The following is a 57,671-nucleotide window of genomic DNA, read 5'->3' on the forward strand; positions in this document are numbered from 1 at the left end:
AACCACGAACGGTGGCTTAATAATATTTTATCACTTACACATTATACATCGTAAGTTGTAGAGGCTGTATCACCGCCAGTACCAGTCCAATTAGTATGGAAGAACTGACCACGAGGTTGATCAATACGCTCATAAGTGTGAGCACCGAAGTAGTCACGCTGCGCTTGAATCATATTCGCAGGTAAGCTTGCTGTTGTGTAACCATCAAGGAATGTTAATGCTGATGTCATTGTTGGCATTGGTAGGCCAATTTCCATCGCTTTTGAGGCTACTTTACGCCATGCTGGCATGCTGCTTAGTAAGATATCTTTAAAGTAAGTATCTGAACCAAGGAACTTAATATCAGGATTCACATCGTATGCATCACGGATATTACCAAGGAATGCACTACGAATAATACAACCGCCACGCCACATAAGAGCAACGTTGCCGTAGTTTAGATCCCAGTTAAACTCTTCTGAAGCTTCACGAATTAACATAAAGCCTTGTGCGTAAGAGATAATCTTTGAAGCCAGTAGTGCTTGACGCAATGCATCAACCCATACTTGCTTATCGCCATCAATCTTAGCAATTGTTTTACCAAATAGACTTTCAGCTTCAACACGTTGATCTTTCATTGAAGAAACACAACGTGCAAATACAGCTTCTGTGATTAGCGTTAGTGGAATACCCAAATCAAGCGCGTTGATACCTGTCCACTTACCAGTGCCTTTTTGGCCTGCAGTATCAAGGATTTTCTCAACCAACGGTTGACCATCTTCATCTTTATAACCAAGAATTTCAGCAGTAATTTCAACTAAGTAGCTATCTAACTCAGTCTTATTCCACTCTTGGAAAATTGCTTGCATCTCATCATGAGACAGCTCTAAACCAGACTTCATGAAGTGGTATGCTTCACTGATTAGCTGCATGTCACCGTATTCGATGCCATTGTGAACCATCTTAACAAAGTGACCTGCGCCATCTTTACCAACCCAATCACAACAAGGCTCACCCGCAGCTGTTTTTGCAGAGATAGCTTGGAAAATAGGTTTAATTGCAGGCCATGCAGCTTCAGAACCACCCGGCATGATTGAAGGACCAAAACGTGCACCTTCTTCACCACCAGAAACACCAGAACCTACATATAATAGACCTTTAGCTTCAAGCTCAGCAACACGGCGGTTAGTATCTGGGTAGTTTGAGTTACCACCATCAATAATGATATCGCCTTTATCAAGCAATGGTACAAGCTTATTTATAAATGCATCAACAACATCACCCGCACGAACCATTAACATGATTTTACGTGGTGATTCTAGCTTAGACACTAAATCTTCTAATGACGTAGCACCGATGATGTTAGTGTCCTTTGCTGGGCCTTCAAGGAATTCTTCTACTTTAGAAACGGTACGGTTAAAAGCAACTACTTTAAAACCATGGTCGTTCATATTAAGGATCAAGTTTTGACCCATAACTGCTAAACCAATTACACCAATATCGCCTTTCATATTATTCTCCTTGTGCTAGCAGTTTTGCTGCTGCTGCATCTAAATACCATTCTGTTTTGCCATGAGAGGCTTTAATTTTTGCCGCCGGATAAGCAAGATCTTCCGCCGGTGTACTATTTATTTCATGTAAGACTTCAGCCTTACTTTCACCCAAGACCAAGTAAGTAATACGATCGGCATTTTCAAGTAAACGTGCCGTTTTTGAAATACGCTTTTGACCGCTTTCTGGTTGAGTGGCAATCACTGCTAACGCAGGATCATCAAAATTGGTTTGATGGGGAAATAAAGAAGCCGTATGCCCATCGCCACCCATGCCTAATAAAATCCAATCAAAGGCCGGTAAACCATTTTTGTGTGGAATGGTTGCATCCATTTCTGCGGCAAAACGTGCACATTCAGCTATCGGATCAGCTTCGCCACGAATACGATGAATATTCGCCGCAGGAATCGCAACATGTTTGAACAACAACTCATTAGCTTCACCGAAATTACTCTCAGCATCAGTTGGTGCAACACATCGCTCATCCCCCCACCAAAAGTGAAGATTATTCCATTGTATGCTGTCAGCAAAAGGGGCTTGCGCCAACGCTTTAAACAGCAGCTTAGGTGTACTACCACCAGACAATGAAATATGTACTGCATGATCTTTCAGGCTCATGGCTTGCATGGTTTCAGCTAGAGAAACAACCACATCCTGCGGGGTATCAAACACTTTATAATTAATCATGTTTATAACTCACAATAATCCGTATTGGCTAAGTTTTTACATGGGAAGCGCCATTGACGACCGTCATTAACCAATAGCTCATCGGCTTCTTTAGGTCCCCATGTACCCGCAGCATAACCAAATAGATGCTCAGGTTGTTCTTTATAATCAAGAATCGGTTGTACGAACTTCCAACATGCTTTTACTGCATCAGTACGTGCAAACAATGTTGCATCTTGTTTCATACAATCTAACAATAAACGCTCATAAGCAGTAAGCATGTTCATTGATTCAAGTTTGTCATAATGGAAGTCCATTGATACTTCTTGAGATTCAAAACCAGCACCTGGTTTTTTAAGGCCGAAGCTCATTAAAATACCTTCATCAGGCTGAATACGAATAATCAATTTGTTCTCTGGTGCATTAGCGCCAAAGACTGGGTGCGGTGTTTTCTTAAAGTGAATCACAACTTCAGTTACACGAGTCGGTAAACGTTTACCGGTACGGACATAAAACGGTACCCCGTTCCAACGCCAGTTTTCGATAAACATCTTCATACCGACATAGGTTTCAGTACGAGATTCATCATCAACACCATGCTCTTGACGATAACCTGGAAGGTGTTTGCCACGAACATCAGATTCAGTGTATTGACCTAGAATTAAATTCTTCTGTAGATCGTCTTCTGATAATGGCTTAAAGCTTTGCATCACTTTAACCACTTCATCACGAATAGAGTCAGCATTAATGGCTGCAGGTGACTCCATACCGACCATTGCTAATACTTGCAATAAGTGGTTTTGGAACATATCACGTACAGCACCAGCACCATCGTAATAACCACCGCGATCTTCAACGCCTAACGCTTCAGATGCAGTAATTTCAACATAATCAATAAAATTACGGTTCCATAATGGCTCAAACATACCGTTAGCAAAACGGAAAACTAATAAGTTCTGTACCGTTTCTTTGCCTAAGTAATGGTCAATGCGGTAAATTTGGTGCTCTTGAAAACATGCGTGAATCTGCTTATCTAAAGAAATAGCAGATTCAAGATCATAACCAAATGGTTTTTCAACGATCAGATTTTTCCAACCATCAGCTTCATCGTTAAGACCGTGAGCCGTAAGACACTCAGGAATAACACCGTAAAGGCTAGGTGGGGTTGCAAGATAAAATACTGCATTACCACTAGTATGGTGGGTATCTTTGAATACGTCTAAACGCTGTTTTAACACTGCGTATTGTGCAGCATCAGAGGTGTTTAATGCCTGATAATATAAATGTTGGCAAAACTTCGTTAATATCGCTGTATCTGTTTTTTCATTTTCTTCTAATGCAGAACGAAGCTTGTCACGAAATTCCTGATCGCTATATGTCGTACGACTAACACCTAAAATAGCGAAATCTTCTGGCAATAAACCATTAGCGTATAAATGATAGAACGCAGGGATTAATTTTCGATGAGTCAAATCGCCTGACGCACCAAAAATTACAATTGCGTTATTTTCTGGTTTAACCATGTAATGTTCCCATTTATTTACAGATCATTCGATCTGGTACAGCAATCAATTGCTTGGTATAACGGGCGTTATTATGCCGTAATTTTCAATTTTTTATGCATTTTTTCGTGATAAAAATTGAAAATTTTTGTTATACATTAATAATCTTATCCATCAAGATGTTGCATATAGTCGTCATATTTATCACTAATACACTAACATATCAGACAGTTTAGTACTTTTTACTCTTTCTATATTTAGTATATTAACAATTATTAACGACAGTGATAGACGAAAAAACCTATTACTTTGATAGGTTTTTTCAACTATATAATAAATTCTGATGACCAACCGTAACTCAAGTGTCCTTGATTAGAACCGTTGTAGTGTGAAGATGAAATTCTTCCAATGCAATCGATTACTTCAATAGCTATCAATAAGTAAACATCGGATACCACATTTTGGTTCATATACCCTGTTTACTTTTATTACTTAAGCATCAGCTCAATGCTTGATAAGCGGCACGATGGCGGTTATTATGCCCACAATTTCAGCCACCTTACTTTTGGTGGCTTTTTCGTTATTAAGCGTATTCATTCAACAATGACAGCGCTAATATTACATAGCAAACAGGTTACCCCATGTCTAAATTTTTCTTTAAAGGCCGCATCGAAAAAAAACCAAAACACAGCAGCTGTGGCTATAACACAAAGCGTGAAAATAAGCTTGGCACGGAAACCAACCCACTCACATTGATTGTGAACACAGAAGAACGTCAACAAGAACTAGAAGTACAACTAGCAGAACAACAGCTTTTTGCAACTATCACTGTAGATGCTAATGCTGTAGAAGATATTGCAGAACTTGCAGCAACATTAAACAAGCCAATCACGACAACGTTTGATAAAACGCCTAATCGTAACGATCTTTGTTCATGTGGCAGCGGTAAGAAATATAAAAAATGTTGCGGTAAGTAAAACCTCACATAAAAACAGGAACCTCAGTTCCTGTTTTATTCTCCCCTAAATAATGATACCTACTGTAGCGATATTGCTTTAGGTATACAATTTCGCCTCAATTTCTAAAGTAGATGTACATATGAGCAAAAAAAGTCAGGGTTACTCTTGCGTAGGCCTTTTTAATCCTAAAACACCAGAAAACGTCGGCTCTGTAATGCGGGCGGCTGGCTGTTATGGCGTCAACTCTGTCTTTTATACTGGCACTCGTTATGATCATGCAGCGCAATTTTGTACTGATACCAAAAATGCTGCGCTTGATATCCCATTAATTGGTGTTGAAGATCTAAAAGCAATTATTCCTGTCGGCTGTGTACCTGTTGCCGTAGATTTAATTGATGATGCGAAGCCATTACCTGAATATAAACATCCCAAACGTGCGTTTTATATTTTTGGCCCTGAAGATGGTACCTTAAAAAAAGAAATTACTGATTTTTGTCGTGAAACAATTTATGTTCCAACAAAAGGATCGATGAATTTAGCGGCAGCCGTGAATGTTATTTTATATGACCGCATGGCAAAGGGTGATAATTTCTCAAACCATAAATAGCATTACTACCAGTAAACCACTGCAACACTATCACATTGCAGTGGTTAGATTTTTATCGCTCAATGCCCGTTTTCTCGTAGAAGCGACGCTTATCTTTGTACATCACTTTATCTGCCACTAAGCAAACTTGATCTGCTGGGTATTGATCAGTACTGGCATATCCAACGGCAAAATGAATCTCAACCTGTTTTCCATTGGGTAAGCACGCATAATTAATTTGATCTCGTACCTTTTCTAATCGACGCCATAAAATACTGCAGCTATCTCGATCTCCCGCCTCAAGTATAATCGCGAATTCATCCCCACCAAGACGATAAACTGTATCTGTTAACCGACAGGTTTCAACTAAAAGCTTACTTGTTTCAATTAATAACGTATCACCCATACTATGACCATAACTATCATTCGCTCGTTTCAACCCATTAACATCCAGCATAAATAAACCAAAATTTCGACTTGGGTAGCGATTAAATAATTGTATATGCCCTTCTAGATCGTTATCAAATGCTTTTCTATTGGCTAATCCTGTTAATGAATCAGTAACTGCAATACGTGCCAATTCACGATTTAACAATCGACCTTCTAATTCAGTTGACAGCTGACGAATAAATAATGAAATAACCTCAAGATCATCATGCTCTAGTTGCATATATTGCATTACGATTATTCCAACAATATCATTTTGACTATTTTTAATCTTAAAACAATGCAGATATTTCCCATCACTAGGTAAGCAATAATAGTCACTATAATGATTTTCTGGTTGTATTACTTGTTCTTCTAAACATGACTTATCTATATTTTCACACGCCCATTCATTATTATCGGCATAACTTTTCATTGCCCATCCAGCCATAGGATATAAAGCAACAAGTTGTGTCATTACGGTTTCAATAATATCACCCGATTGAATATCGTGACTAAATGACAATAGTGATTGCAGCATTGACCGTCTATTTTCTTCACGAAGTAATGAACGACTAAGTGCTAATGTCTTTTCTTCAACTTTTAATTCTAATTGGTCATTAAAATTAACTAATTGTAAGTTGGCTTGCTCTTTCTCTAAATATGCTGCATTTAATTCACTATTGGTAACAGCTAAATCAGCCACTTGTGCTTGAATAGTTTTTGCCATATTACGTATTAATCGGTCAACCATAAAAAATTCTGTAAATCTTAAATCTCGCCCTAACTCCTGATATTCCCCTCGAGAATAAGCCCGTACCGTTTCCATTAAACCGCCTAATGGTCGAGCAATCCAACGATATGTCATTCCTGCAATAAAAAATGCGAGTAAAATAATAATCACACCAAATAGTGAAATATATTTCAAAGAATTAATATATGGGTTTTCACCTAAATACTTATCCATATACACTTTCATCGTGTATTCAATCGGTTCAGAAATATACTTATTTTCTAACTTAATATTTATTGTTTTATTTATTGTTGATCTATTTTGATCTATTTTACTTTGAGAAATGATAATATTCTTCATATCACGAGTATTATTCACCCCTCTTTCTCGATTATTTTTAAAAACAACTCGCTCCCCATCTTTTAGATAAGGTTTTAATACTTTAACAATATTTTCCATTGGAACGACAACAATCAAATATCCTAAAGGTACACGCTTTAAACCATTCGTCATCGATTGAAAAATAGGAACACCAATAACAATTCCACGACGAGTAGGATTAAATTTCAAAGGCATTAAATCTTCATCATTATAATAAAAAACCCATTGCCGACCGTTTCCATGATGAATTGATAAACGGTACATAAGAATATCTTTTAATTTAGAAAAAGAAGATAAACCATGAATACCATTATAGCTTTCAATTTCAGACCATCGATCATCAACTAAATAAGCTGCTTGAATTAATGGGGTGTTTTTAACTAATCTTCCTAGTGAAGTATTAACATGACCCGCCAAAAAAAAATTATCAATCGCTTGAACAAATAATCTATCACGTGACAGCACATCTAAACTTGTCGATAATAATGAAAATCGATAATCAAACTCTTGTTTAATGGTATTAGATAATCGATTTAACATATCAATACGGTAATTCGCTTCTACATCTGATTGTTGTTTTAAAAGCAACCCACCAACAATAGCAGCCGGTACAACAGCAATGATTAACATTAATAATGCTAACGATGACTTTAAGCGTAATTTCATCAATTCTTATCCAACTTTTGAATCTGCTCCATCGCCATCTTTTGCATATGTGCAGCTGCATATACTGCTGTAGCACCCGCTTGATAGCGTTGAAAACCAATCACTATAGCCTGCCATGAAATAGCCATATTCAACGTTGATGGCATAGCTCTCGTTAGTGCCATTTGATCAAACATAACCAAACTATCCCCTTCCGCTTTCGATTTTAGCTGTCGATAATAAGCTATCGATATTGGTAATAACTGTGTTTTTTCGTACACTGCTCGCTGATTATTTTGTTGTTGAACAAACTCAGAAAAGTCCTTAATTAATTGTTTTTTTTCTTTTGATTTCAGAGTGTAATTAGGAACAGCTAAAACAAATGTACTTGCCATTGGGTGCATAGTTTTACCTTTCACCTTTGGTAATAAAGCCACACCTAAATTGTCTCCCAACATCATTTTCAAATCATGATATGCCCAATCACCATTAATTGAATATGCACTCTTATCATTCACAAAATCCAATTGAGAGCAGCGGTAATCACAATCTCGATTCACAATGCCTTGTTCTGCCAACAAATGATAATATTTTAATGCTTTAACCATTGCTGGTGTATTAAGGGTGATATTTCCATTCGTAATAGGCCAACCATTAAAAGCAGATAAAAAGGGCATAAAATAATACATATCATTATAGTTCCATCCCATCGGCATAATATTTTTTGCTAGAAACTGTTTTTTTTCTAAAATAATATCTTCAAAATCTGTCGCTGGGTGTGTCACATATTTTTTATTATAATATAATAATAAAAAATTACCTTGAATAAGAGGTATTCCCCAGTACTTTCCTTGTAATTTAACCGTCGATCTTACCATTGAACTCAGTTTTTCTTGATACCAATCGCGAGGAATAGCTGATAAATCCATCATCTGATGTAAGCCCAAAAAATCAGAAGGGATAACAACAAGATCAGGTAATCCACCATCCTGAGCACTTAACAGAATTTCTGCTTTTATTTCTGATGGATCTAATTGAACAACTGATACTTTAACATCATGATTTTCTTTGTATTTATTTGTCATTATGGTTAAGAAATCACGATTTTGATGTGACGACCAAATTGTTAATATAGGTGTAGCTAATACAGTATTTGAAAATAACAAGATGACTAATAAAAAAGAAAAATGAATAGTGTTTAATAAATTCTCAGATATTATCTTAATAATATCTAAATACATATTTCGATGTTTTTTGTATGACATATAGCAAACTCAGAGTAAATAACTCTCATTTAGATAAGTATTATACTAAATACTAACAAATTAATGTGATCTAATAGGGATTATAGATTATACCCCTCTCGATAATTTCGAATTGATATTAATCAAGAATAATAATGTTTAATATCTATTGTAAGCTAAATATAAATCATTATTATAAAGCTACTTATTCCATTAAGCTCATCAAAGCTGATACATAAATACCATGACCCCAAAAATATACCTTAAGCGCATTTTACCGTTGTCATTTTTGCTATTAATCGCTTGCGAAACACATGTCAATGCAGCATCACAAGTTACTAAAGAAACCCCCAATAAAACAATACCTTCTTCTCAACAGAACCATACCAAAAATCAATCTAAAGCAAAGATAGAACAAAGAAAAATGATTGATTTTGCACGTAAATATATTGGAACACGCTATGTTTGGGGAGGAGTTACGCCTAAAGGGTTTGATTGCTCAGGATTTATTAAATACATATATAATCATTTTAATATTTCTATTCCAAGAACAACGGCAGGATATACACAATTATTTAATCACTCAATAACATTAAAAGACGCGAAGATTGGTGATCTTATTGTTTTTACTGGTACTAATTTAAAAATAAGAAAGCCAGGCCATGCAGGAATAATTACTGAAATAAAGCCAGGGTTAATTAAATTTATTCACAGTTCATCATCTAAAAAACACTTTGGTGTCACCGAAACTAGCTATTACCAAAGTGGGTATCCAAAGCGTTATTTAACGGTTATACGGATGCCTAATCCATCATCAAAAAGGGAGAAATAATACTCCCTTTCAATATTCAGTTTATGGTGCTACACATTCCGTTAGTAACCGTAAACAACCATAATCTATTAGCCAATCATGTTGTTGCTGATCTTTTACTAAAAAACAACCTGAATAATTCAGAGCATTAGCAAAAATATCACCAACATGATTTGTTAGTCGAGGGATCACTAACATCCAATGTTGAGTTAATAGAATATTATAAGGCAAACATTCTATAGGTTCATTGATATTGAGGGCGGTATTTTTAGGTGTTAATCCTAAATCATGCATTGCCGCTAAATAGCAAAAATAGGCTTTCTCACTATTAATACGATCAAAAGTAAATAATTTGTGTTTAAACGGTAACTTACCTGACAATATCATCTCTTCTAACGGCACCGTCGTTTTTATCAACTGCATGTGTCGATGGCGCTGACTTGCACCAGCTTCCGACGCTGAATTAAAAAAACCGACGACATTAGGATAAGTAGCACCTTGAATCCAAGCCGAAAAATCATGTAGGTCAAGCAATGATGATTGACTAACAAATGCTTTACTACAAATGAGTAAATGCGGATCCCCTACGGGATATTTATTTAATAAACAGACATGCTCATGACCGACAGTATCTACGAACATTTGTTCATCATAAGGCAAAAAAGGATTATTTTGTGTCTGTCCTTGTTGTATTTTTTTATTAAGATTATCATTCATGACCTTAATAAAAAAGTCAGTTCCCTGCTCAGAAACAACTGAGCTCATGGTCGCAATTGGTAGCAATACTTGTGCTTCACTTGCATTTTTGGCAACTGTTAAAGCTTTATCCCATAACATCTACAAATACCTGCAACCATTCTAATCACTAGAAAATAAAACAACACTAATCACTCACCTAATAAAAAAACAGTAATATTAGATCCCTAAAATACCGAGTGTAATCCTAAGTTTACACTTTTAGAAAAAAATCACGCTTGCTAAAAACAACGCTAATATAGCCCTTAGTGCTGAAAGTTTGTATCATCGTATCCATAAATTCTATCAGTCACTTACGATGTTAATTCGTACTCCAATGTGAATTATAGATTTTAAATGATTTAACTTTATATTGGTCATATAAAGTGTTTTAACAGGGTACTCAAGATCGGTCAATCTGCTACCCTGCTCTCTTATCTTTATCTCTTTTGATAAAAAAAACGCTCATCAACAATGAACGTCTTTTCTCTTTTTTCTCTCGTTAAATCAGTTGTGCCCCAATCAGAAAACAACCAAAGAGCAGACTCATTAACATTGCAAATGATCCTCCTGCAACTTGATAACCAGAACTCGATACTGTTTGAGTCGATTTTCTTATATTGTGGATCATCAACATCGGTATAAATACCGCAATAAACACCAAGATCAAGCCAGCATAACTCAAGACTGATAGGAATTGGTTGGCAGCAAAGATCGCCCCTAGCAGCGGTAAAATAAAGGTAAGAACATAAGTGACTACTCGATTTTGTCTGAACAAATCAACATTTTGATCAAATAGTGACATTGCTACACCTAAAAACGATGTTAATAGTGCTAATCCAGTAAATACCGAGAGAATGATATGTATACCTGCAAAGCGGGTACTCAAGGCATCAATAAGTATAGAAACATTATCAAATTTAACTAATTGCTCAGCAGATAAGCTTCCTACAACAGCATATAACCATAGTAAGTAACAACCTAACGGGATGAGAGAACCTAATAACACCATATTTCTTAATTGCTTATGGCTAGCTTTATCATTGTATGACACTAATGAAGGAATAACAGGAAAAAAACCAAAGCTAGTGAACAACACTGCACTGGTTTTTATTAAATCAATATTGCTATTATTAGTTGCTTCAAAAAAGTGATTAAAGCTCATGCCGGGTATTAATGCACATAATGTAATAATGAGCACAGCAATCATGATTAAAAATAAAATACGATTAAGCTTATCAACAACCCCCGTTCCCGCAGCAACAATACAACCGGCAAGTACAGTAAAGATGATCTGACTGTGTAGCATTGATAACTCAAAACCAAAACCTGTCGTTAGTTTTTGTAATAAATCGCCAGCACCAATAATATATGCCATTAATAAACAAACTAATAATGCATAAAGTAATCCGTTAGTGACTACTTGCCCACCTTTACCCAATGTTTTTCGTGCAATGGTGTTCATGCCTAAACCACCACCGACTTTGATACTTGCTTCTAATAATAATAAAGCGGCATAAGTTGTACCACTCCAAATAAGCAGCATCAATAAAGAACCTGAAAGCAAACCAAATTGGGCTAATACCATCGGTATGGCAAGCATTCCTGCGCCTAATGCCGTTCCCGCAATAATCAGCGAGCTTCCTAATAATTTAGTATTCATATTTCCCTTTTTTCTTATTGTTAGATATAGCAATCCATATATCTACGATCAGATACATTAGTAATAACATGTAATTTTTAGTCAAAAACAGAGGCGGTTACAGAGAACCGTTACTAAATCGGAAGCTAAAATAAGAGGCAGAAGAGAAAGCCATTGCAATGCATATGACATCGGTAATCACATCATGCGATGCCAATGATGGTGGGGGTTGATGTTGTTCATTTTGATACTGTTGCGTCATTATCGTACTCCTAAACGATGAAACCCAGTCTATTAGCAATATTCGGTCAGAATATAAATACTGTTTCGGTCAAAACAGCTTGGTCAGCTAATAACTTCATACTAAAGCACATTGTTCAGGAATGGAATGAATGATTCTGTTTCTATTTAACAAAAAACCCAATCCGAAGACTGGGTGATATTCAGTTAACTACGCTTTAAACGAAATTAAACACTAAACGTCGTACTATCACTCTGCTTGGGATTACTGCCAAAGCGATTACTTCCAGCGGTACTGTCTTGCAACATAAAATAAAGCAGTACAAGAATGCCAACAATCGGTATTAACATAATAAGCGCCCACCAACCAGTACGATCTTGATCGTGTAAACGGCGTACAGTAACAGCCACTGTCGGTATAAATGCAAAGGCTGCATATAATGCTGCTAATATGCCATAGCCTTCAACCACTGTAGGCAACTGTAATGTCGTATCCACCATGCCACACGCCATACTAATGAATGCGTTAATTAAAGTGAAAAACCAAAATTCTTTTCTCCGAGAACGCCCTTGAAATTGCACATATTTACTAAGAACTACAAAGTACCAATTCATTCTTTTTCCTTGTTAATATTAATAACGTTTAATACGAACTACTTTCATAATTTCAAATTCTAAGCCTGCCACTGTAATTGAATCGGCATAATAGGTCATATTTACTTTTGCGCCAACAAGGGTTCTATATCTTGATTTCCGTTTAAACTTAAAAGGCACGTTATAACCGTCAATCATCAATGAATGCTGTATCCACTCGCCATCATCGCGTTGAGTATGTGAATTCACCGTTAAGCCTTCACTATGAATCAATTGTTCGTGTTTTGCGATGAGTTTGTCACTATCAGACTTCATTGATCATATTCCCATTATTGATGCTTGGTTTAAGATACAAAAACAGAGAGCTAAGCTCTCTGTTTATTTTAATCTTTCAGTGCCAATATACCACTATTAAAGCGGAAGAAATAAACCGGCAAGTGTCGCACTCATTAAATTCGCCAAGGTTGCAGCAAAGATGGCCTTCATGCCTAAACGAGCAATTTCAGGACGGCGTTGAGGTACAATTCCACCGAGCCCTCCCATTAACATCGCAATAGAAGTCAGGTTAGCAAAACCACAAAGTGCAAAGGTAACTATCGCTTGTGAATGCTCACTAAGTTTAGCTAATGTTTCAGGTTTCATTAGCTCAGCAAATGCAATAAATTCATTAACAGCAATTTTGGTACCAATTAAACTCGCCGCTGTCGTTGCTTCAGACCATGGCACACCAATCAACCAAGCAACAGGAGCAAAAACATAACCAAAAATCAGGTTGAGGCTAAGCTGATGTAAACCATCCCAGTTAAAACCTAACCAGTGACCCACAGATGCTAACCCGTTACCAATGTGGCCTAAACCACCATTCACTAACGCAATTAAACTGATAACAGCAAGTAAGCTTGCACCCACAGCCATTGCAATTTGTAAACCACTGAGAGCACCACGAGAAGCCGCATCGACTAAGTTAACAGGCTCATCTTCTTCGCCATCATCTTCTTCTTCCATGGTGTGAACACCTTCAGTTTGAGGTACAAGCAATTTAGCCATCATCAAACCTGCAGGCGCAGACATAAAACTTGCAGCGATAAGATATTTAAGCTGAACACCTAAACCTGCGTAACCAACCATAGTACCACCAGCAACAGACGCTAAACCGCCAACCATTACTGCAAATAATTCTGAACGTGTCATTCGTGCTAAGAAAGGGCGAACAACCAATGGTGCTTCAACTGAACCAACAAAAATATTAGCCGTTGCTGACATTGATTCTGTCCGTGTTGTACCCAATAGTTTTTGTAATAAACCACCAATAGTACTGATCACCCATTTCATAACACCTAAGTAATACAAAACAGAAATCAGTGCGGAGAAAAACACAATTGAAGGCAAAACGTTAACAGCAAAAATGAAGCCTAATTTAAATTGTGCTAATTGACCGAAAAGAAACTCAGTACCTTCATGACCATATTCAAGAATACCAGATACGGCACCAGATACGCTGTTCAGCACTACACGACCGACAGGAATATATAAAATAAAAGCGGCAAAAACGACTTGGATACAAAAAGCCCCTAAGACACTGCGCCAATTAACTGCTGAACGATTTTCTGAAAACAAAAAACCAACGACAAAAATAGTAATAATACCGAGCATGCCAACAAGATAATGCAAAGTCATTCCCCAATGTTTGGTGTAGTAAACGATTGCGGAAAGAGTGTATTCATAAAAAAAACTGTGACAAGGATCAAATTGTTATAACAAACAACAGTAATTTAACAATTTACTGTTGTTTTGCGGTTTTTTTAGCCTAAGCAAACGAAAATCATCAGATTAGTTCCTATGAGGAATACTATTACCTCTTATGGTTACAATCTGAAACATTCTACCCTTACTTTTAGCCAACCGTTTGCGTGTAACTGCTGTTTTTTACATCACTACCATTTACACAAAATATTGCCAGCATCTATATGGCGACGAATAAATTCAATAAACAGGTTCACTTTATTAGGTAAAAATTTATGTCTTGGATAAACAGCGTATAACGGCATATGTTGTGTTAATTGCCAATCTGGCATTAGTCGAATCAACTTACCTTTACGGATTTCATCCGTTAACAGATACGTTGCCAAATAACCGATACCATTACCTGCAATCGTCGCGTCACGAATAGCATCAGCAGAATCAACGCGGTAATTACCCGTCACTTTAATATCTTGATTATTATTATTTTGACTAAAGCTCCAGACATTATCTTTACGCTCACGACTAAAATAAATAATACAATTATGCTCAATTAAGTCACTTGGTTGATAAGGTACACCGTGGGTTGCTAAATATTCAGGGCTTGCTACTAGCACAAAATCACAATTACTCAGATGCCTCGCAACAAAGCCTTCTGGGGGCGAATCCATAAATCCAATCCAAAGATCAAGTTGTTCAGCAATCAAATCAACACGGCAGTCAAATAAACTCAATTCTAAATTTAATAATGGGTGTTGTTCATGAAACTCGTTGATATAAGGCGCAACATGGTTAGAAGCAAAAGACTGCGCAATACCTACTCGTAACAAGCCTTGAGAGTTATCTTCATTTTCTAATAACTCACTTTCTGCTTCATTTATTTCTTCCGCAACTTTTTCACAGTGTTTGGCAAACAAACGTCCAGCCTCTGTTAATGCAAATGAACGCGTTGTTCGTTGGACCAATTGCACCCCCAACCGCTGTTCTAACTGTTGAATCAACTTACTGACTTGGGTTCGTGATATATCCAATAATTGCGCAGCTTTAGTAAAGCTTTGTTGTTTAGTAAGCGCATTGAAAACAATCATTTGCTGTGCTTTTTTTAACATCGGCAACCTTTTTATTTTTATAAAAAACCAATGACAACTAAAATATGCCAGTACTGATACCCTCAGTAATACTGTTTCGAATTGAAAGTATATGGCATCACATTATTTACTGAAAACTGATCCTTTTCACAGCTTATCACACCAAAATAAAAGAACCTTTTGATACATCCTTGATTAAGCATTTATTACAACATTCACGGAGTGTTCAAACTTCTGAAACATTAATGTCACATAACTTTTTTAATCTTTGTCGTGTTCATTCAAACCTATTGGCGTTTTGCCCAACAAGAAAGGATTAGGAAAATGAAAACAAAGATTATCGGCGCAGTTGTTGTTGCAAGTTCACTGGTTGTTAGTTCTGCAGCGTTCGCTGGCGAGACTGTCTCTGTTGTAGGTTCTAGCTCTGTTTCTCCCCTCATGGAAGTATTGGGTGAAACTTATGCGCAATCTAACGATGTTACGGTAGAAGTTCAAGGGCCAGGATCATCAGCAGGTATTCGTGTTGCTCACGATGGTTCAGCAGACCTTGGTATGTCATCTCGTAACTTAAAAACCGCAGAAGAATCACCACAAATAAAAGAAGTCGTGATTGCTCGTGATGGTATTGCCGTAGTGGTTAATAACAGTAACTCGGTAACTGATTTAACCAAAGAACAAATTACTGAGATCTACAAAGGTAATGTGACTAACTGGAACCAAGTTGGTGGTGAAGATAAACCTATCGTTGTCGCTACCCGTGATACTGCTTCTGGCACTCGTGGTGCATTTGAAGACATCATGTCATTAAAGAAAAAGATTAACGGTATCAAAGTCTCTGCCATTTCCCAAAAAGCACAAGTTGCTAGTGGTAATGGTCAACTAAAAACAACCGTTGCAAATAATCCCTTTGCTATCGGTTATATTTCACTTGGCTCCGTTGATAACACTGTTAAGCCACTGACTATTGATGGACATAAACCATCAATCGCTGCAATTAAAGCTGGCGATTATAGCGTCCAACGTCCATTTATTGTGGTTTACAAAGAAGGTCGTCCATCAAAAGAAGCACTGGATTTCTTAACATGGACTCAATCACCAGCAGCTCAAAAAATTGTTGCAGATAAAGGCTTCATCTCAGTTAACTAATTTTTATTTTAGCGCTCAACTTGTGTGAGTTGAGCGTTTTTGACTTCTCAGAAATAGGCTGCTCATTGGTATCCTTTCTGGAGTGTAGATTATGACCATCGCAAATATTGAAAAATCAACCAAGGATATGCCGCTGCTAAAGTCGAAAAAACGTATCGACTGGCGTGAAATGTTCTTTAAATACCTTTTTATGCTCAGTGCAGCTATCGGTATATTGTCACTCGTCACTATTGGCTACTTTATTTTCCGTGAAGGCTATGCTGCCTTTGCCTATTCAGGTGTTACAGGTATTGTCCTTGGCACCGATTGGTTACCACCGGCACTGTACGGTATTGCACCAATGATTGTCGCTTCACTTGTTTCAACAGCAGGTGCGGTAATGATTGGTGTACCGATTGGTGTATTAACGGCCATTTTTATTGCTGAAGTTGCACCCAGACCACTGGCGAGTTTTATTCGCCCCATGATTGAACTGTTAGCGGGTATTCCGTCGGTTGTTTATGGCTTTTTTGGATTGGTTATTATTGTTCCACTGATTCAAGAAATCTTTAATGTACCAGCCGGTAATACAATCTTAGCGGGAATCATCGTCCTTGCTGTCATGATTTTGCCAACAGTAATTACTATTTCTGAAACGTCTATTCGTGCGGTACCACGAGCTTATAAAGAAGGCTCTTTAGCACTTGGCGCGTCACCGATATTTACTATTTTTAAACTTATCGTTCCTGCAGCACGCTCTGGCATCATGACTGGGGTTATTTTAGGCGTAGCACGCGCACTTGGCGAAACAATGGCAATCATTATGGTTATGGGTAACTCCCCTGCGATGCCTGAAGGTTTACTTGAATCGGCACGAACACTAACCGCCAATATTGCGATTGAAATGTCTTACGCAACTGGCATTCACGCCAGCGCACTGTATGCGACAGGTATTGTACTGCTAGTGTTTATTATGACGCTCAACGGCGCTCTTCTTTATCTAAACCGTGAGCGAGCGAGGTAATTGACAATGCTTAATCATCACTCTCTATCTACTCAAACGAGTCGATTAGAAAATGCCAACCCAGCAGCACAAAAATTAAAAGATCGCCTATCTCTTGCGGTCATCTGGTTATCTGCAGGCGTTACTGTTGGCTTTTTATTATGGGTTATGTGGTACATTCTCAGCAATGGCCTTACCCATGTTGATTGGTCTTTTATTAGTTCAAACTACACCACTATTGGCAAAGAATCTGGCATTTGGCCGATGATTGTTTCAACACTGTATATGGTACTCGCATCAATTTCTGTTGCGGCACCATTAGGGATCATGACAGCCATTTATCTTACTGAATATGCTAAAGTTGGTAGCCGTTTAGTAAAAATTATTCGCTTTTGTACTGAATCTTTAGCGGGTATCCCCTCGATTATCTACGGCCTTTTCGGTATGACCTTTTTTGTGGTTATTCTCGGCTTTGGTTATTCCATTTTATCGGGTGCATTAACGTTAAGTATTTTGATTCTTCCAGTGATTATTCGTACTACTGAAGAAGCATTAATGGCGGTACCACAAACTTACCGTGAAGGTTCATATGGTTTGGGTGCATCCAAAATTTATACTATTTGGCGGCTTATTCTTCCTAGCGCAATGCCAGGAATTGTGACCGCGATTATCCTCAGCGTAGGTCGTGTTATTGGTGAATCTGCACCGGTATTTATGACAGCAGGCATGGTGGCGCGTATTCCAGAGAGTGTGTTTGACTCAGGACGTACGCTTACTGTTCACCTGTACAAGCTAACGCAAGAACTCTACACCGTACACGAATGGAACCAAGCTTATGGTACTGCGACGGTGCTGATCATTGTTGTTCTTGTCATTAACCTAATTACCAAGCTTATCGCTAGCCGTTTTAATACTGCGACTTACTAAATTCTGAGGCTTTATTACATGAACAAATTTAATATTGAAAATCTTGATCTTTTTTACGGTCAGAACCAAGCGCTAAAGAAAATTAATTTACCGATCCCTAATCGCCAAGTGACGGCACTTATTGGTCCTTCAGGCTGTGGTAAATCAACGTTATTACGCTGCTTAAACCGTATGAATGACTTAATCGAAGGGGTCACCATTAAAGGGTTATTGACCATCGATGATGAAAATGTCTATGGCAATATCGACGTTGCCCAATTACGCATTAAAGTGGGAATGGTATTTCAAAAGCCAAACCCATTTCCAATGAGTATCTATGAAAATGTGGCTTATGGTTTACGGGCTCAAGGTGTCAAAGATAAAAAAACCTTAGACACTATCGTTGAACAATCACTCCGTGGCGCAGCATTATGGGATGAAGTAAAAGATCGTTTGAAATCCCATGCCTTTGGTCTTTCTGGTGGTCAACAGCAACGCCTATGTATTGCACGTACGATAGCGATGAAACCTGAAGTTATTTTAATGGACGAACCGACATCAGCGCTTGATCCTATTGCGACCAAGAAGATTGAAGATTTGATGGAAACACTCAAAAAAGAATTTACGATTGTGATTGTTACCCACTCAATGCAACAAGCTCGCCGTATATCCGATCGAACAGCATTCTTTTTAATGGGTGAATTAGTTGAACATGATGAAACCCAAAGTTTATTTAATAACCCTGCTGACGACCGCACCCGTGGTTATGTAAATGGTGATTTTGGTTAACCCCTTATTTACAGAATAATAATAGCGATGGTACAACTTGCCTCTTCTTTATGAAGGGGCTTTTTTTATTGTAAAAGTAATTAATATCAATGAGTAAATCAAAATGATACGACTATATTAATAGAAGTGATTGCAGCACAACCCATAAACATGTATTTTATAGTTATGTTTAAATCATCTCACCAATAAGGGTATCATCATGGCAACTATTCCAACGGATTTCGTAAATTATAAATCTACCGCTATTTTTACGCCTGAAAACATTCCTAAGATGTTTCTTCACCTTCACAATACTCGTGTTGGTGTTTATGGCGAAATATGCGTCTCACAAGGACAACTTAAATTTTATGGCTTTAGTGATCGACGTGGAGATATTGAACAAGAAATTATTATTAATGCTGGCGATACTGCAATTAGCCCACCACAATATTGGCACAAAGTTGAATTTTTAACCGCTGATACACAATTTCAAGTCTGCTTTTACGCTCAAAAAAACAGTCAAATTGTACGTGATAACCTTAATGAACGATCACCTCAGTGATAACACGACTACAGCGCATATTCACAACCATTATTCAATAAGGGTGAAATTAACTCTATAATGACAGTATAGAAAAGACTATCAGATAATCTTACCCGCCTTGACAACTAACCATTGATAATTTCAATTATGGGGGTGTGATAATGCGCTATAAACAACAAATAAGACAAGTTACCTCATGGGTAGATGTACTTACATCAATTAATATTTCAATAAAATCAGTCGCTGTCTTAATTAATAACTCACCCATTAATAAGTTATTTGTCTATCTGCTCAATCATCGCAATATTAAAACCTATACATTAATAAAAGAAATAAATCCTAAAATATTAATTAACCAAATAGTTAACAGTAACTGTAATGTTATTGTTGTTGATAAACCGAGTTACGTATTATTGCAAAAAATCATGCCCTATCTACAACACGATGTCGTGATTGTTCTTCTGCAAGAAGATTGGGTACCGGATTGGACATGGAAATTTAATCAATATAATTTTTTATGTCAGCAAGATTTACCTTAACAATTATTCGCATTGATAATCACAACTATTTGATAATAGATAACATAATAATTATCAACACACCTGCTAACTCATTTTTTCAATTTTAAATTGAATATTTATAGCAGCGAGCGTCGATTTAGCTATAATCTGCGCATCTTTGTCTAATGACAATAAATAGCTCGTTATCAATAGTCATTAAAAATACTGATAACATCATATTTTTCATATCACCAGCAGGAGTTTATCGCAACATGCGCTTACTGGTATTAATGCTTATCTTCGTTTCTACGCTAAGTTTTGCGGACACAAAACCACAGCTTCCCCTCCATCAAGATACGAATGTTGAATATCAACAACTTCAAAAACTCAATCTTGAATTAAACGCATTAGCAAAAGAAGCAACATCAACAACAGGTTCATCACTTGATGTTGTTAGGTTACAATTACTTAATAAAAACAAAGAATTAAGAAAAACACTTACTGATTTAATTGACGATAAAAAAGCGGATAAAAAACTACTACTAAAACAAGTAGAACAACAAATAAAATTTGCGGCTGAAGCTGAAAAATTTTTACAAACCAAAGTTGAACGCGATCAAAAAGATCTTGATAACGCGAAAGATACTGACAAGTTAGTCGCTTTAAAGGCACTGACTGAAAGCCGTGATTTTATTATTCTGGTGCTTAATGAAGAATGGGAAAATTACCAATGGATGGAGCATCTAGGCAAGCCAGATCCAGAAGCCATTAAAGCACTCAAAAACAATATCGAACATCGTCTTGATTTCATGTCAGCATCGCTCACATTTGGTAGCCAAGCGATTGACTTAAATGATAAGCAATTAAAATCTGCGGCTGGTGACGAACTAAAAGCACTACAAGTTACCCAACTGTTAGCCCAACGCCAAGTAGATAGTGACACTAAAAACTTAACCGATTTAGTTAAACTTGCTGACAATATGGGCATTGATACCGCTGAATATAAACGCTTACTGTTTGAACAAACAGGTAATGTTACTGATGACTTACTAAATAGTAAGGTTATGTGGTCAATTGTTACCTCATGGACCACTGACTTTAGTTCATGGTTGTTTGAAAATTTGCCGCAGATGATCTTTAAAGTGATTATTTTCATCTTTATTATTTTTGCGTTTAAAACACTAAAAAATGTTGTCCGTAAAATGGTGACACGTGCGGTATCGACAAAGAATTTGAAGATGTCGATGCTTATGCAAGAGTTCTTTATTTCAATGTCAGGTAAAATTGTGTTTGCGATCGGTATTTTAATCGCGCTTTCACAAGTAGGTTTAAACCTTGCACCAATTCTAACTGGTTTTGGTGTGGCAGGTATTATTATTGGTTTTGCCCTACAAGATACATTGTCTAACTTTGCCTCGGGTATGATGCTATTAATTTACCGCCCATTTGATGTCGGTGATTTAGTAGAAGCAGGTAGTATCACAGGTAAAGTGAGCCACATGAGTTTAGTGAACACCACCATTAAAACATTCAGTAACGAAATTATTATCGTACCAAACAGTAAAATTTGGGGTGATATTATCAAGAACGTTACTCATGAAAAAGTACGTCGTATTGATATGGTTTTTGGGATTGGATACAGCGATGACATCGAAAAAACAGAGCGTGTTTTACAAGATATTGTTGAATCTCATCCTTCTGTTTTACGTAGCCCAGAACCAAACATTAAGTTACATACATTAAATTCATCATCGGTTGATTTTATTGTGCGCCCTTGGGTTAAAACAGATGATTACTGGGATGTATATTGGGATATCACACGAGAAGTGAAAATGCGCTTTGATCGTGAAGGCATTTCAATTCCATTCCCACAGCAAGATGTACATTTACACATGGTTGAAAAAGCCATTGAATCAAAAACAGCATAATCACTAACGATATACTGTTTCTAGAAGGGCAAGAGTTCTCTTGCCCTTTTCTTTATCGGACAATTAAGAACAAATCCTCTTATTTACTTAACCACGGTTTCATACTTGTCACAAATACACCGTTCTTAACAAATAAACCCGCAAGATTGCGTAATAAATAGGTATAATCCTTTTGAGCAAGTATTGAAATAAGCTAGTTTTTTATTCAATATTCCCATAATCAGCATGAACGTTAACGAACATGCCTTAAAAAGAAATGACGGTTATTTTGTCAAGCAAACCTCTACCTATTTATGTTTGCACTTTTGCTCACCCATCAATATTACTGTTCAGGAATAACTATAATGAAAAAGCGTCTATTAGCTGCACTGGTACTCCCTATGATGTTAGCTGCATGTTCAACAACAGGTCTTACTACTAAAACATCACAACCAGTAACAGGCCCTGAGCTTGCTAACGGTAGCTGGTCATTAATGAAAATTGATAACCAAGCTCTTACCCAACCAGTACCTACACTAGAACTAGCAACGGATCTTGCTGCTAATGGTCATGCTGGTTGTAACCGTTACTTTGGTCAAGCTGAAGTAAAAGACGGTCAATTCCGTATTGAAAAAATGGGTATGACGATGATGCTGTGCCCAGATAGTGAAATGAAAGTTGAACAAACGTTTACACAATCGCTTTCTGATTGGAACAAAGTCAATATTTCAGGCGACACAATGACAATGACAAATGCAAAGCATACGCTAACATTTGCTCGTGATGTTGCTGCAACTAACGCACAATAATCACCTCTAAATAAAAATAAGCGCCGTTTACACACTTTCGATAACAAAGAAATATGTGTAAGCGGCTTTTTTATTATTCACAAATTATGCAGCACAGCCCTTCTGATACTTTTTTCGCAGAATATGTGCCGCGGCCACCATATTGGTTAATGCGGCTTCCGTTTCTGTCCAATTACGGGTTTTCAAACCGCAATCAGGATTGATCCATAAACGTTCAATTGGAATTAATGTCGCGGCTTTATCAATTAATGCCGTTATCGTATCGATGTCTGGAATATTAGGTGAATGAATATCATATACTCCGGGACCAATTTCATTGGGATAAGCAAATGCTTCAAACGCTTTGAGCAAGTCCATATCTGAACGGGATGTTTCAATCGTTATCACATCAGCATCTAATGCTGCAACAGATGCAATGATCTGATTAAACTCGCTATAACACATATGAGTATGAATTTGTGTTTGCGATGCAGCTCCAGCGGCTGAGATCTTAAATGCATTCACCGCCCAATCAAGGTATGCCTGCCATTGGCTCTGTTTTAGCGGCAAGCCTTCTCTTATTGCAGGCTCATCAATTTGAATAATCTTAACCCCTGCTGCTTGTAAATCAGCCACTTCATCACGCAATGCCAATGCGATTTGATTTGCTATCGCTTCACGTGATAAATCTTCACGCGCAAACGTCCAACCTAATATTGTCACGGGGCCCGTCAGCATTCCTTTTACAGGTTTAGTTGTTAAAGATTGCGCATAACGGATCCATTCAACCGTCATTGGTTGGGCACGATAAATATCCGACACAATAATCGCAGGTTTTACACAACGCGAGCCATAGCTTTGCACCCATCCATATTGCGTCACGACAAAGCCCTCTAGTTGCTCTGCAAAATACTCTACCATGTCATTTCGTTCAGCTTCACCATGAACAAGAACATCCAGCCCTAAATGCTGTTGGCGAGTAATTGCCTCTTGAATATGTGCTTGTAATACTTGGTTATAATCAGATTCCGTTATTCTCCCAGCTTTAAAGTCACTACGCTGGCTACGAATGGTTGATGTTTGCGGGAATGAACCTATGGTCGTGGTCGGTAATAATGGCAACTGTAACGCGTGTTGTTGTTGAATCACCCGTTCAGAATAAGGGAGCTCACGTTCAGCCACTTGAGGCGTAATTGCTGCAGTACGTTGTTGCACTTGCAGATTATTCACTCGATCACTGCTAAGACGTGCTTTTATGCTTGCACTGTAATCAGTACATGCAGCAATCGCATTCTGATCACCATCAAGCGCTTGGGCTAATAAGGTAATTTCCCCACATTTCTGTTTGGCAAATGCTAGCCATTGACGAACATCCGCATCAAGATCTGTTTCATGATCGACATCTATTGGACTATGTAATAATGAACATGAACTCGCCAGCCATAATTTTTGTCCTAACTGCTGCTTAATCGGTTGTAAACGGAGCAGCCATTCAGCTAAATCAGCTCGCCACACATTACGACCGTTAATAACACCTGCAGATAACACCCAATGCTCAGGAATTTCCGCGACCACAGTTAATAATTGTGCGGGGGCTGCCGATAAATCAATATGTAAACCATCGACGTTAAGCTGCGAAATTGTCGCTAATTGGTGGCTAATATCATCAAAATAAGTGGTCAGTAATAACTTAGGTCCACCATGAAGCATTTGATAAGCTAATTTAAAACTCGCAGCCCACTCATGCGGTAATTCAAGGGCTAATGCTGGTTCGTCAATCTGTACCCACTCGACACCTAATGCCGCTAATTTGGTTAATATTTGCTGATAAGCGGCCAACAATCGAGGTAATAATGTTAAGCGATCAAACCCTGATTGTTTTTCTTTTCCTAACCATAAATAAGACACTGGCCCTAATAATACGGGTTTAATATTGTGACCCGCTTTTTTTGCTTCTGCCACTTCTTCAAACAACTGTTGCCAGCTGACGTTAAAACGGTCTTCTGCGGTAAATTCTGGCACAATATAATGGTAGTTAGTATTAAACCATTTCGTCATATCAGCAGCGGCACAAGCACACCCTGTTGGCGCTTTACCACGTGCAACACTGAATAAGGTATCTAAATCAGGAAACCCTTTTTGATGACGGGTTGGAATGTGACCAAGCAGCATACTGGTGCCTAATACATGGTCATACCAAGCAAAATCTCCTACCGACACATAATCCAGTCCTGCGTTAATTTGATCATCCCAATGGCGATGACGTAACTCTTGTCCCACTTGTTTAAGCTGTGTTTGATCGATCTCACCACGCCAATAACGTTCTTGAGCAAATTTTAATTCACGCTGACTTCCGACCCGTGGATACCCGAGTATATGGGTGATGGTATTCTCGCTAATGGCGGTTTTCTTCGATGTTACTGTCATTGTTATATTCCTTTAATTCAATATGTTATCAATCATAAATCCATATAAAAACAATGGCTAAGATGACGCTGGTTGATTAACACAGTGACGGACAACAACAGTGACAACAAGGTGATTTATCTCATAATGATCATGAATTTATTTCACGTTGGAATACTGGTAATTCATCCAACTAACCACTAATATAGCCGTTTAGCCATCTGGATGTTTACATGTATCCATTTACCGCGTAGATTAAAAAACAATCACCTTATCTCGCAGTGCTCCAAGGATGGAACATGATTGAACTGAAACATCTAAAAACCTTAACAGTATTAAGAACAACAGGCTCACTCACTGCAACGGCAACCCATTTATGCCTCACGCAATCCGCGTTGTCTCATCAATTAAAAGATCTCGAACAGCGTTTAGGCAGCCAACTTTTTTTACGCAAAACACGTCCCGTACGCTTCACGACAGAAGGTAAGGTACTACTTAATTTAGCTGACACCGTATTGCCAAAAATACAAGCTGCAGAACAAGAATTAGCCAACAGTAGACACCAGACGACAGGCCGATTACAGCTGGCGATTGAATGTCATTCTTGTTTTCAGTGGCTCATGCCAGCATTAAAACAATATCAGGCACTATGGCCTGACGTGAATATTGATTTTTGCTCTGGGTTTAGTTTTGATCCTATTCCGGCGTTAGCTCAAGGTGAATTAGACTTAGTCATCACATCAGATATTCAACCCCGTCACGAAATTCACTATGAGCCATTGTTTGATTTTGAAATGTGTCTCATTGTTGCTTCGCAATCACCGTTAGCGACAAAGTCATATATAGAGCCGGCTGATCTTGCAGATCAAACCCTACTCAGTTATCCAATTCAACGGAACAGGTTAGATATAATGAAACATTTTCTTCAACCCGCAGGCATTGAGCCATTATCATGGAAGCAAGCAGATAATAGTTTGATGTTAATTCAGATGGTGTCGGCAGGAATGGGAGTCGCTGCATTACCTAATTGGGCGGTTGATAATTTCGTGCATCAAGGATTAATTGTCAGTAAACCATTAGGTAAGGGATTATGGCGACGTCTCTTTGCAGCAGTACGGGCATCAGAACATCAGCACCAATATTTGAAGGCTTTTTTTGCCACAGCGAAGCAACAATGCCAGCAGCATTTACAAGGTATTAAAACAGTTTAATACCTTGTTAGAATAAAATACGAATTTACTTGAACTGATTATTTAATGGATCGTAATGATAACCTTGTTGAGCCATTTTTTCGGTGAGTTCAGTTTCACTTAATTCATAACGAGAGGTTAATTCAGCCATAGAGTTACACTCTAGCCGTAAACGCTCGTTAACGATCCCAATTACAATATGGGTATCCATACCAAGTAAGTTATTAATTTCCATCCTGCCTCCTTATTACTAACAATTAATTATTAATATTAATCGCCATTTCATTAAGCATAGACGGTTTACTGTTATTTCTCTTCGCTATAAATACTCGTCATAAAAAAGCCTTTATCTTAAATAAGATAAAGGCTAAGTAGCGTTCAAATTCATGGTTTAAAATAAAGTTAATTGCATCACAGCTGAAAACATAAGTAGCCCCGCTGCTACTAATAACTGCCATTTATTCACGGTTTTATGTAATAAAATATGCCCCGACCACACCAGTAATGCGGCGACTAAACATAATAATGAAATCACAACTTCAACCGTATAAGGCGCAGTTGCCGCTTCACCCATGAAGATAATTTTCCACACTAAGAGTAATACCGAAACTATCGCACTGATAAAGCCAACAAACGGCAAAATACGGTGAAAAGCCTGTAATCGAGTGCGTGAAAAGGTTAATAAAACATGCGCCAGTAAACTACCGTACAGCGCCACCGCGACTAAACTTAGCAATACTTCAGGTATGTCCATCATTGGCAATAACATCATCCAACTAATAAACCCCAGTAGATTAGAGCCATAAAGCACCACCAAAGGGCCTGAGTCACGGGTTTTACTGGTTTTCACTTTTACGGTAAAAAATAACAAACTCAGTAAAGGCAATACTGCCCACACTTGGCTAATCGCAGCCAATAACCACCCAATAAGCAATACTGGCAACATTTTGTGTACTCGACCGCGTTGACCAGGGCAAATCTCCCCTTTGGTGAGTACTACAGTAAGAATACATTGCGCACCAAGCAGTGCTGGAATTAAAAATGCGAGATAGCCGATCATAATAAGCATCAATTAAAAATAAAAGGAGCACAATTATACTCAAGTCACGTCAAGATGCGAATCTCAGCCAACCGTTAACGATTAATCACTCTGCTCGAATACATCCTCGACTAAATATGATTCAAAAAACCGCTTAATGAACAAAAAGGAACGCTTAAAATGTTCGTTCGCTCATTTGTGTGCGTTCGCTCAACAAATAGAGTGTAATTTAATGGCATATTAACCCTATTAAAATAGTGGGCGTTTAAAACGCTAATAATATAATCAATAACGATAAGCGAAACGAACATGACGACTTGGTTAGAAACAGAGGTTGTGATCATCGGTGGTGGTGCAACAGGTACAGGTATAATGCGTGACTGTGCCCTGCGTGGCATCAAATGTATCTTAATTGAGAAGGACGATTTAGCCTCTGGTACAACCGGCCGTAACCATGGCTTACTTCATTCAGGTGCACGCTATGCGGTTACGGATCCAGAATCAGCCAAAGAATGTATTATTGAAAACCGTATCCTTAAAAATATAGCGCGCCACTGTGTTGAAGATACACAAGGGCTATTTATTTCTTTGCCTGATGATGATCTTCAATTTCAACAACAATTCATTAGCGCCTGTCAAAATGCTGATATTGACGTTGAGCAATTAACCCCACAACAAGCATTACGATTAGAGCCAAACTGTAACCCACAACTTATAGGTGCGGTAAAAGTGCCTGACGGTACCATCGACCCTTTTCGCCTTGCCTCTTCTAACGCTCTTGATGCTATAGAGCACGGTGCACAACTTTTTAATCACACTTTTGTCACCGCCCTTATCCAACAAAATGGCACCGTCAAAGGAGTCAAATGTTTAAACCTAAAAACCAATACTCACTTTGAAATTAGAGCCCAGCAAGTTATTAATGCTGCAGGGATCTGGGGACAACAAATCTGTCAGTATGGTGATCTTAATATCACTATGTTCCCTGCCAAAGGATCATTGTTGATCTTAGATTATCGAATTAATAACTTAGTGATCAACCGCTGTAGAAAGCCTTCTGATGCCGATATATTGGTCCCAGGTGATACCATTTCGCTAATTGGTACAACATCGGAACGCATTGATTATAAAGATATTGACGATCTCCATGTGACTAGCAGAGAAATTGATATTTTATTAAAAGAAGGTGCCAAACTAGCACCCATCATGGCTAATACCCGCGTATTACGGGCTTATGCGGGCGTTCGACCATTAGTTGCTGTCGATGGTGACACCAGTGGCCGTAATATTAGCCGTGGGATCGTGTTATTAGATCACGCTGAACGCGATAGCATGGACGGTTTTATTACTATCACAGGCGGTAAGTTAATGACCTATCGCATGATGGCTGAATGGACCACAGATCTGGTTGCGAAAAAACTCGGTAACACCACCCCTTGTACGACTCACCAACGGCCATTACCGGGATCTGAGCAACCTAAAGCCATTAAGCACACTGCTAGTTTAGCCAAACCTGTCTATCAATCTGCCTATTACCGTCATGGTGAGCGCGCCCAACAATTTTTAACTGATGATAAAAAAAGCCAAGCCATTATTTGTGAATGTGAAATGGTGACCTGTGGTGAAGTTGAATATGCGATCAAACAACTGGATGTCCATAATCTGGTTGATTTACGTCGTCGCACCCGTGTCGGAATGGGACCTTGCCAAGGTGAATTATGTTCTTATCGTGCCGCAGGTTTATTTGCTGAATATGGCAATACTGATGGTAACCATGCCAGTCATATTCTCAGTGATTTTCTTGAAGAACGTTGGAAAGGCATTAAACCGGTATTTTGGGGTGATGCTTTACGCGAGGGTGAATTTTCTTATTGGATCTATGAAGGTCTCTTTGGTGTCAGTGATATTCCACCAGCATCTACATCTACCAACACTATCAATCCAAGCAATGAGGCAAAATAATGAAATTTGATAATATAATTATTGGTGGTGGTGTTGCTGGCTTAACCTGCGCTATTCGTTGTGCTCAAGCAGGGCTAAAAACAGCCGTTATTGCCGCGGGTCAAAGTGCACTCCATTTTTCTTCTGGCTCAATTGATGTGTTAAGCCGTTTACCGAATGGCACTGCAACCCATTATCCTTTTGATGAATTTGACACCTTAGCCCATCAATCACCACAACACCCTTACAGTAAACTAGGTGCTGACATTACTCGCCAAGCGATCGATTGGTATCAACAGACAATGACAAATATTGGCATTGAACTGCACCATCAAGCTCATGATTGTAACCATTTACGCATTACGCCAATGGGCACATTTAAGGCTACGTGGTTATCCCAAGCAACAGTGCACCCTTTTCCGATGTTTGATCCAGCCCAAGCATTACGCCGCATAGCATTAGTGACTATCGATGGCTTCCGTGATTTTCAACCCCAATTAGCCGCTGATAATTTACGTTTGCTACCCCACTTCGCTAATGTGGACATTACCACTGCCACGATTGCATTGCCCGATGCTGAATTAATGCAACGTAACCCGTGTGAATATCGCTCAATTGATATTTCCCGCGTATTAGTTGACGAAAATACGCTCCAGCGTTTTGCTTTAGCGATGAAAAACACCATTGGTGAAGCGGATTTGGTGGTACTTCCTGCCGTATTTGGTAATGGCACTGGGATTAAAGTCATTAAAAAACTTGAACAGTTAACAGGTTACACCGTATGTGAAATTCCAACTATGCCGCCATCATTACTCGGCATACGTTTGGAAGATGCTATGAAAAGCTATTACAAATCATTAGGTGGTCTGATTCTTGCGGGTGATGAAGTCACTCATGGTGAATTTGAGAACAACCAACTCCAACGTATTTTTACTCGTCATCACGGCGATATGCCGTTAGTCGCTAATCATTATTTATTAGCCAGTGGGAGCTTCTTTAGTCGGGGCTTACACGCTGAACGCCACCATATTGAAGAGGCTATTTTTGGATTAGATATTGCACCATTAGCATCAACTAACCACCAGCATTGGTATCAGCCACAGTTTTTCAGTGACCAACCACATCAGTTTTTAGGAATGGGCGTTGAAACTAATCAGCAATTACAACCCAGTCTTAACGGTAATGTGATTACTAATATCTACTGTGCGGGGGCTATTTTAGCCCATTACAACCCAGTCTTTGAAGGCAGTGGCAGCGGTGTTGCTATCAGCACCGGTTTTCACGCTGCACAATCGATGATCGCCTTACACGACAAGCACAGCTCAACCGCAATTTTTCCATCATTAGCAGAGGGCAATATCTAATGCTCAAGCAAGATACCAGTTTTGACCAATGCATTAAATGCACCGTATGTACCGTTTATTGCCCTGTTGCTAAAGCCAATCCAAATTACCCCGGCCCTAAACAATGTGGTCCAGATGGTGAACGATTACGGATTAAAAGTGCTGAGTTTTATGATGATATGCTTAAGCTTTGCACTAACTGTAAACGTTGTGAAACCGCTTGTCCTTCTGGAGTAAAAATCGGTGACATGATCGCAGTTGCACGCAGTAAACATGCTAAACACGATCTTAATATTAAAACAATTCGAGATTTTGTATTAAGCCATACTGATTTAATGGGTTCAGTTGCGACACCTTTCGCGCCGATCGTTAATGCAATTACTGGCTTTAAACCTGTTAAAAAGATCATGCATAAAACCATTGGTGTTCATGATCATAAAACGTTACCTAAATATTCTCATGGCACCTTTCGCCAGTGGTATAAAAAGCATTGCCAAAACCAAACTAAATATTCGCAACAAGTGCATTATTTCCATGGCTGTTACGTTAATTATAACAACCCACAGTTAGGCAAAGATTTCATCCGCGTTATGAATGCGATGAATATTGGCGTGCAGTTATTAGATAAGGAAAAATGCTGTGGGGTACCGTTAATTGCCAATGGTTTCTTTGATAAAGCCAAGAAAAATGCATTACTTAACACCCAAATTTTTGAAGCTGTTGTTGAAAAATATAATTCAACCATTGTTTCAACCTCTTCTACTTGTGCCTTTACCCTACGTGAAGAATATCCGCATGTATTAAAAATAGATAATGCCAAAGTTGCCGATCGGATTGAATATGTTACCCGTTTTTTACTTAAAGCGTTTATGAATGGTAATACCCCAAAATTAAAACCTATTAATAAAAAAGTGGTCTACCATACTCCGTGTCATCTTGAGCGCACTGGCGGTAGTTTATACACCATTGAGTTACTTAAAATGATCCCTGGATTAGATCTTGAAATATTAGATAGCCAATGCTGTGGCTTAGCGGGTACTTATGGTTTTAAAACTGAAAACTATGATACATCAATGAAAATTGGCGAGGATTTATTTCAAAAAATCCGCCATGCAAAAGCAGATTACGCAATAACTGATTGCGAAACCTGTAAATGGCAAATTGAAGAAAACACTGATTTAACAACAATTCACCCTGTTAGCTTGCTCGCGATGGCATTAGCTGACTAAACACACCTTTACCAATCGGTTATTTTTGATAATACTAATCGAGTACGCAGTATTTCCCCCGATTAAATAGTGCGTACTTTTAACTCGCTCAATGGCTAGCGAGATAGGTTTATCTAACGATTGAGTCAACATATTATGTTATTTCTAAAACCACTAGGGCTATTGTTTACCGCACTGATATTAAGCAGTTGTTCTTTTATGGCTATCGCTGCTGATAGCAATGAAGCGGTTCATTTTAAAACAGGGACTAGCAGTGAGCAGTATGTCGCAACAACAGCCAACTATGATGTTAATAATTATGTTTTTTATGCTAAAAAAGATCAGCATTTAAAAGTAACCCTCGACACCAAAAGTACTAAATTATGGGTGGCTCTATTAAACTCAAAACTTGAAAATATTGCTGATTTAAGCCCATTTTCTGCAGATATTAATCATAACGGCGAATATATTTTACCTTACGATGGCAAATACACTATCCGCATTGGTCAATATCGCGCTTTTGCTCGTCGTGGTGAGAGTAGCCATTACACATTAACTATCGCGATCGATTAGCCACTCTTATTACCTCATTGGGGCTGTAAAACAGGTTGTTGCTTGGTTTTCATTAAGTACCCACATAATATGAACATTAGTGAGTACAATACTGTACCGCCAGTAACAACCATACTCCAACCGCCATGCTGCCAACAGTAAATCAACAAAAATCCCCCTAAACTACCACCAACATAATAATGAACTAAATAGAGCGCAGTGGCAGTTGCTTTAGCGACTTTTGCATGATGACTGACCCAAGCATAAGCTAATGAGTGGGTAAAAAATGCGCCTGAGCTCAATAACAGCAAGCTGATTAAAATAGTGAACCGTGATTCAACTAATCCTAGCCACATTCCCACCAAACTTAAAATTCCTCCTAAGATCATCCCTGATATTGGATTGAACTTACTTGCCCAACGACCGCTTAAACGTGATGTGATGGTGCCACTTAAATAACAAAGAAAAATTAATGATGCCCAACTGAGTGGTAAATTAAACGGTGCAGCTACTAATCTAAACCCTGTCACAGAATAAAGGTTAACAAATAATGCAAAATTTATTCCACCAATTAACATTGCTAGCCATAATACAGGTTGTTTAAGATGTGCGATTAACTGTCGGCCATGTACGTGCAGTTGATGGTTATGACGAACAAAATGTTGCTGTGGCGGTAATAATTTAATCACCACAATAGCTCCAAGTAAACTCATTACCGCCATCCCTAACACTGCCCCATGCCAGCCAAGTTGCTCACCAATAACACCACCGTATAATCGCCCAGCAATGCCTCCTAATGAGTTAGCACTGATATAGCCACCGACGGCTAACATTAATGCTTTAGGACTAAACTCCTCAGCCATATAAGCAACAGCAACAGCAACATAGCCTGCAACAGAGATCCCCATAACCGCTCGCGCTAAAGTTAAAGTAAATAAATCTTGGGTGAAAACCATCGCAAGGCCAACAATAGGCATCAATAATAAGCTGATCACCATGATGATCCGTCGCCCTACTATCTCAGATGCAATCGCCCATGGAATTAAACAGACTGCGAGCATTAATGTCGTAGCTGCCAAGACCCAATTAATTTGTGTTGCCGATACGGAAAATTCAGTCGCCATTAATGGCAACATCGGCTGGAACAAATACAAATTACAAAAAACGATAAAAGAGCCTAATGCCAACGCAAAACTGGTTTTTTTATAGGCTAGAGTGTTGGTTTCTATCATGATCTCACCATTAAAATATTCTATGCTCAGTGGGTTATATCATTAGGGTAACAATGGCTTTTTTATAAAGACTAAACATAACGTGACAAGACGATAACAACAGCGACATAATAATAAAAATATATAATTAATATCACTGTGATAAACAAAAACTATAGCTATGAATACTCGCTTACTGACTTATTTTGCTAAATTAGCAGAAACAAAAAATTTCACTCGTGCCGCAGAGCAACTTCATATTGCGCAACCTGCGCTCAGCGTTGCTATCAAAAAACTCGAACAGCAATTAGATCTAACCCTTTTTTATCGAAATGAACGCAAAGTCATGCTAACTCAAGAAGGTGAAGTATTACTGGTACACGCTAAGCAAATTCTACAAAAAATAGCAGATGCAACTTTAGCAATGAAAGAATTACGTGGGTTAGAAAAAGGGGAAGTTAGGCTAGGTGTACCCAGCATGTTGGGATCATATTTTTTCCCTCAAATATTAATGGGATTTAAAAGCCACTACCCTAACCTTAAATTAACTATCGTTGAAGCTGGCACCCAATCTATTCGAAAAATGTTACTTGATAGCGAATTAGATCTCGGGGTCATTATTAATCATAACGTACCCGCCAGCTTACAAATTGAGCATCTCTTGCGTTCACAGATGGTCGCTGTCGTCAGTGAGCAGCATGATTTCGCCACAAAAAAAAGCCTAAGCTTCACCGATTTTTTTGGACAAGAATTAGTGGCATTTAAGCCGGGATATTTTCATCGTGAAATGTTAGATCACGTCTGCGAACAACACAATTTAACCCCTAACATTTCATTTGAAACAAATTTATTACCGATGATTTTACAAATCGTTCGCCATGACTTTGCTATTACTGCATTACTTGAATTAGTCACAGATCATGAACCGCATCTGATCCCCATCCCTTTTGCCGAACCCATTCAGTTAGATCTTGCTATGGCATGGCGTAAGCAAGGTTACCTCTCACTTGCTGATAGAACCTTTATTGAATACGTTAAACAGCAATGCTAATAATAACAATTGTTAATAACCATTAGTAATAATATAGTGAGCGATTTTTAACATTTACAAAACATACTAGCATCAATATAAAACACCACAAAAATCAAATTATTAACATCATCAATAAAAGCATGGGTGAGATCATATCCTTGACTGTTAACAGTCGTTCATAAGCTGTTTTTTAGCTACATTAGTCGCGATTTTTATGAAAAATATGCAGTAATACATCATAAATGCATATTTTATTTGATTTTAGGAGAGGACTTTCCATGACGGAATTATTAATTGGTTTGGTGATCACCATTGCCGTTGGTTATTATATAGTAAAGGGATATAACGCGGCTGGCGTTTTATTAACAGCGGGAATTTCGTTATTAATTATTGCAGGTTTATTAGGCCATTCAGTGTTACCTGCAACAGTTACATCTACTGGCAATCTATTAACTGACTCACTTGAGTATGTGAAATACATGCTTCAAAACCGTGGCGGCGGTCTAGGTTTACAGATCATGCTATTGTGTGGTTTTGCTTCTTATATGACCCACATTGGCGCAAATAACGTCGTTGTTAAGCAATTTTCAAAACCTCTTTCTTTTATCAAATCGCCTTACGTTTTATTAGTTGCTGCCTATATTGTTGCCTGTTTAATGTCACTCGCTGTCAGTTCTGCAACAGGACTTGGCGTGCTATTAATGGCAACCTTATTCCCAATGATGACCGCAATGGGCATATCTCGCCCAGCAGCTGCGGCAGTCTGTGCATCACCTGCCGCGATCATTCTTTCACCAACATCAGGTGATGTTATTGTTGCAGCCGAAAAATCAGGCTTACCTCTACATGTTTTCGCTGTAGAAACCGTATTACCCGTTTCTATCTGTGCCATTATCGTGATGGCAGTCGCTGCGTTTTTCTGGAATAAATACCTTGATAAGAAAGACAACACACCAATGGAACGTGTTGATATTTCAGAAATGGAAGTTAATGCACCGGCTTATTACTCGATCTTACCTTTCATGCCAATTATCGGCGTATTCTTATTTAATGGTGAAACCATTCCAGGGTTAACTCTGGATATTTACACGATTGTGATCGTTTCTATTACGCTAGGTGCTTTGGTTGATTTCTTTACTAACCGTTTGAACGGCAAGGTAACATTAAGTAATCTTGAATCTTGTTATGCGGGTATGGGTGATGCATTTAAAGGCGTGGTAATGTTATTAGTCGCCGCGGGTGTATTCGCGCAAGGTCTGATGACGGTTGGTACTATTGATAACCTGATTGCTCTAGCAGATAAAGCCGGTGCTGGCGGTTTCGCACTAATGCTATTATTAACAGCCCTTACTGTTGCTGCCGCAATTGCTACAGGTTCAGGCAATGCACCTTTCTATGCCTTCGTAGAACTTGCTCCTCAATTGGCGGGTAAATTAGGTTTAAGCCCTGCTTTCCTTATTATCCCGATGCTACAAGCATCAAACTTAGGTCGCACAATTTCTCCAGTATCTGGTGTTATTGTTGCAACATCAGGCATGGCAAAAATTAACCCATTTGATGTTGTTAAGCGTACTGTTGTTCCTGTCCTTTGTGGTTTAGCTACCGTTATTCTAGGTACATTCGTATTGGTTCCAATGTACGTTTAATGATTAAGTCGAATAACGGTTTAATCTATTAAGCATCTAAAAATAGTAAGCCCATTGAGAAAATACACTCAATGGGCTTTTTTTATATTGTACATCACGGCACAATTACGGTTATTGATTCAAACCGTAATTATTTATCTATGAACAAACAGCAAGCCCTTACTCAAATATTAACCTTTGGTCCACAGCGAGACGCCGCTTTTTCAGTCTTCGTCAGTGCTGACATCGAGCCTAATGAAGTACCGTTTGAGGTTAGTCGACAGCATTTAATTATGGTGCTAGAGCAATACCTTGCCGATGAGATTGATGCAGATGATCTCGAGCAATGGGCCAACTTAATTAATTTTAGAACAGATATTGATGGCAGCGATATCGAAGGCTATCTATATGCATTAGCCAATCCAGAAATGATGGGGAATAACGATAATAAAGCGAACATTTTACGCATGCTCGCAGTATTAACACAAAGCTAACAGCTTAACCTGCGCGGAGTGCAAGTAACGCAGGTAAATCATAAGGCGGTTGGTACAAACAAAAATCGACCTTTTTAATGTCGACCGCTAAAATTGACATTCGATCCGCTAATTCATTGCCTTCAATGCCGACATGGCCGTTTACATGATGGATAATAACCTGTGCTTTTAATGCTTGGTAACGGGTAAACATTTTTTGAATCAACACTAAGTTTTTAATTTCACCCCCCGCTTTTTTCCAACCATTTTTCTGCCATGTTACGGCCCACTGAGTAATACATTGAATGGAATATTTTGAATCACAAAAAATAGCCACAGTCGATGTTTGAGCCAATACCTGTTCGGCTAATACTAATGCTTGGTTAAGTGCATTTAACTCTGCGGTATTATTGGTTCCCATTGGTTCATACAAGCCATACCATAACTCACTTAGCTGATTATTACGGTATAACGCCAATCCAGATCCCGCTTTACCTGGGTTAGGATCGCAACCACCATCGGTGAAAATCTTAATTTCAGCCGTCAATGCATGCACTTGTTCACTGGTTAATGAACCTTTACTCGGAGTAGTGCGTTTTGCTGCTGTTTTATTAGCACCGACTGAAGATCGAACGGTTTGCGGTTGTTTACCAAAAGCGGCTACAGCTTCTGTTTGAGTTGGAAATGATTTATATCGTGCCCCTGCAAATTTATCGACTTGCTGCTTACAACTTGCCCAGTCACTGTAAATACCAGGTTCACGACCGCTCCAAACAACATAATATTTTTTGGCCACCATTTTCTCCACACTCTCTTCAATATCGTACTGATTGCTCACACGAACATACATACTTGGTATTCTAAGATTCTACCACTAATGTACCTTTCTGATTATGCTAAGATAAACATCACCACTAAAATATACTCGCATTCACAGTCAATTGTGTCCCCAAACCAATGACGATATCGAGCAATCTACATTTATTTATTCACAGTGTGAGTTTGGAGTTCAATTTTGAGCCATAAAATACGCTTAGACATTGCTAATGGCATGTCACAGCTGGGGATTAATGTTCAACCACAAGATAATATATCAACGGCCATATTTATGGTGCTTTGCTGTGCCCTTGCGTTTTTATCCTATGTCTTTGTTCGTTGGGGGCTACTCGCTCTATTACGCTCTGCTATTAAACGTTCCCAAGCGACATGGGGACACGTCATGGTACGGCACAAAGTGTTTGAAAAACTATCATTGACCATTCCCGCAATGGTGCTCAATATTGTTATACCACTCGTGTTAGATAAGCACGCTATTCTCAGTAGTTTCATTGATCGCACATTAAGTTTATGGTTAATAATTGTATTAGTAAGAAGCACCTATGCATTTCTTGATGCCACTAACGATATGGCAGATATTAATCAGATCAGCCGTAATCTTCCGGTAAAAAGCTTTGTTCAGCTATCAAAGTTAATCATCTTTTTTATCGGCGCAATTATTGCTATTTCAGTACTTGCTAACCGTTCCCCCATTTATTTTCTTAGTGGCTTAGGTGTCGCGACAGGTTTAGTATTATTAGTTTTCCGCGATACGATTTTAGGCTTTGTCGCCGGTATTCAGCTATCAGCTAACCAAATGGTTAAAGTAGGTGATTGGATCCAAATGGATAAATACAATGCTAATGGCAGCATTGATGAAGTGTCCCTTACCACCGTTAAGGTAAAGAACTGGGATAATACGGTTACCAATATTCCAGCTTACGCACTAGTGCAAGATTCGTTTATTAACTGGCGTCAAATGCAAGAGTCTGGTGGACGCCGGATCAAACGTTCGGTGCTAATCGATATTGAAACCATTAAATTTATTGATGAACAACAGCAACAGCAATTAACGAAGATCCCTTATGTTGCAGACTTTCTGACCAAGAGAAACGCCGAAATTGCTACGGGTGATGCGCATGCTCTACAAATCACCAATATCACTGTCTTTCGAGCTTACTTAGAAGCTTACTTAAAGCAAAACAGTAAAATCCGTCAAGATATGACCTTTATTGTGCGTGAATTAGAACCCACAGCTCAAGGTTTACCCGTACAAATTTATGTGTTTGCTAATGATACTCGTTGGGCGTTTTATGAAGCTATTCAAGCTGATATTTTTGATCACGTATTAGCCATTTTGCCTCAATTTGATCTCTCCGTTTATCAAAGCCCTGATGGCTCAGATATAAGAAGCATACAAACACATTAAAAAAACTAGAGGTCGAGTTATCATACTTGACCTCTACTCTTTTAGACCATTTACCCATCAATATTTACTCAATTCTTTTTATTGAGATCGTACCAATTGGTAATCCATTTGAATAATGTAAGCCATTTTCAAAATCAGTATCAGCTCTTGTTGATGTCAATAATGATATATTTTCATGCGGAGTCAATGGTACATCTGCAGCAGTAAATATCGTTCCAGCATCACTGCCGGCATCATAAGTTTTAATATCTTTTGCAAGCGTGGTAAGCCAACCATCGCCATCTTTCAAAGAAAGACTATCAATACCTGCAAACCAATCAGGACTTGGCGCTAACATCGTTACCAATGAAATTAATGGAAACTGTTGGGTTACTGTAAATGTTACCGTTACTGAATTTTCACCTGCATCCAAACTGGCAATAGAGAGCCCACTACCATCTATAGTTGAATGCCCATTACCATTATTAATTACGCTATTTATCTCAGGTTTAATATCATCTTTAGAGCCCGTTTCAGCGACTTTAACAACACCAGCAGACGCTAATTCATCAACTTTAAACAAATGAACATTACTATTATGCGTAAGACCTATTAACCCTGAAAAATGACGATTATTTGGATAATTTGTTGGGAAATTGGTACTACTCCAATTAGAGGTAAACGTTAGCTTATAGGTTGCTGTTTCTGAGTAACGATTAAAATCATCATCATTATCACTGCCACACCCGCCAAGTAGAAATAAAATACCAACAAAGAGAGAAAACCCATATTGCTTCATTTCAATCACCATTTATATCATATGATATTATTATTAATATGAAGTAACATTATGGTTCAAAATATTTTTCACCATGGGATATTCAAGTAATAAAACGCCCCTAAAAAATTTTATTCTTCTCTGATTTTTATAATTTTCATCTTAATTCTTTTAATAGTCATAAAACTCTATTGGAATAAATGAGTTATCCACTATCGTTTAATATCAACTTTTATTATTCACACAAAAATAACGGTCTTATATTTAAGAATACAACAATATAATTGAGAATGATTTTCACTTACAAAATAACATCAATAAAAACCAAAACCATACAAAAGGTCTGGATTTATAAAGGCTAGCCAGCGTTTAGGTGAGCCGCTATAATTCCCGCCTCAAAATATAGAGGTCAAAACATGCACACAAAAGTAACTCCTATTAATAGCTATCCTAAGTATTGGGCTGAATGCTATGGCACCGCCCCATTCTTGCCAACATCCCGTAAAGAAATGGATGCACTTGGCTGGGACAGCTGTGACATTATCATTGTTACTGGTGATGCCTATGTTGACCATCCTAGCTTTGGTATGGCCGTTATTGGTCGCTTACTTGAATCTCAAGGTTTCCGTGTCGGTATTATTGCCCAACCTAAATGGGATAATAAAGACGATTTTATGGCACTGGGACAACCAAACCTTTATTTTGGTATAACGTCAGGTAACATGGACTCAATGATCAACCGCTATACGGCTGATCGCAAACTACGTAAAGACGATGCTTACACACCGAATAATGAAGGCGGTAAACGTCCAGATCGTGCCGTATTAGTTTACTCACAACGTTGCCGTGAAGCTTATAAAGAAGCTCCCATTGTTTTAGGCGGTATTGAAGCTAGCTTACGTCGTCTTGCTCACTATGATTACTGGTCAGACAAAGTCCGTCGCTCAGTATTAATGGATGCTAAAGCTGATATTTTATTATTTGGTAACGCTGAACGTGCGCTTGTTGAAGTATCACACCGTATCGCAAATGGCGAAGATATTAAGTCATTAACTGATATTGCAGGCACTGCAGTAATGATCAAAGATATTCCTGAACGTTATCAGGAAATTGATTCATCACGCATTGAAAAACCCGGTCGTGCAATGGTGATGCAAAACCCATACGCCACCGAAGAAACATGTGCTTCTAATAAAGAAGAAAAAGAAAAACAACCACAAGTGATTCACGTTCGTCCCTCTCGTCATGATGCTGAAAATACTGTTGTCCGTTTGCCATCATATGAAAAGCTAGCAAATGACCGTATTTTATATGCACATGCTAGCCGAGTAATGCACCTAGAAACTAACCCGTATTCTGGACGTGCATTAATCCAAAAACATGCTGATCGTGAATTGTGGATCAACCGTGCGCCGATTCCACTATCTACTGAAGAAATGGATTTTGTATTTGGATTACCTTTTGCTCGCGTACCTCACCCAAGTTACGGTAAAGCAAAAATCCCAGCGTATGACATGATCAAAACCTCGGTTAATATCATGCGTGGTTGCTTTGGTGGTTGTTCTTTCTGTTCTATCACCGAACATGAAGGACGTATCATCCAAAACCGTTCTCAAGAATCGATTCTGAATGAGCTAGAAGAAATTCGCGATAAAGTCCCTGGTTTTACAGGTACGATCTCTGATTTGGGTGGTCCAACAGCCAACATGTATCGTTTAGGCTGTTCAGATCCTCGAGCAGAAGCAAATTGCCGTCGTCCATCATGTATCTTCCCTAAGATTTGTGAAAAACTAAATACTGACCATCAACATCTGATAGATCTATACCGCAGTGCTCGTGATGTTAAAGGCATTAAAAAGATCATGATCGCGTCAGGCGTTCGTTATGATTTGGCCGTAGAATCACCAGAATATGTGCGTGAGCTTGTGACTCACCATGTGGGCGGATACTTAAAAATCGCGCCTGAGCACACAGAGAAAGGTACACTTGATCTGATGATGAAGCCGGGCATGGGCACCTATGACCGCTTTAAATCGATGTTTGAACAATACAGTCAAGAAGCAGGTAAAAAACAATACCTTATTCCTTACTTTATTTCAGCGCATCCCGGCTCAACGGATGACGATATGTTGAACCTCGCGTTATGGCTTAAACAAAACGATTACCAATGTGATCAGGTACAAAACTTTTACCCGTCACCAATGTGTAATGCAACAGCCATGTACCACTCTGAAACTAACCCGTTGAAGAAAGTGAAGTACAAAGGTCGTGAAGATTTATTTGTCGCAAAAGGTGAGCGTCAACGCCGCTTGCACAAAGCACTATTACGCTACCACGATCCAGTAAACTGGCCTCTTATCCGTGATGCTTTAATCACGATGGGCAAGAAATATCTGATTGGCAATCGTCCCAATTGTTTAGTGCCAGAAGCTGGCAGTGACGCGGAAATGACACCTGCGGAACGTCGCGGTTCTGGTCGTCATGGTTCAAAACGTTTTGCGACTAAGAACCCAAATCAACCCGATATTCGTACTGATGGCAAACGCCCTCAAAGTAACCGTAACGGTAAGCCATTAGGTAATGGTAATACTGCATCAACAGGTACAAGCAGTAACCGCGGTGGAAGTAACAACGCGAATAATACAACCAGCAACCGCGGCGGAAGTAATAACGCGAATAATACAACCAGCAACCGCGGCGGAAGTAATAACGCGAATAATACAAGTGGTAACCGTAATGGTAAGCCCGGTCAACCAAGTAACCGTCCTACTAACCGTAATGGCAAACCAACACGTAACCGCACAGGTGCGTAATTAACGCTCATGATTAAACACTGAGTCTTAAACAACAACGCCGTCTTATTTAAGACGGCGTTGTTGTTTTATAACTATTTGACTTAATATTAATAATTTTAATGATTAGTTAGAGCACTAATGGCAAAATAAAACACACAAATGATTAACAATATTTTTGTTTTTCACATTTTTAGGGATAAGTCATCATTGTGAGATACATCTATACTATTGGCCTTACTTCAACATTGCTCATTGCAGGGTCTGCTGCTGCTAGCATATCTCAAGATTATGATGCTTGCTTACTCAATGCAGTGAAAAACCAAAGTGGTAGCCTAACACTGAATGACATTCGCTTACGCTGCAAAAATACGGTAGCAAGTATAACCAAAGACACAGATAAATCTCAGCCATCTCTCGTCTCTCAACGTTTAAAATATGAACGAGATACCGCTTTTAACCGCTTTGTTATTACGCCTCATCGTATGAATTATTTCCTCCCCGTAGTCATGACAGATAGCATTAATCATACTGCTTACAAGGATAGTTCTTGGGGCGGTAAAATGAAAAATGCCGAAGCTGAATTTCAAATCAGTTTTAAAACCCCATTAAGTTATGGTGATTTACTGATCCATAATGATGGCTTATTTGCCGCTTTGACATTGAAATCATACTGGCAAGTGTACGCTGAGGATATATCACGTCCCTTTAGAGAAACTAACTATCGTCCTGAAATGTTTTATCTTGCGCCAACACCTTGGGCTCCTTTTGGTGCAAACACGTGGATGACATTAGGTATAGAACATCAGTCTAATGGTCGAACTCAAGGGTTATCTCGAAGTTGGAATCGTGTCTATACTGATCTGATTGTTGAAAAAGGTAATTTAGTTTTCTCACTACGTCCTTGGTGGCGTATACCTGAAGACAAGAAAGAAGATCCATTATCGCCTAAAGGAGATGATAACCCAGATATCATTGATTATATGGGGCATTATGAAGTCAATGCAGTCTATAAGTGGCTAGATTACGAATTTAGCTTCACGGGTCGTCAAAACTTTGCCACCAATAAAGGTTATGGTGAACTTGGTATGACTTTCCCGTTATGGGGTAAGTTACGAGGATACACTAAGTACTCTACAGGCTATGGTGAGAACTTAATTGATTACAATCACAAGCAACAGCGAATCGGTGTCGGTGTTTCATTAACTGATTTACTCTAACGAAATAATTCAAACCCAATAAAAATAATCGCAGCGGAGCCTAATACCGCAACCAAACCAGTGACAATCTGATTTTGCTGCGATTTTGATAAATAACGAATAACCCAATAAGCAAAGGCTAATAGTCCAACAATAACCAATAACTTTAACATCCAGCACTCCTTTGACTTTGGCTAACAAATAATGGCATACCAATATGATATCTGATTGACAACGATCAATCTGAGTCTTGTCTATAAAGTGTAGGTGGTTATATCAATAAAAATAGCACCCTCAGGTGCTATTTTTAACCATTGTTTATCTTTCGCTGTTATTACATTTTAAACATTGGTATGTCTTGTAATTGTGGAATAATTTGTTGAAGTTGTTGTTCTTGTTTTGCTAATCCTTCAATTGAACCACATAAATCATTGGCTTTTACTTTCATTTCACCACTATGCTGAGTCACGGTATCCGTGATCTGGGTCTTTAACTGTGAAAATTTAGTCTGCATTTGGCTAAAATCTAAATCACCATTTTTCATTTCATCACCCAGCGCCATTAATACACTCGATATTGATTCTACTGTTACTTGCTGCATAGCGTTTTCAAATTCAGTTTTCCATGTTGTGTCCATACTGCTAAACACATCAGCAGGCATCACAAACTCGCCTTGTTTATTATGAAATTTTTGCTGTGCTTGTTCACTTAATTGATTAACGAGAGCCTGCACTTTTAAAAATGCTGCTTGTGAATCAAAACTACTAGAAACATCCTTCAAGACAGCTAATGCTAATCCTGTTCCTTGCTGTGCTAGCGCTGCCATTTGTGGCAAATAGGTCTGCATATTGTCACTATAGGCAGTTAATGCTTGTTGTTGCATCGTATTAAGATCAATTTTCTGTCCATTAATAAATAAATTATTATTATCGTCGATCAATAATTTAGGTTTTCCTGCTTCATAAACCGATACATTACCTTTATCAATATGAATAGGATTAGGAACATCAACAGGACAGCTTTGTGCATATACTGTACTTGAACCTAATAGCAACGCACTGCCAATCAACCATTTTTTCATAGACATTTCTCTTTCATTTTATCTAAAAAAGCAGCTATCTAAAGCTGCTTTTTTTAGTTTGATTATTCGTTAATGTTAGTGGTTATTATCAACTTGAAACGCATTATGACTAAATAAGGATGACACAATATCAGCAGAAGATGCGCCATCAGCTAAACCCAAGTCATGCTGTGGATTAATGTTTTCTAACACAATATGCTGTGACTGCCCCTCACTGCTATTCACCTCAATATTAACATGACCTTTATCATCAACATCTGCACTAACATGCTTTAATAAATCATCCATATCTAAACGGGTATTGTCATCATCAGTCAGTAAACCACGGACATTAATTTGATCTTTATCTAATTCAAAATCAGTGATCGTATCAGTATTACTGACGGTAGAAAGTGACGATTCATGCCATGTAAATATATCATCACCGTTACCCCCCGTTAAAATATCATTGCCTTCACCAGCAACCAGAATGTCATTACCATCAAAGCCAAATAATGACTCACCTTGACTGTCAGCAACTAAGGTATTGTCTTGTTGATTACCAAAATTATCGCTCAATTCAAGGTTACCGCTATTCATCAACGAGCCGAGCTTATCTTCGTTGCTCATATTTAGTGAATTATCACCAAAGAGTTCATTATGATTCACCCCATTCAAAATGATATTTTGTACCATTTGATGTTGGTCATCAAAAATTTGAATCTCAGTATTACCTTGTTGTTCAATAATATTTATACGGTTACTCAAATCTTCTAATGACTGAATGTTTTGGCTATTGAGCGCATCGCCAAGACTAATGACATCAATACCGACTTCAAAATCCATGATAGTGTCAGTTGCTGGCGCATTAGCTGTACCAAAGTCAGCATCAGACCACAAGAAGGTGTCTTTAGTGTCATCACAATGACCATTAAGATGCCCACCCCAAAGGATATCATCGCCTCGACCACCAACAAGAATATCTGAAGCTACACCGCCCACTAAAATATCGTTACCATCACCACCTAGTAGCGTTGCCTGAGCGGTACTATCAATCACTAAATTAGCTTGATCTGATGAGGAATGTTGCCCAAGAATATTATTGGTTGCGCAAAGATCATCAACAACTATATTAAGATTTACTGGTGGCGACATCACCTGAGAACCATTCGATTCTGTCGATACCGCTGTAACACTGATAGTGTGGGTTCCTTGCTCAAGATCGTTAATATACACCTCGTTAAGATCTTGAGCGGTAACCTGCCAGTTACCATTACCCAAATCAGTACCAATCACATTACCCGCTTTATCAACAACCTGTGCTGAACCTAAATCACTAATTTTAACTGTTAGCGTTTCAGAAGCATCAGCTGATGCCGCTGCAATGAGTCCAATTAAAGGTATCATTGTTCCTAATGAACTTTGAATTGCTGCCGTTTGAATATGCTCTGCATGTAAACTCAATGATGGCATATCAACTTTTGGCGCCACTGTAATGTTGACTTTATTGGTCGAGGATAAACTGCCACCAGAACCTGTATTACCACCATCATTTGTCGTAATCGTTAACTCATCACTACCACTGAAGTGTTCAGCAGCGGTATAACTAATACCACTATCAAGTACAACATTAATATCAGTCATTGAGCCTTTCAGGATGACATTACCGCTACCATCGTTGGCAACTTCAACCCCACTATTCATCGGTAAAGTAATCGACAATGCGCCATGATTAACGGATAAAGTTACCGACATTGCGTCATTATTAGCAAGCTCGTTAAAATCAACATCGGTCACTTTAATACCATCAATAACAGTCGCAGTGTCTTCACTGGTACTAATAGTGGCTGGTACTTCATTTACAGGAGCATCATTCACCGGCGCCACGGTAATATCAACCGTACTCACATCAGTTAATACACCACCGCTGCCCACATTACCGTTATCCGATGTGGTCATGGTTAGCTTATCGCTACCGTTATAGTTTTGATCGCCACTGTATTCAATACCGTCATTCAATAGCGTATTTATTTTATCAATATCACCGCTGATTACTAACTTACCATCACCATTATCGGTAATAGTCAATCCTTGTGTTTCAGTGGCAACAATCGTTAATTGCCCGTGTTCAACATTTAACTCAACCGTCATTTGACCTGATGTAGCGCTTTCTTTAGCGTCAACATCTGTAATGCTCAATCCAGTAATAATATGGCTACTGTCTTCATTAACATCGAACGCTGCTGGCACCGTATTTACAGGCGCATCATTAACTGGTGTTACCGTTATATCAACCGTACTCACATCCGTTAGTACACCACCACTGCCAACATTACCGTTATCCGATGTGGTCATGGTTAGCTTATCGCTACCGTTATAGTTTTGATCGCCACTGTATTCAATACCGCCATCCAATAGCGTATTTATTTTATCAATATCACCACTGATTACTAACTTACCATCACCATTATCGGTAATAGTCAGTCCTTGTGTTTCAGCGGCAACAATCGTTAATTGCCCATGTTCAACATTTAACTCAACCGTCATTTGACCTGATGTGCCACTTTCTTTAGCGTCAACATCCGCAATTTTTAACCCAGTAATAATATGGCTACTGTCTTCATTAACATCAAATGACGCAGGCACAGTATTAATCGGCGCATCGTTAACAGCCGTTACGGTTATATCAACCGTACTCACATCCGTTAAGACACCACCACTACCAACATTACCGTTATCAGATGTGGTCATTGTTAGTTGATCACTGCCATTGAAATTCGCATCACCGGTATATTTAATGCCGCTATCTAACAATGTATTAATCTTATCGATATCACCACTTATCACGAGTTTACCGTCACCATTGTCGGTAATCGTTAATCCTTGCGTATCCGCGGCAATAATCGATAACTGTCCATGACCAATATTTAACTCAACCGTCATTTGACCTGATGTACCACTTTCTTTAGCGTCAACATCAGCAATTTTCAGCCCTGTAATAACATGGCTACCATCTTCATTAACATCAAAGGGTGCAGGTACGGTATTAATAGGCGCATCGTTAACTGGCGTTACTGTAATATCAATGCTATCGGTGTCTGTTAATGCACCACCAGCGCCTGAATTACCATTATCGTCAGTCGTCATAGTAAGGCTATCAGTACCGTTAAAATCTTTATCGCCAGTATAGTTAATACCTTGATCTAATAGCTGGTTAATTAGAGTCAAATCACCATTAATAACCAACTTACCGTCGCCATTATCAGTAATCGTTAAGCCCGATGTATCGACACCTGCAGCAATAGCCAGCTGGCCGTGTTCAACGCTTAACGTGACAGTCATATCCATTACAGCATCATGGTCATTACTATCTACATCCGTGATTTGTAGGTCATGAATGACTAGCGTAGCGTCTTCAGCAACCGTTAATGAATCTGAAGGTAAGTGGTTCACTGGTGCATCGTTATCAGGGGTGACATCAACATGAATTGTCTTATCAACAGCAACACTGTCGGTACCAACAACACCATTATCAACCGCACGAATATCGAGATTTAAATCGCCATTCCATACAGTTCCATCAATCACCGTCTGGTTATTAGCATCACCCGGATGGAAAATCAGCGAATCAAGATCAGAGCCTGTTACTTTAATTATCCATGAACCGTCGGCTTGCTTTTCAGCGCTACCATCAACGCCATCGGGTAAAGTAAATGAACTTGAATCAGGCACATTAGTGATGGTTATTTGTAATGATTCTGCCCCATTTTCATGAACATTCGAACCTGGATTATTAATGGTATTTTTGTCGTCATAAGCTTTAATGCCCAAATCAAGCGTGATAGGGCTATTTTCATCGCCACTTACATTTGGAGTTACGTCAGTGTCTACTTTATCGGCAACCGGATTAACATCAATAGTGACCGTTTCACGATTCTCTGCCGGTTTATCCAGTGAATCTTCTTTAGAATAAACCACAATATCGATATCAACGGTACCGCTGAAATCATGAGGTGGACGCACTTTAATATCACTTAAATCAAAGCTTTCACCAGACGCAGTAATCGTCCATACGCCATCACCATTATTGACAGCTCCTTCAATAATAAAACCATCTGGCACATTTTCTAATTTCATCGAAACAATATGTTCAGAACCATCGACATCTTCTAAAGAACCACTAATGCCAGCAAGTGGAATAGCGGTATCTTCATTGCCTACAATAGGCGTATCAATACCTTGCCATTTGATTTCGTCATTCACAGCAATAACATCAAAACTAACCGTACTATCAAATGATTTACTATCAGTTACTGTTGCACCTGTTGTGTCATCATAAATAGCAGTATCAACCACTGCCGTACTAACATTAATATCAACCTTACCGCTGAAATCGAGGGCAGGCCTGAAATGAATATTATCAAGTTGACTTTGATCAACCGTAATTGACGTACCTAGCACATTACCATCGGCATCAATAAACACGCCATTGCTGGTATCTGCTAATGTCAGTGTTACTGACTGTACCGTTTCTTTACCGTCTGTTTCTGAAGTATCAGCATCTTTTAAGCTTATGGATAAATCGAGTTTAATATCACCGTCTTCGTAAGCAATATTATCGTATACCTGCTCTTGCTTATCATCAGAGGTTGAAATAGGCTGCTTATCCGCGTTCAAACCATCAGTTTCGACAACTGTAATTGCTACATCTTTAGGACCATCAACTTGTGGTGCAACTTGCACTGCAATGGTATCTGTTTGGGTTTTATAATCACCACTTTCTGAATCGGTGGTGACATATTTAACATCAAACTTAAAATCTCCGGCATAGTCAGCAGGTAGATTTAACGTAATGCTTGAAAGATCAATCGTACCATCAGCTGCAACAGGTACTTTTAATACGTACTCACCCGTTACATGGTCAAAATCAGCCCCAGAAATTGTTGCACCAGCCGGTAAATTATCGGCATTGATTACTAAGGTAAAGTCATCATGGGCTTGATCACCGTTAGCTGTACTAATGGTAACAATGTGATCCATCATTTGCTTACCGAGATCAACACTATGATCTTCAGTGCCCGTTACAACATAACTATCATCAACAACAATCTCGGCCGCTTTTTCAGTATTATTTTCAGTATTAGCGCTAAAATCTAGCGTAATCTCGCCTAATTCTGAAACTTTATCACTCACATCACCGTCATCACTCATATCTTGAACAAGCGCATTAATATTAAGGGTTAACTGACCATTAAACCCTTCTGGTGCAATAATTTTCAAGCCATCTAGTGACGATTGCGGCACAGTCCAACTACCATTACCGTTATTAATACCACCAATAATGACAAAACCTTCAGGAATTGGATCCAACACAATTTGCGTGATCACTTCTGAACTTGAGGTGTCATTATTCTGCCAAGCAATTTTACCGTCAGAGCCAGCATCATTAGACAGATCAATCACACCGTCAGTGCCAGAAGCAATTGTTGTTAATAACGTACCATTATCATCAATAACGATCTTACCATCAGGCTCAACAACAGCTTTAATATCTACATCTAACGTACCTGTAATATCCTTGGTTACGGTTTCTTTATTACCATCAACATCTGTTTGAGATACGGTAACCGTCGATGTTAACTGAATATCTTGATCAGAATTATGAGGCGCAGTTACTGTGAGTTGACCACCATCAAGTAATGTCTGTAATTGCTGTGCCGTTAACTCTACGTTGCCATTACTGTCCGTATTCAGTTCTATGGCATTAATGAATAGCTGATAACCTGTCGGTAATCCACCTAAAGCTAAACCAGTAATATGCTCTTGAGGATCAGAAAGAGAAGGCTGCCAATTAACGGTTGTTGCTTCATCTTCTAAACCATTTGAGACGGTCGTATAATCTGTCGCATCAATTTCTGGTGTGATATGGATAATCAATTCACTGCCAAACTCAGCACTCGCGCCATCATTTTCAGTCACAACCGTGCGCACATCTAAGCTGATATCTTCAGTACTATTCTGCGGTGGCTTAATGACAATATTGGTTAATGAATCAAGATTGACTTGATAAATAGGCTGACCGTTACTGTCTTCACCCGCATAAACTAAGGTTTGTAGATTACCCTCTGCGTCATAAATTTCAGTCCCTTTTGGAATGCCTGAAATAATCACGCTAAGGGTTTCAGAACCATCGGTATTACCATCAGCATTGGTGTGCTCACCAGAGATGACTTTAAAATCAAATTTAGCTTCACCATCTTCTTTAATCGTGGTTTGTAAACCATCTCGACCATCATCTAACGGCGTCCAATCTGGGTTTTCAGATATAATTTCAGGGTGATCAACCACACCGGTTAACGCAACATTAATCGTTTGAGGCCCAATAATTTTCTCACTGGTCTCTGTTGTCACATTACCATTAGCATCTGTCACTTGTGCAACATCACGAACGATACCATTAACGGTAATACTAAAATCAACATTACTGTCTAATGGCGGCTGCATTGATAAACCGTTTAGATCTTGATATGAAATTTCATACACGCCATCAGCATTTGGCGTTAGTAGCTGATCATTTAGGTATAGCACCGCACCGTCAGGTAAAGCCGATATTTGCAAGAATAAATGCTCAGAATTATCGGTATTATCATCCAATGACGTTAGGTTAATATGGTTTGATAAATCAATACGTTGATCTTCATTTGCTTCAACACGTGTTACTTTTAATACCGCATCATCAGCCACAGGGCTAACATTAATGATCACTGTTTTTTCTACAGAATCAGCTGTTTGATGACCCGCAACAAAGTTACTATTTTCTTTACTTTGTGCTTGAATGGTTAACTTAATATCACCACTAAAGTTATCAACTGGATTAACCTCAACCGAACCCATTTGATTCGCTGTCACTTTATAAACACCAGAACCTGGTGAGGTTTCAACTAATAATTGACCACCAATTTCTAAAGTACATTTATCCTGATATTCGACAGGTACGGTAATAAAATAAAATAGCGTTTCTGAGCCATCGGTATCTTGTAAATCAGCGACAACATTCAATAACACGTTATCCTGATCTTCTGCAGTTACATAATGATCAACAGAACTTGCGTTCCATATTGGTGTATCCGCAATACCTTGAACATCAATAGCAAACTCACCATTCATAACCGGATGATTGCCACCATCAGTGGTATTTACTTGTGCGGTTACGTCAAATTTTATTCCAGCAGCAGAAGTAGAATAATCAGCATCAGGAACAAAAGTCACACCTTGTAAAATAAACTTCACATCAGGTGGATTGGTAGTATCAACCGTAAACGCGTTCGGTGGTAAGGTAACACTGCCATCACTATTTACAGTGAGTGGTTGGCCGTTATACATAAACACACCATGTGCTTGTGTTTGCGGTTGAATAGTTACCGTACCAACATGTTCACCGCGGTCGTTATCCCCACCATCAATGGTCATATTGATTTCAATACCACCACGATTAGGATCAACGTTGTCTGTAGCATCGGTAGAATGACGACCATCCTCTTCTTCACCGATACTATTTTCAACTTGTAATGTGGCGTCTTTATCGGAAATATCTAATGTAATTGTGCCCGTTGCGGTATCACCATCGCCATCTGTGACCTCAAAACCAATCTCTTTGATCAGATCTTCTTGGGTTTGAGAGATGTTATCTTTGGCTATAAAGTAAGTATCACCGTTAGGCTTGATCATCAGATCGCCTAATACTTGCGTACCATCTTTCACTTCATAGATTCGATATTCACCAGATTGCTCTAAGCTAGACAACGCAATATGCTGACCATCAACAATCAATGCTGTCACTTCAGCACCATCAGCGCCCGCTGCTGTAATCACATTTTCTTGCGTTGTTGAACTATCTTCTACCGTCGCTAATGTCACATTGTGAACCGATGGAATATCATCTTTCACGGTGACATCAATATTAACACTACCACTTACGTCGCCATCTTTATCAATGGCGTACACCGGAATTTCAATGGTTAATTGATCTTCACCTTGGGTTGGGTGATCTAGCGTGCCATGCAATTGGAAGATATAACGTCCGGTTGGTAGCAAGTAATAAGTAAACACAACATTACCGTTAGCAATACCTTGATAAGTACCTTCACTTGATTGCGATAACGTTATCTTATGACCATGTGAGGTTATATCATTTTGTTGATTAAATGAGTCAATATCAACTTTGAAGTTAACTACATGATCACTCCCAGAGTTAACAATAATATCGCCAAGAGCAGATTCACCATTACCTGATGGCGTTGTACCTGAGGCTAAATCACTTTCCTCAACCGTTAATGCAGGTGCTGCAGTGATAATAGGGCCAGCGCCATCTTCAATGGTAATTTGAGCATTAACATCATTAGTAAGAAGATCACCATCAGTATCTTTAACTTGTACTGGAACATCGATAACGATCTTATCGCCATCAACATTTACCCACCCGCCATTATCACTACCATTATGGTCAAGTGGAGAATGTTGTGTAATAGATACTTTAATATCAGCATCATGACCATTTGCGGCTTGTGTCGCGGTCACTGTAACAGTAAGCACAATTTGACCATTAGCAGTACCCGTTAAAACACCGCTAATATGATCATAAACAAAGCTTATTGGCGCACCATTTGCCGTTAACTCTGACTGTAATTCATCAATCAATGCAATAAGTTTGCTGTTATCTATAGTTGCCGTTGCCGGATCAAGTCGGTCAACCCCTGCCGTTACTGCAATATTTGTATCACCTGAAACGGGGTATCCTTGCTGGCCATTTGTTGGTGTTAAATCACCTTCGGTTATGGTAATCGTACCATTTTCACCACCAGCAGCATTGTTACCATCATGAATATTAATCGTGATTTGACCGGGTTTACTTACATCACCATCATGATCTTGTGCATACACATCGAGCTTAATAATTTCATCATCTGCCGATTTATCATCAACTTGATCGATAGGTTGTTTTTGATCGGCGACATAGTGACCATTAATATCAATGCTGATTTCCATGACAACTTGAGACGGATCGCTTTGTAGCACCACTACCACTCTCGTGCCATCAGCACTTAAATGGTACGTCGTCGCATGACCATTACTGGTTAAGCCATTCAATGATGCTTGATCGCTACCAAAATAAACTTTAGCAACTTGATCGCTACCGGTATCGACATTAATAGAACCAGAACCAGTTGCCTGACCAGATGCACCTTCATTTAAAGTTGCTGAAGTATCATGTCCAAATGAAGGCAGTTGACCATCGTTAATAGTAATATTGACATCAACGGGTTGTTGTAACGTATCACCGTCAATATCTTGCATTTGAACAGGTACATTAATGGTAATATTGCCACCATTAACATCAACATAAGTACCATCGGCACTCAAATGATCTAGAGGTAATTGCTGGGTAATCGACATATCGACGCTGACATCACCATTTGCTTGTGCTGTAGGCGTCAAGGTGATGGTAACTGCTTCATGTGCACCTATTGCTGTTATACCTGTAATAGTGATAACACCGTTAACATCAATATTAATGCTAAAGGTTAATGCTTCTCCGCCAGAAGTAAGACCATTTAATTCTGTCAATAACGTAGCTTTAACGTTGTTAGTGATCGTTAATGAATTTGCGACTAACGCATCATCTGTTGCATCAACAGTAAATTGTCCAGTACCTACAACAGGGTAACCTTTTCCTGGTTGAGGATTTTCTAGATCGCCTTCAGTGATCGTAATATTTGCCTGAACACCGTCACCGGTAGGGTTAAGGCCATCTTTAATATAGATCTCTAATTGACCCGTATTACTGCTATCACCATCATCATCAGTCGCAACTACACCAAGCTCTATATGAACGCTATCACCTGCCGTATTATCTTGTTCAATAGGTTGATGTTGTTCAACAATATAACTGCCATCATTACCAATAGTGATCGTTAAAACAGCCTCGCCATCATTTGTGCCACCATCAATTACTACCTTAATTTCGTTACCATCAACGATATAACGGGTCGCTTGATTATTTGAGACAATGCCATCAAGTGACGGCTGAGAAGCAAGAAAATTAATATGATCAATATTATCAGAGCCCACATCAACGGTAATTTTACCGTTGGCCGTGGTGCCATTTTCTGTTTCGATAATAGTGGTGCCACTATCTATACCCAGAGTAGGATCTGCGCCATCTTTAATAGTAACGACCACATCAACCGGTTGTTGCAATGCATCACCATCAGTATCTTGCATTTGTACGGGGACATTAATGATGATCTGACCGCCATTAACATCAACATAAGTACCATTTGCACTCAAATGATCTAAGGGTAATTGCTGAATAATCGACATATCGACACTGACATCACCATAACTTTGTGCTGTTGGTGCCAGCGTGATCGTAACGACCTCTTGCCCGCCTGATGCCGTTATCCCTGTCATCGTAATAATGCCATTAGCATCAATATCAATACTAAAGCTTAATGCTTTACCCTCAGAGGTAAGGCCATTTAACTCGTTTAATAAGGCTGCTTTTACACTATCGATGATGGTTAACGAGTGAGCGACTAACGCATCATCGGTCGCATCAACCGTAAAGTGTCCAGTACCAACAACCGGATAACATTTCCCGGGTTGAGGATTTTCGAGATCGCCTTCAGTGATCGTAATATTTGCCTGAACACCTTCGCCTGTTGGGTTTAAACCATCTTTAATGTGGATCTCAAGTTGACCCGTATTACTCGTATCACCATCATCGTCCGTCGCGACCACAGCAAGATCAATATTAACGCTATCCCCAGCAGCATTATTCTGCTCAATAGGTTGATGTTGCTCAACGGTATAACTACCATCATTACCAATCGTAATAGTTAGAACCGCTTCACCATCATTTTCACCGCCATCAATCACGACACGAACGTCATTACCATCGACGATATAACGGGTCGCTTGATTATTTGAGACAATGCCATCAAGTGACGGCTGAGAAGAAAGGAAATGGATATGAGCAATATTATCAGAGCCTACATCAACGGTAATTTTACCGTTGGTGGTGGTGCCATTTTCTGTTTCGATAATGGTAGTGCCACTATCAGTACCAAACTCAGGATTGGCACCATCTTTGATTGTAATATCGATATTGGCAGGTTTTTGTAGCCAATCACCATCGGTATCTTGCGCCTGAATCGGCACATCAATGGTGATTTTATCGTTGACACTATCGACTAAGCCATCCACACCGCTATCAGTATGATTTAACGGTTTATCTTGAGTGATCGTCACTGTTACATCGATATCGTGACCGTTAGCCGCTTGTGTTGCTGACAATGAAACTGTCACCACTTGCTCACCGCCAGCGGTAACACCCACTAATTGGCCTGTCGCGCTGTCGTAACTAAAGCTGATCGCTTGGTTATCACCCGTGGTTAATTCAGACGATAATTCATTAATTAAGTTTGTTAATTGTTTAGGATCGATAGTGACTTTGGTTGGGTCGAGACGATCAGCACCCGCCTCAATGGCAATCGTGGTGGTGCCAACAACTGGATAGCCTTGCTCATTACCTTGAGGGGTTAAATCACCCTCGGTAATAGTAATATCACCGTGTTCATTACCTGCCGCATCGCTACCATCAGTAACAGTGATCACCACTTGCCCTTGCGTACTGTCACCATCGTTATCGGTGGCGGTAACGCCAAGGTTTATGTTGACAATGTCAGCATCGTTTTGATCAATAGGCCCTGTTACTTCAACAGTGTATGAGCCATCTTTAGCAATCGTCACTACCATTACAGGCTTATCGTTACTATCAACCACCGTTAATACATTGCCGTTAACGGTAAATGTGGTGGCTGCACCATTGCTGGTAAGGGCGGTTAAACTTGGTTGGTCGGCATTGAAATCAAGCTGATGAATTGCATCTGAACCGACATTCAGCGGCACATCACCGTTAATGATCTGACCGTTTTGAGTGGTTTCATTCATGGTAGTGCCACTATCAGTACCAAACTCAGGATTGGCACCATCTTTAATTGTAATATCGACATTGGCAGGCTTTTGTAGCCAATCACCATCGGTATCTTGCACCTGAATCGGCACATCAATGGTGATTTTATCGTTGATACTGTCGACTAAACCATCGACACCGCTATCGGTATGATTTAACGGTTTATCTTGAGTGATCGTCACTTTTACATCGATATCATGACCGTTAGCTGCCTGTACCGCAGTCAGTGACACCGTTACAACCTGCTCACCGCCAGCGGTAACACCGAATAATTGTCCTGTCGCACTGTCGTAACTAAAGCTGATCGCTTGGTTATCGCCAGTGGTTAATTCTGATTCTAATTCACCGATTAACACAGTCAGTTGTTTAGGATCGATAGTGACTTTGGTTGGGTCGAGACGGTCTGCTCCAGCCTCTATCGCAATCGTGGTAGTGCCAACAACTGGGTAGCCTTGCTCGCCAGCTTGAGGGGTTAAATCACCCTCAGTAATAGTGATATC

General features: G+C 38.9%; 43 protein-coding genes (1 of these 43 cut by a window edge). 22 read left to right on the plus strand and 21 right to left on the minus strand.

All coding sequences use genetic code 11. The features are described 5' to 3' along the window. Window positions 1-41: 41 nt before the first annotated feature. Genes gnd through zwf form a run of 3 tightly spaced genes read right to left on the minus strand, consistent with a single transcriptional unit; the run spans window position 42 to window position 3,719 of the window. A complete protein-coding gene (gnd, locus tag BTO21_RS06720; protein WP_045030473.1) occupies window positions 42-1,490 on the minus strand; it encodes a decarboxylating NADP(+)-dependent phosphogluconate dehydrogenase in 1,449 nt (482 codons plus the stop codon). Window position 1,491: 1 nt separating this feature from the next. After that, window positions 1,492-2,217: a 6-phosphogluconolactonase gene (pgl, locus tag BTO21_RS06725; protein WP_045030475.1), complete on the minus strand. Its 726-nt coding sequence runs from the start codon at window positions 2,215-2,217 to the stop codon at window positions 1,492-1,494. Between the two features lie 2 nt (window positions 2,218-2,219). After that, entirely contained in the window at window positions 2,220-3,719 is a 1,500-nt protein-coding gene (gene zwf / locus BTO21_RS06730) for a glucose-6-phosphate dehydrogenase (protein WP_045030476.1), read from the minus strand. Window positions 3,720-4,339: 620 nt separating this feature from the next. Here zwf and BTO21_RS06735 point away from each other — a divergent pair. After that, entirely contained in the window at window positions 4,340-4,675 is a 336-nt protein-coding gene (locus tag BTO21_RS06735; RefSeq protein WP_045030479.1) for a PBPRA1643 family SWIM/SEC-C metal-binding motif protein, read from the plus strand. A 121-nt stretch (window positions 4,676-4,796) separates the two neighbouring features. Next, window positions 4,797-5,264 carry an RNA methyltransferase gene (locus BTO21_RS06740; RefSeq protein ID WP_045030481.1) on the plus strand — a complete coding sequence of 156 codons (468 nt, stop codon included), beginning with the start codon at window positions 4,797-4,799 and terminating at the stop codon, window positions 5,262-5,264. A 52-nt stretch (window positions 5,265-5,316) separates the two neighbouring features. Here BTO21_RS06740 and BTO21_RS06745 read toward each other — a convergent pair whose 3' ends face one another. After that, entirely contained in the window at window positions 5,317-7,449 is a 2,133-nt protein-coding gene (locus BTO21_RS06745) for a diguanylate cyclase domain-containing protein (protein ID WP_052672679.1), read from the minus strand. Continuing rightward, the gene (locus BTO21_RS06750; RefSeq protein ID WP_239997991.1) at window positions 7,449-8,693 is read right to left on the minus strand and encodes a sugar ABC transporter substrate-binding protein; all 1,245 of its coding nucleotides are present in this window, start codon (window positions 8,691-8,693) and stop codon (window positions 7,449-7,451) included. The genes BTO21_RS06745 and BTO21_RS06750 overlap by 1 nt, the downstream gene beginning before the upstream one ends. Window positions 8,694-8,916: 223 nt before the next feature. Here BTO21_RS06750 and BTO21_RS06755 point away from each other — a divergent pair, with 223 nt between their 5' ends. Continuing rightward, a complete protein-coding gene (locus BTO21_RS06755) occupies window positions 8,917-9,504 on the plus strand; it encodes a C40 family peptidase (RefSeq protein ID WP_045030483.1) in 588 nt (195 codons plus the stop codon). Between the two features lie 21 nt (window positions 9,505-9,525). On the opposite strand, the gene BTO21_RS06760 is transcribed toward BTO21_RS06755, so the two are convergent. From BTO21_RS06760 to BTO21_RS06785, 7 genes are all read right to left on the minus strand, one after another. Next, window positions 9,526-10,320, minus strand: a complete 795-nt coding sequence (locus BTO21_RS06760) for an ATP adenylyltransferase family protein (RefSeq protein WP_105026737.1) — start codon at window positions 10,318-10,320, stop codon at window positions 9,526-9,528. A gap of 400 nt (window positions 10,321-10,720) precedes the next feature. After that, window positions 10,721-11,881, minus strand: a complete 1,161-nt coding sequence (locus BTO21_RS06765) for an amino acid permease (protein ID WP_045030486.1) — start codon at window positions 11,879-11,881, stop codon at window positions 10,721-10,723. A 97-nt stretch (window positions 11,882-11,978) separates the two neighbouring features. Further along, window positions 11,979-12,122 (minus strand): hypothetical protein, encoded by a 144-nt coding sequence (locus tag BTO21_RS20050; protein ID WP_156728339.1) that lies wholly within the window; start codon window positions 12,120-12,122, stop codon window positions 11,979-11,981. Between the two features lie 206 nt (window positions 12,123-12,328). Beyond that, window positions 12,329-12,715, minus strand: a complete 387-nt coding sequence (locus BTO21_RS06770) for a DUF805 domain-containing protein (RefSeq protein ID WP_045030488.1) — start codon at window positions 12,713-12,715, stop codon at window positions 12,329-12,331. 18 nt (window positions 12,716-12,733) lie between these two features. Next, window positions 12,734-13,009: a hypothetical protein gene (locus BTO21_RS06775; RefSeq protein ID WP_045030489.1), complete on the minus strand. Its 276-nt coding sequence runs from the start codon at window positions 13,007-13,009 to the stop codon at window positions 12,734-12,736. Window positions 13,010-13,105: 96 nt separating this feature from the next. After that, window positions 13,106-14,365: a NupC/NupG family nucleoside CNT transporter gene (locus tag BTO21_RS06780; protein WP_065194784.1), complete on the minus strand. Its 1,260-nt coding sequence runs from the start codon at window positions 14,363-14,365 to the stop codon at window positions 13,106-13,108. Window positions 14,366-14,628: 263 nt separating this feature from the next. Continuing rightward, window positions 14,629-15,543 (minus strand): LysR family transcriptional regulator, encoded by a 915-nt coding sequence (locus BTO21_RS06785; protein ID WP_045030491.1) that lies wholly within the window; start codon window positions 15,541-15,543, stop codon window positions 14,629-14,631. Between the two features lie 303 nt (window positions 15,544-15,846). Between BTO21_RS06785 and BTO21_RS06790 the strand changes: the two genes are divergently transcribed. The 8 genes from BTO21_RS06790 to BTO21_RS06825 all read left to right on the plus strand — a co-directional run bounded on the left by BTO21_RS06790 (window position 15,847) and on the right by BTO21_RS06825 (window position 23,084). Next, window positions 15,847-16,668 carry a phosphate ABC transporter substrate-binding protein gene (locus BTO21_RS06790; protein ID WP_045030493.1) on the plus strand — a complete coding sequence of 274 codons (822 nt, stop codon included), beginning with the start codon at window positions 15,847-15,849 and terminating at the stop codon, window positions 16,666-16,668. 91 nt (window positions 16,669-16,759) lie between these two features. Continuing rightward, window positions 16,760-17,671 carry a phosphate ABC transporter permease subunit PstC gene (gene pstC, locus BTO21_RS06795; RefSeq protein WP_045030495.1) on the plus strand — a complete coding sequence of 304 codons (912 nt, stop codon included), beginning with the start codon at window positions 16,760-16,762 and terminating at the stop codon, window positions 17,669-17,671. A 6-nt stretch (window positions 17,672-17,677) separates the two neighbouring features. Further along, window positions 17,678-18,577 (plus strand): phosphate ABC transporter permease PstA, encoded by a 900-nt coding sequence (pstA, locus tag BTO21_RS06800; protein ID WP_045030496.1) that lies wholly within the window; start codon window positions 17,678-17,680, stop codon window positions 18,575-18,577. A gap of 18 nt (window positions 18,578-18,595) precedes the next feature. After that, window positions 18,596-19,345 carry a phosphate ABC transporter ATP-binding protein PstB gene (gene pstB, locus BTO21_RS06805; protein WP_045030497.1) on the plus strand — a complete coding sequence of 250 codons (750 nt, stop codon included), beginning with the start codon at window positions 18,596-18,598 and terminating at the stop codon, window positions 19,343-19,345. 199 nt (window positions 19,346-19,544) lie between these two features. Continuing rightward, on the plus strand, window positions 19,545-19,886 hold the full coding sequence (locus tag BTO21_RS06810) for a TehB family protein (protein ID WP_065193165.1): 342 nt from the start codon (window positions 19,545-19,547) through the stop codon (window positions 19,884-19,886). A 143-nt stretch (window positions 19,887-20,029) separates the two neighbouring features. After that, the gene (locus BTO21_RS06815; protein ID WP_045030499.1) at window positions 20,030-20,407 is read left to right on the plus strand and encodes a hypothetical protein; all 378 of its coding nucleotides are present in this window, start codon (window positions 20,030-20,032) and stop codon (window positions 20,405-20,407) included. Window positions 20,408-20,640: 233 nt separating this feature from the next. Further along, window positions 20,641-22,296, plus strand: coding sequence for a mechanosensitive ion channel family protein (locus tag BTO21_RS06820; protein WP_105026738.1), 1,656 nt, complete (start codon window positions 20,641-20,643; stop codon window positions 22,294-22,296). Between the two features lie 344 nt (window positions 22,297-22,640). Beyond that, window positions 22,641-23,084: an META domain-containing protein gene (locus BTO21_RS06825; RefSeq protein WP_045030501.1), complete on the plus strand. Its 444-nt coding sequence runs from the start codon at window positions 22,641-22,643 to the stop codon at window positions 23,082-23,084. Window positions 23,085-23,168: 84 nt separating this feature from the next. Here the strand turns inward: BTO21_RS06825 and metE are convergent, their stop codons facing one another. Further along, window positions 23,169-25,490 carry a 5-methyltetrahydropteroyltriglutamate--homocysteine S-methyltransferase gene (metE, locus tag BTO21_RS06830; RefSeq protein WP_045030503.1) on the minus strand — a complete coding sequence of 774 codons (2,322 nt, stop codon included), beginning with the start codon at window positions 25,488-25,490 and terminating at the stop codon, window positions 23,169-23,171. 278 nt (window positions 25,491-25,768) lie between these two features. Here metE and metR point away from each other — a divergent pair, with 278 nt between their 5' ends. After that, window positions 25,769-26,680 carry an HTH-type transcriptional regulator MetR gene (gene metR, locus BTO21_RS06835; protein ID WP_045030504.1) on the plus strand — a complete coding sequence of 304 codons (912 nt, stop codon included), beginning with the start codon at window positions 25,769-25,771 and terminating at the stop codon, window positions 26,678-26,680. Window positions 26,681-26,705: 25 nt separating this feature from the next. Here the strand turns inward: metR and BTO21_RS06840 are convergent, their stop codons facing one another. Beyond that, window positions 26,706-26,894, minus strand: coding sequence for a DUF4250 domain-containing protein (locus BTO21_RS06840; RefSeq protein WP_045030506.1), 189 nt, complete (start codon window positions 26,892-26,894; stop codon window positions 26,706-26,708). A gap of 156 nt (window positions 26,895-27,050) precedes the next feature. Next, window positions 27,051-27,719, minus strand: a complete 669-nt coding sequence (locus BTO21_RS06845) for a hypothetical protein (protein WP_045030507.1) — start codon at window positions 27,717-27,719, stop codon at window positions 27,051-27,053. 288 nt (window positions 27,720-28,007) lie between these two features. On the opposite strand from BTO21_RS06845, the gene glpA reads away from it, so the two are divergent. The 4 genes from glpA to BTO21_RS06865 all read left to right on the plus strand — a co-directional run bounded on the left by glpA (window position 28,008) and on the right by BTO21_RS06865 (window position 32,763). Next, window positions 28,008-29,660: an anaerobic glycerol-3-phosphate dehydrogenase subunit A gene (gene glpA, locus BTO21_RS06850; RefSeq protein WP_045030510.1), complete on the plus strand. Its 1,653-nt coding sequence runs from the start codon at window positions 28,008-28,010 to the stop codon at window positions 29,658-29,660. Beyond that, window positions 29,660-31,003 carry a glycerol-3-phosphate dehydrogenase subunit GlpB gene (gene glpB / locus BTO21_RS06855; protein WP_045030511.1) on the plus strand — a complete coding sequence of 448 codons (1,344 nt, stop codon included), beginning with the start codon at window positions 29,660-29,662 and terminating at the stop codon, window positions 31,001-31,003. The genes glpA and glpB overlap by 1 nt, the downstream gene beginning before the upstream one ends. Further along, the gene (gene glpC, locus BTO21_RS06860) at window positions 31,003-32,211 is read left to right on the plus strand and encodes an anaerobic glycerol-3-phosphate dehydrogenase subunit GlpC (RefSeq protein ID WP_105026739.1); all 1,209 of its coding nucleotides are present in this window, start codon (window positions 31,003-31,005) and stop codon (window positions 32,209-32,211) included. The genes glpB and glpC overlap by 1 nt, the downstream gene beginning before the upstream one ends. Window positions 32,212-32,331: 120 nt before the next feature. Further along, window positions 32,332-32,763, plus strand: a complete 432-nt coding sequence (locus BTO21_RS06865) for a PPC domain-containing protein (RefSeq protein ID WP_232573652.1) — start codon at window positions 32,332-32,334, stop codon at window positions 32,761-32,763. 14 nt (window positions 32,764-32,777) lie between these two features. Here the strand turns inward: BTO21_RS06865 and BTO21_RS06870 are convergent, their stop codons facing one another. After that, entirely contained in the window at window positions 32,778-33,974 is a 1,197-nt protein-coding gene (locus BTO21_RS06870) for an MFS transporter (protein ID WP_045030513.1), read from the minus strand. Between the two features lie 160 nt (window positions 33,975-34,134). On the opposite strand from BTO21_RS06870, the gene BTO21_RS06875 reads away from it, so the two are divergent. The 3 genes from BTO21_RS06875 to BTO21_RS06885 all read left to right on the plus strand — a co-directional run bounded on the left by BTO21_RS06875 (window position 34,135) and on the right by BTO21_RS06885 (window position 37,105). Then, window positions 34,135-35,004, plus strand: a complete 870-nt coding sequence (locus BTO21_RS06875; protein ID WP_045030515.1) for a LysR family transcriptional regulator — start codon at window positions 34,135-34,137, stop codon at window positions 35,002-35,004. A 260-nt stretch (window positions 35,005-35,264) separates the two neighbouring features. Continuing rightward, on the plus strand, window positions 35,265-36,632 hold the full coding sequence (gene dcuC, locus BTO21_RS06880) for an anaerobic C4-dicarboxylate transporter DcuC (protein WP_045030516.1): 1,368 nt from the start codon (window positions 35,265-35,267) through the stop codon (window positions 36,630-36,632). A gap of 71 nt (window positions 36,633-36,703) precedes the next feature. Next, window positions 36,704-37,105, plus strand: coding sequence for a hypothetical protein (locus tag BTO21_RS06885; RefSeq protein ID WP_239997990.1), 402 nt, complete (start codon window positions 36,704-36,706; stop codon window positions 37,103-37,105). Between the two features lie 4 nt (window positions 37,106-37,109). Here the strand turns inward: BTO21_RS06885 and BTO21_RS06890 are convergent, their stop codons facing one another. Then, the gene (locus tag BTO21_RS06890; protein WP_045030535.1) at window positions 37,110-37,880 is read right to left on the minus strand and encodes a ribonuclease H family protein; all 771 of its coding nucleotides are present in this window, start codon (window positions 37,878-37,880) and stop codon (window positions 37,110-37,112) included. Window positions 37,881-38,099: 219 nt separating this feature from the next. On the opposite strand from BTO21_RS06890, the gene BTO21_RS06895 reads away from it, so the two are divergent. Further along, window positions 38,100-39,329 (plus strand): mechanosensitive ion channel family protein, encoded by a 1,230-nt coding sequence (locus BTO21_RS06895; RefSeq protein ID WP_082056878.1) that lies wholly within the window; start codon window positions 38,100-38,102, stop codon window positions 39,327-39,329. 64 nt (window positions 39,330-39,393) lie between these two features. Here the strand turns inward: BTO21_RS06895 and BTO21_RS06900 are convergent, their stop codons facing one another. Then, complete coding sequence (locus BTO21_RS06900; RefSeq protein ID WP_045030518.1) at window positions 39,394-40,107, minus strand: spondin domain-containing protein; 714 nt, start codon at window positions 40,105-40,107, stop codon at window positions 39,394-39,396. A 395-nt stretch (window positions 40,108-40,502) separates the two neighbouring features. Here BTO21_RS06900 and BTO21_RS06905 point away from each other — a divergent pair, with 395 nt between their 5' ends. Both BTO21_RS06905 and BTO21_RS06910 read left to right on the plus strand, forming a co-directional pair. Beyond that, on the plus strand, window positions 40,503-42,899 hold the full coding sequence (locus BTO21_RS06905) for a YgiQ family radical SAM protein (protein WP_105026740.1): 2,397 nt from the start codon (window positions 40,503-40,505) through the stop codon (window positions 42,897-42,899). 191 nt (window positions 42,900-43,090) lie between these two features. Further along, window positions 43,091-44,098, plus strand: a complete 1,008-nt coding sequence (locus tag BTO21_RS06910; protein ID WP_045030521.1) for a phospholipase A — start codon at window positions 43,091-43,093, stop codon at window positions 44,096-44,098. Here the strand turns inward: BTO21_RS06910 and BTO21_RS20055 are convergent. From BTO21_RS20055 to BTO21_RS06920, 3 genes are all read right to left on the minus strand, one after another. Beyond that, complete coding sequence (locus tag BTO21_RS20055) at window positions 44,095-44,250, minus strand: hypothetical protein (protein ID WP_045030523.1); 156 nt, start codon at window positions 44,248-44,250, stop codon at window positions 44,095-44,097. The two genes, BTO21_RS06910 and BTO21_RS20055, sit on opposite strands and share 4 nt — an antisense overlap. Before the next feature lie 161 nt (window positions 44,251-44,411). Next, window positions 44,412-45,158, minus strand: coding sequence for a DUF2884 family protein (locus tag BTO21_RS06915; RefSeq protein WP_045030525.1), 747 nt, complete (start codon window positions 45,156-45,158; stop codon window positions 44,412-44,414). A 75-nt stretch (window positions 45,159-45,233) separates the two neighbouring features. Further along, a protein-coding gene (locus tag BTO21_RS06920) for a T1SS-143 repeat domain-containing protein (protein WP_239997989.1) crosses the window boundary here: on the minus strand, window positions 45,234-57,671 show its 3' portion. The gene runs 2,451 nt beyond the window's last position; the window shows 12,438 of its 14,889 coding nt (coding positions 2,452-14,889); the start codon falls outside the window, past its right edge — the gene reads right to left on this strand; its stop codon occupies window positions 45,234-45,236.

The organism is Photobacterium phosphoreum (assembly GCF_002954725.1).
Classification (GTDB): domain Bacteria; phylum Pseudomonadota; class Gammaproteobacteria; order Enterobacterales; family Vibrionaceae; genus Photobacterium; species Photobacterium phosphoreum.

Coding starts and splice junctions, on each gene's coding strand:
- BTO21_RS06825 (WP_045030501.1), top strand. CDS start 22,641: ATGAAAAAGCGTCTATTAGCTGCACTGGTACTCCCTATGATGTTAGCT.
- BTO21_RS06750 (WP_239997991.1), bottom strand. CDS start 8,693: ATGTCATACAAAAAACATCGAAATATGTATTTAGATATTATTAAGATA.
- pgl (WP_045030475.1), bottom strand. CDS start 2,217: ATGATTAATTATAAAGTGTTTGATACCCCGCAGGATGTGGTTGTTTCT.
- dcuC (WP_045030516.1), top strand. CDS start 35,265: ATGACGGAATTATTAATTGGTTTGGTGATCACCATTGCCGTTGGTTAT.
- BTO21_RS06885 (WP_239997990.1), top strand. CDS start 36,704: ATGGGCTTTTTTTATATTGTACATCACGGCACAATTACGGTTATTGAT.
- BTO21_RS20050 (WP_156728339.1), bottom strand. CDS start 12,122: ATGACGCAACAGTATCAAAATGAACAACATCAACCCCCACCATCATTG.
- metE (WP_045030503.1), bottom strand. CDS start 25,490: ATGACAGTAACATCGAAGAAAACCGCCATTAGCGAGAATACCATCACC.
- BTO21_RS06915 (WP_045030525.1), bottom strand. CDS start 45,158: ATGAAAAAATGGTTGATTGGCAGTGCGTTGCTATTAGGTTCAAGTACA.
- zwf (WP_045030476.1), bottom strand. CDS start 3,719: ATGGTTAAACCAGAAAATAACGCAATTGTAATTTTTGGTGCGTCAGGC.
- BTO21_RS06870 (WP_045030513.1), bottom strand. CDS start 33,974: ATGATAGAAACCAACACTCTAGCCTATAAAAAAACCAGTTTTGCGTTG.
- BTO21_RS06765 (WP_045030486.1), bottom strand. CDS start 11,881: ATGAATACTAAATTATTAGGAAGCTCGCTGATTATTGCGGGAACGGCA.
- pstC (WP_045030495.1), top strand. CDS start 16,760: ATGACCATCGCAAATATTGAAAAATCAACCAAGGATATGCCGCTGCTA.
- BTO21_RS06815 (WP_045030499.1), top strand. CDS start 20,030: ATGCGCTATAAACAACAAATAAGACAAGTTACCTCATGGGTAGATGTA.
- glpB (WP_045030511.1), top strand. CDS start 29,660: ATGAAATTTGATAATATAATTATTGGTGGTGGTGTTGCTGGCTTAACC.
- BTO21_RS06745 (WP_052672679.1), bottom strand. CDS start 7,449: ATGAAATTACGCTTAAAGTCATCGTTAGCATTATTAATGTTAATCATT.
- BTO21_RS06810 (WP_065193165.1), top strand. CDS start 19,545: ATGGCAACTATTCCAACGGATTTCGTAAATTATAAATCTACCGCTATT.
- BTO21_RS06820 (WP_105026738.1), top strand. CDS start 20,641: ATGCGCTTACTGGTATTAATGCTTATCTTCGTTTCTACGCTAAGTTTT.
- BTO21_RS06775 (WP_045030489.1), bottom strand. CDS start 13,009: ATGAAGTCTGATAGTGACAAACTCATCGCAAAACACGAACAATTGATT.
- BTO21_RS06790 (WP_045030493.1), top strand. CDS start 15,847: ATGAAAACAAAGATTATCGGCGCAGTTGTTGTTGCAAGTTCACTGGTT.
- metR (WP_045030504.1), top strand. CDS start 25,769: ATGATTGAACTGAAACATCTAAAAACCTTAACAGTATTAAGAACAACA.
- BTO21_RS20055 (WP_045030523.1), bottom strand. CDS start 44,250: ATGTTAAAGTTATTGGTTATTGTTGGACTATTAGCCTTTGCTTATTGG.
- glpA (WP_045030510.1), top strand. CDS start 28,008: ATGACGACTTGGTTAGAAACAGAGGTTGTGATCATCGGTGGTGGTGCA.
- BTO21_RS06875 (WP_045030515.1), top strand. CDS start 34,135: ATGAATACTCGCTTACTGACTTATTTTGCTAAATTAGCAGAAACAAAA.
- glpC (WP_105026739.1), top strand. CDS start 31,003: ATGCTCAAGCAAGATACCAGTTTTGACCAATGCATTAAATGCACCGTA.
- BTO21_RS06845 (WP_045030507.1), bottom strand. CDS start 27,719: ATGATCGGCTATCTCGCATTTTTAATTCCAGCACTGCTTGGTGCGCAA.
- BTO21_RS06760 (WP_105026737.1), bottom strand. CDS start 10,320: ATGTTATGGGATAAAGCTTTAACAGTTGCCAAAAATGCAAGTGAAGCA.
- BTO21_RS06840 (WP_045030506.1), bottom strand. CDS start 26,894: ATGGAAATTAATAACTTACTTGGTATGGATACCCATATTGTAATTGGG.
- pstB (WP_045030497.1), top strand. CDS start 18,596: ATGAACAAATTTAATATTGAAAATCTTGATCTTTTTTACGGTCAGAAC.
- BTO21_RS06740 (WP_045030481.1), top strand. CDS start 4,797: ATGAGCAAAAAAAGTCAGGGTTACTCTTGCGTAGGCCTTTTTAATCCT.
- gnd (WP_045030473.1), bottom strand. CDS start 1,490: ATGAAAGGCGATATTGGTGTAATTGGTTTAGCAGTTATGGGTCAAAAC.
- BTO21_RS06735 (WP_045030479.1), top strand. CDS start 4,340: ATGTCTAAATTTTTCTTTAAAGGCCGCATCGAAAAAAAACCAAAACAC.
- BTO21_RS06905 (WP_105026740.1), top strand. CDS start 40,503: ATGCACACAAAAGTAACTCCTATTAATAGCTATCCTAAGTATTGGGCT.
- BTO21_RS06755 (WP_045030483.1), top strand. CDS start 8,917: ATGACCCCAAAAATATACCTTAAGCGCATTTTACCGTTGTCATTTTTG.
- BTO21_RS06900 (WP_045030518.1), bottom strand. CDS start 40,107: ATGAAGCAATATGGGTTTTCTCTCTTTGTTGGTATTTTATTTCTACTT.
- BTO21_RS06785 (WP_045030491.1), bottom strand. CDS start 15,543: ATGTTAAAAAAAGCACAGCAAATGATTGTTTTCAATGCGCTTACTAAA.
- pstA (WP_045030496.1), top strand. CDS start 17,678: ATGCTTAATCATCACTCTCTATCTACTCAAACGAGTCGATTAGAAAAT.
- BTO21_RS06770 (WP_045030488.1), bottom strand. CDS start 12,715: ATGAATTGGTACTTTGTAGTTCTTAGTAAATATGTGCAATTTCAAGGG.